This window comes from Maribacter orientalis (genome assembly GCF_900109345.1).
Classification (GTDB): domain Bacteria; phylum Bacteroidota; class Bacteroidia; order Flavobacteriales; family Flavobacteriaceae; genus Maribacter; species Maribacter orientalis.
Window position 1 is genome coordinate 57,672 of sequence record NZ_FNZN01000006.1, and the last position, 57,671, is coordinate 115,342.

55 protein-coding genes (2 of these 55 cut by a window edge) are annotated in these 57,671 nt (G+C 35.2%); 34 read left to right on the forward strand and 21 right to left on the reverse strand.

The annotated features are described in order from the left end of the window. Positions 1-46, reverse strand: partial view of a ferredoxin--NADP reductase gene (locus tag BMY56_RS13410; protein ID WP_091625192.1) — the start only. Its footprint begins 1,004 nt before the window's first position; 46 of the gene's 1,050 nt are visible here — the first part of the coding sequence; the start codon lies at positions 44-46; the stop codon falls past the left edge of the window. 221 nt (positions 47-267) lie between these two features. Between BMY56_RS13410 and BMY56_RS13415 the strand changes: the two genes are divergently transcribed. The 23 genes from BMY56_RS13415 (at position 268) to BMY56_RS13525 (ending at position 24,495) form a co-directional block, all read left to right on the forward strand. After that, positions 268-3,750: a T9SS type B sorting domain-containing protein gene (locus BMY56_RS13415; RefSeq protein ID WP_091625195.1), complete on the forward strand. Its 3,483-nt coding sequence runs from the start codon at positions 268-270 to the stop codon at positions 3,748-3,750. Between the two features lie 108 nt (positions 3,751-3,858). Continuing rightward, a complete protein-coding gene (locus tag BMY56_RS13420; RefSeq protein ID WP_091625198.1) occupies positions 3,859-5,328 on the forward strand; it encodes a DUF5687 family protein in 1,470 nt (489 codons plus the stop codon). Positions 5,329-5,381: 53 nt separating this feature from the next. Further along, entirely contained in the window at positions 5,382-6,077 is a 696-nt protein-coding gene (locus BMY56_RS13425; RefSeq protein ID WP_091625200.1) for an ABC transporter ATP-binding protein, read from the forward strand. A gap of 331 nt (positions 6,078-6,408) precedes the next feature. Then, positions 6,409-8,964, forward strand: coding sequence for a type IX secretion system periplasmic lipoprotein PorW/SprE (gene porW, locus BMY56_RS13430; protein WP_091625203.1), 2,556 nt, complete (start codon positions 6,409-6,411; stop codon positions 8,962-8,964). Positions 8,965-8,967: 3 nt separating this feature from the next. Beyond that, positions 8,968-9,393, forward strand: a complete 426-nt coding sequence (locus tag BMY56_RS13435; RefSeq protein WP_091625205.1) for a bactofilin family protein — start codon at positions 8,968-8,970, stop codon at positions 9,391-9,393. Beyond that, positions 9,371-9,598, forward strand: a complete 228-nt coding sequence (locus BMY56_RS13440; protein ID WP_091625208.1) for an AtpZ/AtpI family protein — start codon at positions 9,371-9,373, stop codon at positions 9,596-9,598. The genes BMY56_RS13435 and BMY56_RS13440 overlap by 23 nt, the downstream gene beginning before the upstream one ends. Before the next feature lie 6 nt (positions 9,599-9,604). After that, entirely contained in the window at positions 9,605-10,003 is a 399-nt protein-coding gene (locus tag BMY56_RS19135) for a DUF6168 family protein (protein ID WP_394332504.1), read from the forward strand. 80 nt (positions 10,004-10,083) lie between these two features. After that, the gene (gene atpB, locus BMY56_RS13450) at positions 10,084-11,259 is read left to right on the forward strand and encodes a F0F1 ATP synthase subunit A (protein WP_091625214.1); all 1,176 of its coding nucleotides are present in this window, start codon (positions 10,084-10,086) and stop codon (positions 11,257-11,259) included. Between the two features lie 38 nt (positions 11,260-11,297). Next, positions 11,298-11,492 carry an ATP synthase F0 subunit C gene (atpE, locus tag BMY56_RS13455; protein WP_036825176.1) on the forward strand — a complete coding sequence of 65 codons (195 nt, stop codon included), beginning with the start codon at positions 11,298-11,300 and terminating at the stop codon, positions 11,490-11,492. An 88-nt stretch (positions 11,493-11,580) separates the two neighbouring features. Next, positions 11,581-12,081: a F0F1 ATP synthase subunit B gene (locus tag BMY56_RS13460; RefSeq protein WP_091625216.1), complete on the forward strand. Its 501-nt coding sequence runs from the start codon at positions 11,581-11,583 to the stop codon at positions 12,079-12,081. An 8-nt stretch (positions 12,082-12,089) separates the two neighbouring features. Then, complete coding sequence (atpH, locus tag BMY56_RS13465) at positions 12,090-12,629, forward strand: ATP synthase F1 subunit delta (protein ID WP_091625219.1); 540 nt, start codon at positions 12,090-12,092, stop codon at positions 12,627-12,629. A 60-nt stretch (positions 12,630-12,689) separates the two neighbouring features. Then, positions 12,690-14,270: a F0F1 ATP synthase subunit alpha gene (gene atpA, locus BMY56_RS13470; protein WP_091625221.1), complete on the forward strand. Its 1,581-nt coding sequence runs from the start codon at positions 12,690-12,692 to the stop codon at positions 14,268-14,270. A 93-nt stretch (positions 14,271-14,363) separates the two neighbouring features. Then, a complete protein-coding gene (gene atpG, locus BMY56_RS13475; protein WP_091625224.1) occupies positions 14,364-15,224 on the forward strand; it encodes an ATP synthase F1 subunit gamma in 861 nt (286 codons plus the stop codon). Between the two features lie 130 nt (positions 15,225-15,354). Next, positions 15,355-16,575: a TCR/Tet family MFS transporter gene (locus BMY56_RS13480; RefSeq protein WP_091625226.1), complete on the forward strand. Its 1,221-nt coding sequence runs from the start codon at positions 15,355-15,357 to the stop codon at positions 16,573-16,575. A gap of 69 nt (positions 16,576-16,644) precedes the next feature. Beyond that, positions 16,645-17,487 (forward strand): alpha/beta fold hydrolase, encoded by an 843-nt coding sequence (locus BMY56_RS13485; RefSeq protein WP_091625229.1) that lies wholly within the window; start codon positions 16,645-16,647, stop codon positions 17,485-17,487. Continuing rightward, a complete protein-coding gene (locus BMY56_RS13490) occupies positions 17,487-17,981 on the forward strand; it encodes an RNA polymerase sigma factor (protein WP_091625232.1) in 495 nt (164 codons plus the stop codon). Before BMY56_RS13485 ends, BMY56_RS13490 begins: the two co-directional genes overlap by 1 nt. Further along, positions 17,974-18,534 carry a hypothetical protein gene (locus BMY56_RS13495; protein ID WP_091625234.1) on the forward strand — a complete coding sequence of 187 codons (561 nt, stop codon included), beginning with the start codon at positions 17,974-17,976 and terminating at the stop codon, positions 18,532-18,534. The genes BMY56_RS13490 and BMY56_RS13495 overlap by 8 nt, the downstream gene beginning before the upstream one ends. 221 nt (positions 18,535-18,755) lie before the next feature. After that, positions 18,756-20,216 (forward strand): lipopolysaccharide biosynthesis protein, encoded by a 1,461-nt coding sequence (locus tag BMY56_RS13500; protein ID WP_091625237.1) that lies wholly within the window; start codon positions 18,756-18,758, stop codon positions 20,214-20,216. Further along, positions 20,213-20,647, forward strand: a complete 435-nt coding sequence (gene dut / locus BMY56_RS13505) for a dUTP diphosphatase (RefSeq protein ID WP_091625239.1) — start codon at positions 20,213-20,215, stop codon at positions 20,645-20,647. The genes BMY56_RS13500 and dut overlap by 4 nt, the downstream gene beginning before the upstream one ends. 35 nt (positions 20,648-20,682) lie before the next feature. Beyond that, complete coding sequence (locus BMY56_RS13510) at positions 20,683-21,624, forward strand: tetratricopeptide repeat protein (RefSeq protein ID WP_091625242.1); 942 nt, start codon at positions 20,683-20,685, stop codon at positions 21,622-21,624. Beyond that, positions 21,625-22,410, forward strand: coding sequence for a lipoprotein insertase outer membrane protein LolB1 (locus tag BMY56_RS13515; protein ID WP_091625246.1), 786 nt, complete (start codon positions 21,625-21,627; stop codon positions 22,408-22,410). 4 nt (positions 22,411-22,414) lie between these two features. After that, positions 22,415-23,638: a murein hydrolase activator EnvC family protein gene (locus BMY56_RS13520; protein WP_091625248.1), complete on the forward strand. Its 1,224-nt coding sequence runs from the start codon at positions 22,415-22,417 to the stop codon at positions 23,636-23,638. 11 nt (positions 23,639-23,649) lie between these two features. Beyond that, positions 23,650-24,495 carry an aldo/keto reductase gene (locus BMY56_RS13525; protein WP_091625521.1) on the forward strand — a complete coding sequence of 282 codons (846 nt, stop codon included), beginning with the start codon at positions 23,650-23,652 and terminating at the stop codon, positions 24,493-24,495. Here the strand turns inward: BMY56_RS13525 and BMY56_RS13530 are convergent. Together BMY56_RS13530 and BMY56_RS13535 are read right to left on the reverse strand one after the other, a co-directional pair. Then, entirely contained in the window at positions 24,485-25,000 is a 516-nt protein-coding gene (locus BMY56_RS13530; RefSeq protein ID WP_091625251.1) for an acyl-CoA thioesterase, read from the reverse strand. The genes BMY56_RS13525 and BMY56_RS13530 overlap by 11 nt on opposite strands. Before the next feature lie 59 nt (positions 25,001-25,059). Beyond that, positions 25,060-26,022, reverse strand: coding sequence for an HU domain-containing protein (locus tag BMY56_RS13535; RefSeq protein ID WP_091625253.1), 963 nt, complete (start codon positions 26,020-26,022; stop codon positions 25,060-25,062). Between the two features lie 92 nt (positions 26,023-26,114). Here BMY56_RS13535 and dprA point away from each other — a divergent pair, with 92 nt between their 5' ends. Then, positions 26,115-27,233 carry a DNA-processing protein DprA gene (gene dprA, locus BMY56_RS13540; RefSeq protein WP_091625256.1) on the forward strand — a complete coding sequence of 373 codons (1,119 nt, stop codon included), beginning with the start codon at positions 26,115-26,117 and terminating at the stop codon, positions 27,231-27,233. A gap of 189 nt (positions 27,234-27,422) precedes the next feature. On the opposite strand, the gene trpS is transcribed toward dprA, so the two are convergent. Beyond that, positions 27,423-28,391 carry a tryptophan--tRNA ligase gene (gene trpS / locus BMY56_RS13545; protein ID WP_091625259.1) on the reverse strand — a complete coding sequence of 323 codons (969 nt, stop codon included), beginning with the start codon at positions 28,389-28,391 and terminating at the stop codon, positions 27,423-27,425. Positions 28,392-28,462: 71 nt separating this feature from the next. Between trpS and BMY56_RS13550 the strand changes: the two genes are divergently transcribed. Then, on the forward strand, positions 28,463-29,203 hold the full coding sequence (locus BMY56_RS13550) for a lysophospholipid acyltransferase family protein (protein ID WP_091625262.1): 741 nt from the start codon (positions 28,463-28,465) through the stop codon (positions 29,201-29,203). Here the strand turns inward: BMY56_RS13550 and BMY56_RS13555 are convergent. The 5 genes from BMY56_RS13555 to recA all read right to left on the reverse strand — a co-directional run bounded on the left by BMY56_RS13555 (position 29,200) and on the right by recA (position 33,394). Beyond that, a complete protein-coding gene (locus BMY56_RS13555) occupies positions 29,200-29,757 on the reverse strand; it encodes a hypothetical protein (RefSeq protein WP_091625264.1) in 558 nt (185 codons plus the stop codon). The genes BMY56_RS13550 and BMY56_RS13555 overlap by 4 nt on opposite strands. 5 nt (positions 29,758-29,762) lie before the next feature. After that, a complete protein-coding gene (locus BMY56_RS13560; RefSeq protein WP_091625267.1) occupies positions 29,763-31,268 on the reverse strand; it encodes an outer membrane beta-barrel protein in 1,506 nt (501 codons plus the stop codon). A 31-nt stretch (positions 31,269-31,299) separates the two neighbouring features. Then, on the reverse strand, positions 31,300-31,866 hold the full coding sequence (locus tag BMY56_RS13565; RefSeq protein WP_091625269.1) for an RNA polymerase sigma factor: 567 nt from the start codon (positions 31,864-31,866) through the stop codon (positions 31,300-31,302). A 15-nt stretch (positions 31,867-31,881) separates the two neighbouring features. Beyond that, the gene (locus BMY56_RS13570; RefSeq protein ID WP_091625272.1) at positions 31,882-32,304 is read right to left on the reverse strand and encodes a hypothetical protein; all 423 of its coding nucleotides are present in this window, start codon (positions 32,302-32,304) and stop codon (positions 31,882-31,884) included. Between the two features lie 79 nt (positions 32,305-32,383). Continuing rightward, a complete protein-coding gene (gene recA, locus BMY56_RS13575; protein WP_091625274.1) occupies positions 32,384-33,394 on the reverse strand; it encodes a recombinase RecA in 1,011 nt (336 codons plus the stop codon). Between the two features lie 352 nt (positions 33,395-33,746). Here recA and trhO point away from each other — a divergent pair, with 352 nt between their 5' ends. The 9 genes from trhO to BMY56_RS13620 all read left to right on the forward strand — a co-directional run bounded on the left by trhO (position 33,747) and on the right by BMY56_RS13620 (position 43,220). Beyond that, positions 33,747-34,778: an oxygen-dependent tRNA uridine(34) hydroxylase TrhO gene (trhO, locus tag BMY56_RS13580; protein WP_091625277.1), complete on the forward strand. Its 1,032-nt coding sequence runs from the start codon at positions 33,747-33,749 to the stop codon at positions 34,776-34,778. 241 nt (positions 34,779-35,019) lie between these two features. Continuing rightward, complete coding sequence (locus BMY56_RS13585) at positions 35,020-36,207, forward strand: PSP1 domain-containing protein (RefSeq protein WP_091625280.1); 1,188 nt, start codon at positions 35,020-35,022, stop codon at positions 36,205-36,207. After that, on the forward strand, positions 36,200-36,685 hold the full coding sequence (locus BMY56_RS13590; protein WP_091625524.1) for a gliding motility lipoprotein GldH: 486 nt from the start codon (positions 36,200-36,202) through the stop codon (positions 36,683-36,685). Before BMY56_RS13585 ends, BMY56_RS13590 begins: the two co-directional genes overlap by 8 nt. Positions 36,686-36,688: 3 nt before the next feature. Next, positions 36,689-39,034 carry a penicillin-binding protein 1A gene (locus tag BMY56_RS13595; RefSeq protein WP_091625282.1) on the forward strand — a complete coding sequence of 782 codons (2,346 nt, stop codon included), beginning with the start codon at positions 36,689-36,691 and terminating at the stop codon, positions 39,032-39,034. A 104-nt stretch (positions 39,035-39,138) separates the two neighbouring features. Beyond that, positions 39,139-39,837 (forward strand): CoA transferase subunit A, encoded by a 699-nt coding sequence (locus BMY56_RS13600; protein WP_091625285.1) that lies wholly within the window; start codon positions 39,139-39,141, stop codon positions 39,835-39,837. A gap of 4 nt (positions 39,838-39,841) precedes the next feature. Beyond that, positions 39,842-40,498: a CoA transferase subunit B gene (locus BMY56_RS13605; protein ID WP_091625290.1), complete on the forward strand. Its 657-nt coding sequence runs from the start codon at positions 39,842-39,844 to the stop codon at positions 40,496-40,498. A 516-nt stretch (positions 40,499-41,014) separates the two neighbouring features. Then, the gene (locus tag BMY56_RS13610) at positions 41,015-41,380 is read left to right on the forward strand and encodes a hypothetical protein (RefSeq protein WP_091625293.1); all 366 of its coding nucleotides are present in this window, start codon (positions 41,015-41,017) and stop codon (positions 41,378-41,380) included. A 147-nt stretch (positions 41,381-41,527) separates the two neighbouring features. Then, entirely contained in the window at positions 41,528-42,052 is a 525-nt protein-coding gene (locus BMY56_RS13615; RefSeq protein ID WP_091625295.1) for a GNAT family N-acetyltransferase, read from the forward strand. A gap of 16 nt (positions 42,053-42,068) precedes the next feature. Beyond that, a complete protein-coding gene (locus tag BMY56_RS13620; protein ID WP_091625298.1) occupies positions 42,069-43,220 on the forward strand; it encodes a serine hydrolase domain-containing protein in 1,152 nt (383 codons plus the stop codon). Between the two features lie 4 nt (positions 43,221-43,224). On the opposite strand, the gene BMY56_RS13625 is transcribed toward BMY56_RS13620, so the two are convergent. The 12 genes from BMY56_RS13625 to BMY56_RS13680 form a co-directional block, all read right to left on the reverse strand. Further along, positions 43,225-44,382 carry a methionine aminotransferase gene (locus BMY56_RS13625; protein ID WP_091625301.1) on the reverse strand — a complete coding sequence of 386 codons (1,158 nt, stop codon included), beginning with the start codon at positions 44,380-44,382 and terminating at the stop codon, positions 43,225-43,227. A gap of 82 nt (positions 44,383-44,464) precedes the next feature. Continuing rightward, positions 44,465-45,010 carry a type 1 glutamine amidotransferase domain-containing protein gene (locus BMY56_RS13630; protein ID WP_091625303.1) on the reverse strand — a complete coding sequence of 182 codons (546 nt, stop codon included), beginning with the start codon at positions 45,008-45,010 and terminating at the stop codon, positions 44,465-44,467. 130 nt (positions 45,011-45,140) lie between these two features. Beyond that, positions 45,141-45,659, reverse strand: a complete 519-nt coding sequence (locus tag BMY56_RS13635; protein ID WP_317040629.1) for a very short patch repair endonuclease — start codon at positions 45,657-45,659, stop codon at positions 45,141-45,143. Positions 45,660-45,689: 30 nt separating this feature from the next. Further along, the gene (locus BMY56_RS13640; protein ID WP_091625308.1) at positions 45,690-46,436 is read right to left on the reverse strand and encodes a succinate dehydrogenase/fumarate reductase iron-sulfur subunit; all 747 of its coding nucleotides are present in this window, start codon (positions 46,434-46,436) and stop codon (positions 45,690-45,692) included. A gap of 10 nt (positions 46,437-46,446) precedes the next feature. Continuing rightward, complete coding sequence (locus BMY56_RS13645; protein WP_091625311.1) at positions 46,447-48,447, reverse strand: fumarate reductase/succinate dehydrogenase flavoprotein subunit; 2,001 nt, start codon at positions 48,445-48,447, stop codon at positions 46,447-46,449. 12 nt (positions 48,448-48,459) lie between these two features. Then, complete coding sequence (locus BMY56_RS13650) at positions 48,460-49,137, reverse strand: succinate dehydrogenase cytochrome b subunit (protein WP_091625314.1); 678 nt, start codon at positions 49,135-49,137, stop codon at positions 48,460-48,462. A 590-nt stretch (positions 49,138-49,727) separates the two neighbouring features. Further along, complete coding sequence (locus BMY56_RS13655; RefSeq protein WP_091625317.1) at positions 49,728-50,117, reverse strand: DUF2721 domain-containing protein; 390 nt, start codon at positions 50,115-50,117, stop codon at positions 49,728-49,730. Between the two features lie 19 nt (positions 50,118-50,136). Next, entirely contained in the window at positions 50,137-50,475 is a 339-nt protein-coding gene (locus BMY56_RS13660; protein ID WP_091625319.1) for a cupin domain-containing protein, read from the reverse strand. 5 nt (positions 50,476-50,480) lie between these two features. After that, positions 50,481-53,327, reverse strand: a complete 2,847-nt coding sequence (locus BMY56_RS13665) for a VPS10 domain-containing protein (RefSeq protein WP_091625322.1) — start codon at positions 53,325-53,327, stop codon at positions 50,481-50,483. A gap of 69 nt (positions 53,328-53,396) precedes the next feature. After that, a complete protein-coding gene (locus BMY56_RS13670; RefSeq protein WP_245737226.1) occupies positions 53,397-55,166 on the reverse strand; it encodes a M28 family peptidase in 1,770 nt (589 codons plus the stop codon). Then, positions 55,154-56,605, reverse strand: coding sequence for a M20/M25/M40 family metallo-hydrolase (locus BMY56_RS13675; protein ID WP_091625324.1), 1,452 nt, complete (start codon positions 56,603-56,605; stop codon positions 55,154-55,156). The genes BMY56_RS13670 and BMY56_RS13675 overlap by 13 nt, the downstream gene beginning before the upstream one ends. 16 nt (positions 56,606-56,621) lie before the next feature. Further along, positions 56,622-57,671: the end of a WD40/YVTN/BNR-like repeat-containing protein gene (locus tag BMY56_RS13680; RefSeq protein WP_091625327.1), read on the reverse strand. Its footprint extends 2,112 nt past the window's final position; only the last 1,050 of its 3,162 coding nucleotides appear in the window; its start codon lies beyond the right edge, outside the window; it ends in the stop codon at positions 56,622-56,624.

The window sequence follows — 57,671 nt, forward strand, 5'->3', positions numbered from 1 at the left end:
TTAATTTTTTAATATGTTTTACCGTTAGTGGGTGAAAATGCGACATAGGATCGTTTCTTTAAATCGAAATACAAAATTAAGAATGCTTTTGCGATATCATATGACATTTGTCAAAAAATCTATATCTCAACGTTTTTTGTTGTCACTGAGCTAAAATAGAGAACCCTTAAAGTTGCACTTTAGCATTAAACTTTGCATTTTGTAGTAATTAACCTACCGGGTTCAATAAACTTTTTATTTTTGGTCGTTTACCACTAAACCCAATTCTTGAAAAAATTAGCTTTTTGTTTTTTAGTAGTATGTTTTAATTTACTCACAGCCCAAAAGGAGGCGGCCATTTGGTATTTTGGTAGAAATGCCGGGTTAGACTTCAATAGCGGAGCACCTGTTCTTTTAACCGATGGTGCTTTAGACACAAGGGAAGGTTGTGCAAGCATATCTGATCCTAACGGTAACCTATTATTTTACACCGATGGCCTTACAGTTTGGAACCGTAACCACCAACCCATGCCCAACGGTACGGGCCTCAATGGTGATCCATCTAGTACGCAAGCGGCCATCATAATACCCAAATCTGATGAACCTAATATCTTTTATATTTTTACCGTAGACGATTATGGTGGGCCAAACGGATTACAATATAGTATTTTAGACCTAAATTTAGATAGCGGTTTGGGAGGGATAACCACTCAAAAAAATATCTTATTACAAGCTCAAGTTTCAGAAAAGATAACCGCTATACAACATGCTGATAGAGAATCTGTTTGGGTGGTTACTAAAGGTTGGGAAAATAATAATTTTTATAGTTACCAGATAGATGAAAACGGAGTAAATCCGACACCCGTTACCACACCAATTGGATTTACCCCTCAATTGAATAATCGTTTAACTGTTGGGTATTTAAAAGCATCGCCAGATGGTCGTTTTTTGGGCAGTGCATCTGAAGCGCTGGGGGTCATGGAAATTTTCAGGTTTAATGCCAATACGGGTGTAGTTAGCGATTTAATTTCCTTACAGGATTATTTTGATAATACTTGGTATGATATGGAACCTTATGGAGTGGAATTTTCACCTAACGGCAAGGTTTTATATGTAAGTACCCGTGGAGGTATTCTACAATTTGATATTAGTAACTATGAGCATGATGCTATTGTGAACTCTGCAGTTCGCTTGGGAGGGGTTAATACGTCTACACCTTTTTTTGGGGCTATACAACTTGCCATAGATGGTAAAATCTATTGTGCAAGGTATGGTGGTCAATTTCTAGATGTTATACATGAACCAAATATTTTGGGACTGGCAGCTAATTATGAGGAACAGGGAATTTCTTTGGGTTCTCGAAGAAGCTTACTAGGTTTGCCTCCCTTTTTAACCTCCTATTTTTACGTAGGTATAAAAGCAGAAAATCTTTGTTTTGGTGATTTAACAGAATTCTCATTAGATGTTTCAAACCCAGTAACATCTATTTTATGGGATTTTGGTGATGGTATTAATGCAACAACGGAAGTACCTACCCATGTTTATGCTAATCCTGGCGATTATACCGTTACTGTTGAGGTTACCACAGCAACAGGAATCACATCGGAAATCAAGGATATTACCATTTTTGAAACCCCAATTGCCAACACTCCGGGAGACTTGGTAGGTTGTACCTCTTATGGTAGTTACAACATAGATTTGCCTTCTTTTAATCCTACCGTTTTAGCGACTCAAGACACTACAATTTTTACAGTTGATTATTTTTTAAGTCAGGCCGATTCAGATAATAATACAAACCCTTTAGAACCTATCCATCAGTTTGATTATGGAACAACTCCAGTCTTTGTAAGGGTATCCAATGCCAACAATGAGCAATGTTATGATACGACTCAATTCAATATCATAGCCCGTGAAGCCCCTATTGTAGAAATCATAACCGATTGGACAGTCTGTGATGACGATACCGATGGACTGTACATTTTTGACCTTTCCTTAAAAAACATAGAGATTTTCAATGGTCAAGACGAAACTACCTTTGAAATATTATATTTTGCTTCTCAGACCGATGCTGATACTGGAACGAATGTGTTACCAGTAAGCTATACCAATACATTACCAACGGAAGAAATCTTTGTTCGGATCCAAAACAGTACGTATCCTACCTGTTTTAGAACGGGAAGTTTTATGATTGCCGTAACTCCAGGAGTTACGGCAAATATTCCAAGCAATTTGGAAATTTGTGATGATAACAATGATGGTTATTCCACCTTTAATCTTGCTGATACTGAACCGGAAATTATTGGCACACAGAGTGCTAGTAGTTTATCCATTAGCTATTATGCTACAATGACTGATGCTGAGAGCAATTTAAATTCGTTACCCATTTCTTATACCAATAGCGTTGCTAATAAACAAACTATTTATGTTCGGGTGGCAAATGCTACCGATGTCAATTGCTATGCAACGACCTCTTTTGAGGTTAATGTTTTTGATACGCCCCAATTACAAACGGTTACAGACTGGCTTGTTTGTGATAATGATAATGACGGAGTTTTTGATTTTAACCTGACTGAAAAGAACAATGAAATTTTAGGAAATCAAAATCCGACCGATGTTTCAATTCGTTATTACGAAAGCTTATCAGATGCTATTCTTGCTCAAAATGAAATAACAGGAACGTATCAGAACACAGCCAACCCACAAACGCTTTTTTATCGTTTAGATAATAGTATGAATACGACATGTTTTGTGACAAGTAGTTTTGATTTGGAGGTTTTTGAAACACCGTTTGCGCTCGCTTCAACGCCTATAATTGGTTGTGATATAAACGAAACAGGAAGCCAGACCATAGACCTTACGCAAAAGAACTCTGAAATTTTGGGCAATCAAGACCCAAGCCAATTTACAGTAGCTTTTTATGCATCTCCATCGGATGCTGAAAACAGCATAAATGAGTTAAGTGCAAATTCATATATTAATACGCAAAGCCAAGAAACACTTTATGCTCGTGTGGAAAGAATAGGTCTTGAAAGTTGTTACGCTTTGACTTCGTTAGAAATTAGTATAAACCCTTTACCACAAACGGTTTTGGAAGAACGCTATGTCATTTGTCCTGATAGTCCCGCATTGGTAATCGATGGAGGTGATTTTGAGAGTTGGTTTTGGCAAAATGCTAACGGAACCGAAATAAGCACAACTAGATTTTTTGATGTAACAGACCTTGGAGAATATCAATTAACGGTATCCCAGACTAATAATGGAATAACCTGCGAGAATTCAGAAACATTTGAAGTAGTATCCTCTGGAGCACCAGAAAGTATAGTGGTGGACACCAAAGGATTTTCAGATCAAATAGATGTTACGGTTACGGCAACCGGTACTGGGCCCTTTGAGTATTCTGTAGATGGTGAAAATTATCAGGCAAGTAATGCGTTTACAGTTTTTCCAGGGAAATACACCGTGTATGTTAGGGATTTGGAGGAATGTAGAATTTTATCCGAAGAAATCATCGCCATTGGGTACCAACGTTTTTTCACCCCAAACGGCGATGGCAACAATGAATATTGGAATATTATTGGTTCGGAGCTCTACCCAGGTTCTCAACTTTATATTTATGATAGGTATGGAAAATTCTTGAAACAGTTGAGTGCTGATTCCAAAGGATGGGATGGTAAATCTAATGCAATATCGCTGCCTGAATCAGATTATTGGTTCAAATACAACTACGCCAATAATCAAGTTATGACAGGGCATTTTACGCTGAAAAGGTAGCTTCAAAATGTATGGGTTTGTCAAATTTGGGAATATAAATTTGATCAGTCTTGTAACAAACCCAAGATTTATCTTACCAATACCCTGAACACCAAAACCAACCACAGTATGTTCAGACAATTTACTTCATTACAATGGAAATCTTTTTTTAGGTCTTCCAATTTGGGCAAAAGTCTCGGTATAAAAATCGTAATGGGCTTTTTCGGAGTTTATATGCTCCTTTCACTTGCCGGTCTTGGGACCGGAATGTACTTTATCTTAAAAGAGATATTCCCAGATCAGAGCCCCATGTGGAGTATTAGTCAATATTTCATCTACTGGATCTTAATTGAATTATTCCTAAGGTATTTTATGCAAAAATTACCGGTTATGGATATTAAGCCTTTTTTGACGACACCAGTTAAGAAAAGCACTATAGCTCACTACATTTTAGGTAGATCAGCTGCTTCAATTTATAATTTGCTGACAGTATTTTTTGTAGTTCCTTTTGCCATAGTGCTCTTGTTTAATGATTACCCAATACTCAATGTACTGCTATGGGTTGTTGCAGTTATGGCCATTGTTCTTTGTATTAACTATGTTAATCTATTGATCAATAAAAATGAAAAGGTTCTAATTGGTATCGCCAGTATTCTTGCAATAGGATATGGTCTGGATTACTTTGACGTTTTTTCGGTGAAAGAATTTTTCGCGCCTGTCTTTCATGCACTATATGCGTATCCGGCAACAGTGTTGATTCCAATTGCTTTGGCTGTAGGTATCTATTATGTGAATTATCGGTTTTTAAAGGATAAAATTTATTTAGACGCCACCTTAAAGGCGAAAAGGGTAGAGGCCAATACCTCAGATTTGACGTGGACTAAGCGTTTTGGGGAAATGGGATCCTTTTTACAGCTCGATTTAAAAATGATTTGGCGTAATAAACGAACCAAGTCACAAGTCTTTATTTCTTTGCTTTTTGTTTTTTATGGATTACTGTTTTATACGGTTGACGTTTATAGTAGTATGGTGCCGATGAAAGCCTTTGTTGGTGTTTTTATGACAGGCATTTTCTTAAGTAATTTCGGGCAGTTTATTCCTGCTTGGGATAGTAGCTATTACAGTATGATGATGTCTCAGAACATACCTATGCGTAAGTACCTAGAGTCAAAAGTAATCTTGATTACCGTTAGTGTAGTATTTATGTTTCTATTGACTATACCCTATGTATACTTTGGATGGGAGGCATTGGCCATTAATTTTGGGTGTGCGATGTATAATTTAGGAGTAAATATACCGGTCATTTTATATTTCGGGTCTTTCAATAAAAAACGAATCGAATTAGATCAGAGTCCGTTTGGGAATATGCAAGGCACAAGCGCTACCCAATTTCTAATTATGCTGCCTGTTTTGGTAGTTCCGATTGTACTATTCTCCATATTTTATTACGTGTTTAACTTACAAGTAGCGGTAATTGCACTGTCCGTCTTAGGGGTTATCGGTTTTGCGATGAAGAATTACTTGTTGAACTTAATTACAGAACAATACAAAAGAAAAAAATATGGAATGATTGCCGGCTTCAAGGAAAAGGCAAGTTAAAAGAGTAGTACTCAGCTAATTGTTTTTATAATTACAAATTCGAATATTCAGATATGATTACAATAGAAAATTTATCTAAAAAATACGGTTCTCAAATAGTTTTAAATATTGGAGAATTAACAATTCCTACAGGACAAAGTTTTGGTTTAGTGGGTAATAATGGTGCGGGTAAAACGACCCTTTTTAGTCTTCTACTCGATTTAATTCAGCCTACAACGGGTCATATTATTAATAATGAAGTTCAAGTGAACACCAGCGAGGAATGGAAACCATATACTTCCTCTTTTATTGATGAAACGTTTTTGATTGGGTATTTGACTCCCGAAGAGTATTTCTACTTCATTGGTGACTTACGTGGGCAAAACAAAGCAGATGTAGATGCTTTATTGGCTTCTTATCAAGATTTTTTCCATGGAGAGATTTTAGGACAGAAAAAGTACCTAAGAGATTTATCTAAAGGAAACCAGAAAAAAGCGGGTATCGTAGCTTCTTTTATTGGAAATCCTAAAGTGGTTATTTTAGATGAACCTTTCGCTAATTTAGATCCAACTACGCAAATACGTTTAAAGCAAATAATTAAGCAGCTAGCAGAAAAACAAGATGTTACCGTATTGGTTTCTAGTCACGATCTTATTCATGTAACAGAAGTATGTGAACGTATTGTAGTTTTAAATAAGGGAGAGGTAGTAAAGGATATTCAAACTTCTACAGAAACATTAAAAGAATTAGAGGTGTTTTTTGCAGGGTAAATGCATTGATAGGTAAAATAATACTATAGTTCATCGAGAAATCACATTTTCATTCATAAATCAAGAAACCGACCATCTGGTCGGTTTTTTTGTAACATAAAATATTCAAACATCTTTAAATGACGATGAATTTAAAATTGTATCGATTATCGTTAAATATTTTAATTATTAACACTGGTTTAGAATTGAAACAAACTACATAGTCGGTATTTGTGAGATGTGAAAGCCTGTTTTACTGTATAATACTTAAAAATAAAAACACGTTTTACCGATGAACCGTATAATAATATGGCTGTTTTTAAGTTAAACATACATACGTAGATCATCTATTTTGAACCTTAGAAAAAAACTTATTTTATCCGGTGTTTTGGCCAGCATGCTCTTTAATGCATGTTCTACCAAAAAAGATGCCTTAATAAATCGCAAATGGCATGCGTTGAATACCAAATACAACACCTTGTATAACGGTAATATTGCCTTTGAAGAAGGCCGTAACACCTTAAATGACACCTACCAAGACGATTATTTTGAAGTTTTGCCGGTAGAACGTTTACAAGTCAGCGGAGAGATAAAACTTGATTCAGAAGACAATAACCCTAATTTTCTTATTGCAGAAGAAAAAGCTACTAAGGCCATTCAGCGCCATAGTATGGATATTAAGGATGAGGAACGAAACCCTGAAATAGATGAAGCTTTTCTTCTCTTAGGTAAAGCACGTTATTTTGACGAGCGTTATATTCCTGCATTAGAATCATTTAATTACATCTTAAATAAATATTCAGAAAGCGATAAACTAAACGAAGCCAATATTTGGCGAGAAAAAGTGAACATCCGTTTAGAAAATGAAGATTTAGCAATAAAAAATCTTAAACGTTTAATGAAGTTCGAGCAATTAAAGGATCAAGAGTATGCTGATGCAAGAGCGATGATGGCTCAAGCTTTTATTAATCTTAATGCGCCAGATACAGCAGTTCAAAACCTAAAAATCGCATCGCATTACACTAAAAAGAATCCTGAAAAGGGAAGGTATTACTATATCATTGGGCAGCTTTATAATCAATTAGGCTATAAAGACAGCGCTAATTATGCATTTGATAAGGTCATTGATTTAAATAGGAAATCGCCAAGAGTCTACATGATTAATGCTGAGATTCAAAAATTAAGGAATACCAAAATTACAAACGAGAACAAGGAAGAGGTTTTAGAGTACTTGACTGAAATGGAATTGAATAGGGAGAATAGACCCTTTTTAGATAATATTTTCAGACAGTTGGCAGAATTTCATTTAGAGCAAGAATCAGATAGTTTGGCGTTGGTTTATTTCAATAAATCGCTTAGGGCTACACAGAATAAACCAAAATTGAATGCCCTCAATTATGAGAATTTGGCTGAGTATAATTTTGATGAAAGTATTTACAAGTCGGCAGGGGCATATTATGATAGTGTACTTACCAATCTTGATGATAATACAAAAAAGTTCCGTTCCGTTAAAAGGAAACGTGATAACTTGGAAGATGTAATAAAATATGAAGATATTGTTCAATATGCAGATAGTGTCATAACACTATATAAAATGCCTAAAGATGAGCAATTGGCTTATTTTGGAAAGTATATTGAAAACTTGCAGAAAGAGAAAGAAGCAGCCGAGAAAAAGGAAAAAGATAGAATTACTGATGGTTTCGCCGCCTTTAATAAAAGTAAGGGGGGTAAGGAAAATAAAGGGAAGTTCTACTTTTATAATATTACCAGTTTAGGCTACGGACAAAACGATTTTAAGAATAAATGGGGTAACCGTGAGTTAACTGATGATTGGCGTTGGTCAGACAAATCTAGAGTGAATGTTATAGATGATATTGCCCAAAATACCACTGGCATAACTGATAGTTTACGTACGATTGGCGATGACGAAAAATTTTCTCTCGAATATTATATGGATCGCTTACCAACTGATGTAACGGTAATCGATAGCCTAAAGACGGAGCGTAATTTTGCTAATTATCAATTAGGATTGATTTATAAAGAGAAGTTTAACGAAAATTTATTGGCAGCAGGTAAGCTAGAAGATGTGTTATCTTCGAATGCCGAAGAACGATTGATTCTACCCTCTAAATACAATCTATATAAGATTTATGAAGAGGTCGACAGTCCGTTAAAAAATGCAATGAAGAATGATATCATTACAAATCATTCAGATTCTAGGTATGCTGAGATTTTATTGAATCCGCAAGCGGTATTGGCCGATAATTCCGATAGTCCTGAAAAGCGATATGAAAATTTATTCAAAAAATTTAAGGACCAGCAATTTTTACAGGTGATTACAGGCGCCGAGGAGAACATCAATAGATTTACAGGAGATCCAATTGTTCCTAAGTTTGAAATGTTGAAGGCAAATGCCATTGGTAGGCTTCAGGGTTTCGAACTGTTTAAAGAAGCACTTAATTATGTTGCATTAACGTATCCGAATAATCCGGAAGGCAAAAAGGCAGAGCAAATGGTAGCGGAGCAGTTACCTAAATTAGAGCCTAAAGAATTTTCTCCAGAAACAGATTCTAAAGGAACATCTAATTGGAAAGTAGTTTTTCCTTTCAAAAGAAACAATAACGAAAAGGCTTTAAAATTGATGGAATTATTAGAAAAGTCCATCGAGGATCTTCGTTATAAAAACAGCGTTTCTAAAGATATTTACAATCTTGAAGATCAGTTTGTGGTAGTACATGGCTTTAAATCAAAAGATTTTGCACTTGGCTATGCTGAGCTTCTAAAAAACAATAAGGATTACCGAGTTGCTGATGAGAATTTTGTAGTTTTATCCGAGAACTATAAGATTATACAGGTACATAAGAATATAATCGATTATAGAAATACGCTTTTAACCCCAAAACCGTGAACAATGTTTTCAGACAGACAAAAACCTAAGGCTATGAATGAAATAGGAGGACAACCCAACAGAATTGAAAAGAATACCAAGATAAAAGGAGATATAATTTCCGAAGCAGATTTTCGTATCGATGGTAAATTAGATGGAAATGTAAAAACATCTGGTAAAGTAGTTATTGGTAAAGATGGCTATATACATGGTAAAGTAGAATGTGTCAATGCAGATATTGAAGGTAGCTTCAATGGTGAGCTTTTAGTATCTGACCTATTATCTTTAAAGGCATCTGCAGTTATCGAAGGTACGGTAACCGTTAGTAAATTAGCTGTTGAACCAGGTGCGACCTTCAACGCTTCATGTACAATGGGTGGTAAGAAAGGCTCGGGCAACACAGCAGGATTTAAATCATCAAACAGTAATGAAACCGCAAAAGCCTCGTGATGACAAGTCCGAACTTTTAAGAACAGCTGCTAGCTTATCAGGTATTGCCATTCAAATGGGTGCTACGATTTTCTTGGGCAATCTTTTAGGGGAATGGTTAGATGTTAAGTTCGAAAAAACATATTTAGAAGATACAGTTACTTTACTTGCCGTATTTTTGTCCATATATCTGGTCATTAAAAAAGTAATGACCTTAAATAAATAAGGACAATTGCTTAAAAATATTCTCATAATAATAGTCGTGTTCCTTTTCGTGGGCACGACTTCTTATTTTTCCCATCTTTTTCTTTTAGAGGAAGAACATCAATTGTTTATTCCACTTCTTAAGAAAGCATATCTATTTCATTTTAGTTTTTCCCTTATTTTACTACTAACGTTTGTCATTCTTGCTCAATATGATAAGTATTTTGTGCAATTAGGATTTATATATATGGGACTGTTGGTTTTTAAGATTGTGGTTTTCGCAGTCCTCTTTTATCCACAACTTTTAGGAGAGAATTTGTTGTCCAGTTTTTACAGGGCTTCTCTATTAATTCCTGTTATTGTATTTTTGCTGCTTGAAGTGATTTTCATTTCAAAAATAATGCGAGGCAAAAAAGCTAAAATTTAAAGCTCTAAATTTGCGTAGATTAGGTTAATATAACTACTTTTGCGCAAAATTTCAAGAGCTTAATTTTTGAAAAAGATATAATGAAGAAAGTTTCAGAAACATTGAAAACGGCAGCACTACTTTTCGTAATATGTTTTTCCTTACAAGGATTTGCATCGTCTGACGAGGATCAAAACCTTTCGGTAGACACTAAAGATGAGGTAGATGCTTACATTACGCATCACATTAAAGATGCTCATGACTTTCATTTATTTTCGTATACCTCTAATGGTGAGCGTAAACATGTTGGTTTCCCATTACCTGTAATCGTATGGTCAAGTAATGGTCTTGCAACGTTTATGTCTTCTGCTTTTCATCATGATGATGATGGTAAGGTAGTCGTTGAGCGTAATGGTTCAAGTTTTGTAAAACTTCACAGTAAGATTTATGAATTGGAGGCTGGTGCTTCTCAAGTTGAATTCGACGAAACACATCACGCTACAAATGCACATAAAGTATTAGATTTTTCTATTACTAAAAGTGTAATGGGTATCTTATTGGTGGGTCTTTTTATGTTGATTGTTTTTAGTTCTTTGGCAAAACAGTATACAAGCAAGAAAGTGCCAACTGGTTTTGGTCGAGTTTTAGAACCATTGGTTATATATGTTAGAGATGAAATTGCACGTCCAAATATTGGGGAGAAGAAATATAGAAAATTCACTGGTTACCTGTTAACGGTATTCTTTTTTATCTGGATTTTGAACTTATTAGGATTAACGCCTTTTGGATTTAATGTAACAGGACAACTTGCAGTAACGGCTGCTTTGGCAATCTTTACCTTAATTATATATACCGTTAGTGGAAATAAAGATTATTGGATGCACATACTTTGGATGCCTGGAGTACCTGTATTGATTAGGCCAGTTTTGGCTATTATTGAATTAGCGGGAGCATTTATTATAAAGCCATTTTCATTGTTGGTGCGTTTGTTTGCAAACATTTCAGCAGGACATATTGTAGTGATGAGTTTAATTGCAATTATGTTCACCTTAAAAAATAGTTTAGGTGTTGTTGGCGCAACAGGTCTTTCTTTAGTGTTATCATTTTTCATCACTTTAATTGAAGTATTGGTTGCGTTCTTACAGGCATACATATTTACCATGTTATCGGCATTATTTATAGGCATGGCAGTTGCAGAGCACGATCATGAACATGAGCATGATGCGCAAGGTCATGAATTGCCAGATACCGAAGATGTAAGAGGAGATTTTATTTAACGAGAGTTTTTTTAATTTAATTATATAAATCAATTAGTATGGTAACTTACAATTTAATCGGAGCAGGTTTAATCGTAATCGGAGCAGGTATTGGACTTGGTCAAATCGGTGGTAAAGCAATGGAAGGTATTGCTCGTCAGCCAGAAGCGACAGGTAAAATTCAAACTGCGATGATTATTATCGCTGCACTTTTGGAAGGTTTGGCATTCGGTGCATTGTTCTTAGGAAAATAAGAACACAAAAACCAAAAAACATTTTCCTGTAACGGTTGGTTGCAGGAAATGTTTTTAATTATTGATTTAGTATTTAAAAAATTAGGATATGGAAGTTTTAATTAACGATTTTTCACCAGGTTTGTTCGTTGTACAGACCATACTATTACTAGGTTTGATTTTCTTATTGGTAAAATTTGCATGGAAGCCAATATTAACTTCTTTGAATGAAAGAGAGTCTGGAATTAAAGATGCTTTGGCCGCTGCTGATAAAGCTCGTACTGATATGCAAAATTTGCAGGCAGACAATGAAAAAATGCTTCAAGAGGCACGTGCTGAGCGTGAGTCTATGTTAAAAGAAGCGCGTGAAATCAAAGAAAAAATGATTTCTGATTCTAAAGAACTAGCTAAAGTAGAAGGTGATAAAATGTTAAAACAGGCACAAGTGGCAATAGAAAGTGAAAAGAAAGCAGCTGTGGCAGACATTAAAAATCAAGTGGCAGAATTATCTGTTGCTATTGCTGAGAAGGTCATAAAAGAAGAGTTGTCTAGTAGCGAAAAGCAATTGAAGTTAGTAGATTCATTGTTGAGCGATTTAAAACTTAACTAAGGTATATAATGAGCGAATCAAGAGCAGCATTACGTTATGCAAAGGCAATATTGGATATGGCCAAGGAAAAGAAAGCCTTGACTGCTGTTGAAAAAGACATGCGTTCAATCACAGCTACTATTTCCGATAGTAAAGAGTTGAGAGATGTTCTTGCTAGTCCCGTAGTATCTGGTGTTTCTAAAAGGAATGCACTAGCAGAAATCTTTATGGGTAGCGATGCTATAACAGAGGGTTCAATTAGTATGTTAGTTGATAACAAGCGTATTGGAATGCTGAACGAGGTAGCATTAAAATATATTATTCTTAATGAGCAATTGAAAGGAAAAGGCGTAGCTTACGTAACTACTGCAGTACCTTTAAATGCTGAAATGGAGAAAAAGGTATTAAAGCAAGTTGCTACTATTACTGGTGACGAAGTAACCATTGAGAATAAAATTGATGAAAGCATCATAGGTGGATTCATTTTAAGAATAGGTGATTTACAATATGATGCGAGTATCGCCAATAAGCTAAATAATATTAAAAGAGAATTTTCGAATAGTCTATAATAACTATATAAGGCTAAGGATGTTTTCATCCACCGCCTAATATCTTATATCTAATTAAAAATGGCAGGAGTAAAAGCCGCTGAAGTATCAGCAATTTTAAAGAAACAATTATCAGGATTTGATGCTACCGCTACTTTAGACGAAGTAGGTACTGTTTTACAGGTAGGTGATGGTATCGCAAGAATCTACGGACTGGCCAATGCCCAATATGGGGAATTAGTCGAGTTCGAAGGTGGACTTGAAGGTATTGTATTGAACCTTGAAGAAGATAACGTTGGTGTCGTTCTTTTAGGACCTTCTAAATCAGTTGGCGAAGGCGATACTGTTAAACGTACGCAACGAATTGCATCTATTAAAGTTGGTGAAGGAATTGTTGGTCGTGTGGTTGATACCTTAGGTAACCCAATCGATGGTAAAGGACCTATTGCCGGCAAGACCTACGAAATGCCATTGGAGCGTAAAGCACCAGGAGTTATTTTTAGAGAACCTGTTACTGAGCCAATGCAATCTGGTATTAAAGCTATCGATGCTATGATTCCGGTGGGTAGAGGACAACGTGAACTTGTAATTGGTGACCGCCAAACTGGAAAGACTACAGTTTGTATCGATACCATTTTAAATCAAAAAGAATTTTACGATGCAGGTGAGCCTGTTTTTTGTATCTATGTTGCCATTGGTCAGAAAGCTTCAACTGTTGCCGGTATTGCACAAGTATTGGAAGATAAAGGAGCTATGGCCTATACGACTATCGTAGCGGCTAATGCGTCTGACCCTGCTCCAATGCAGGTATATGCTCCTTTTGCAGGTGCTTCTATCGGGGAATATTTCCGTGATACGGGTCGTCCAGCATTAATTATATATGATGATTTATCAAAACAAGCGGTAGCATACCGTGAGGTGTCTCTTTTGTTAAGAAGACCACCAGGACGTGAGGCTTACCCAGGTGACGTTTTCTACCTACACTCTAGATTATTGGAGCGTGCGGCAAAAGTCATTAATAATGATGCCATTGCAAGAGAAATGAACGATTTGCCAGAAGTGTTAAAGCCAATGGTAAAAGGTGGTGGTTCTTTAACTGCATTGCCTATTATTGAAACGCAAGCAGGTGACGTTTCCGCTTATATCCCAACCAACGTAATTTCTATTACTGATGGTCAAATATTCTTAGAGCAAGATTTATTCAACCAAGGTGTTAGACCAGCAATTAACGTAGGTATTTCTGTATCTCGTGTTGGTGGTAACGCACAGATTAAATCAATGAAGAAAGTTGCAGGTACGTTGAAATTAGATCAAGCACAGTTCCGTGAGCTAGAAGCGTTCGCAAAATTTGGTTCTGATTTAGATGCTGCTACTTTGAATGTAATTGAAAAAGGACGTAGAAACGTTGAAATATTAAAGCAAGCTCAAAACGATCCTTTTACTGTTGAAGATCAAGTTGCAATTATCTATGCAGGTTCTAAAAACTTATTAAGAGATGTGCCAGTAGAGAAAGTAAAAGAATTCGAACGTGATTACTTAGAATTTCTTAATGCAAAGCATAGAGATGTTTTAGATACGTTGAAGGCTGGTAAACTTACTGATGAGGTTACAGATACGTTAACTGCGGTATGTAAAGATCTTTCTGCTAAATATAAAAAATAAACCTAGTACATTGTACTGAGTAAAAAGTACAAAGTGTTTTGCTTAACAATGTTGAACAATATGCTTTGTACTTATTACTAAATACTCTAAAGTATGGCTAACTTAAAGGAAATACGGAATAGGATTTCATCGGTTTCATCAACGATGCAGATTACCAGCGCCATGAAAATGGTTTCTGCTGCAAAATTGAAGAAGGCACAAGATGCCATTACGGCTATGAGACCTTATGCCGATAAACTAACCGAATTACTTCAAAATTTAAGTGCCAGTTTAGAGGGAGATTCAGGTAGTGTATATGCCGATAATCGTATGATAAAAAAGGTTTTAATTGTTTCCATAACTTCAAATAGAGGTCTTTGTGGTGCTTTTAATACCAATATTTTAAAGCAATCGGTTAATCTTGCCGAAAATGTACATGCCGGTAAGGAAGTAGATTTTATTGCTGTTGGTAAAAAAGCAAATGACTTTTTAGGAAAACGTTTTAAAGTTATTGCTAATCACAGTGGTGTGTATGATGACTTAACGTTTGATAATGTTGCTGATATTGCAGAAAGTTTAATGCTACTTTTTACAAACGGAGCCTATGACCGTATTGAAATTGTATATAACAAATTCAAAAATGCAGCTACCCAAATTGTAATGACAGAGCAGTTTTTACCGATTGTTCCGTTAGAAGTCGAAGGTAATGTGAGCGCAGATTATACGTTTGAGCCTTCAAAAGTTGAAATCATAGAACAATTGATTCCAAAATCTTTAAAGACACAATTATATAAAGGCATTAGAGATTCGTTTGCTAGTGAACACGGTGCACGTATGACAGCTATGCATAAGGCAACTGATAACGCTACTGAAATGCGTGATCAATTGAAATTAAAATATAACAAAGCAAGACAAGCTTCTATTACTAATGAAATCTTAGAAATTGTAGGCGGTGCAGAAGCATTGAATAATTAAGAGTTATTTCGTGTTTAGAAATTAAATTTTTAATTATAAAGTATTCTAATATGTAAAACCCCACATTCATGTGGGGTTTTATTTTTTATGGGTTTTAGATTCCTTTTTTTATCCGACTTTTACCTTGACCATGAAATCCAATAAAACAGCCTTACTTTTCATTTTCATTACCATTCTAGTTGATGTAATCGGCATCGGTATAATACTTCCTATTATTCCTGATTTGATTATGGAATTGACAGGTGAAGGTAATCACATGGCAATTATCTACGGAATGTGGTTAACAACGGCGTTTGCTGGCATGCAATTTTTGTTTTCACCAGTTTTAGGTGAGATTTCAGATAAATTTGGTAGACGTCCTATATTACTTCTTGCGCTTTTAGGCTTGAGTGTTGACTATATGATACATGCATGGGCCCCAACCATAGCTTGGTTGTTTTTAGGAAGATTTTTGGCAGGTATCACAGGAGCAAGTTTTACAGTTGCATCAGCTTATATAGCAGATGTCAGTACTAAGGAAAATAAAGCTAAGAACTTCGGATTAATAGGAGCTGCTTTTGGAGTAGGATTTATTATCGGACCTGGTATTGGTGGCTTTTTTGGAGAAATTGATATTAGATTACCTTTTTATATAGCAGCAGGACTAACATTTGCGAACTTTTTATTCGGTTATTTCTTTGTTCCAGAATCTTTGGCTCCAGAAAATAGAAGAGAAATTAATTTCACGAAAATGATTCCTGGTGTTTCTTTAGTGGCGTTACGTAATTATAAAGGTTTATTATTATTGATTTCTGCTTTCTTTTTGGCGAATCTTGCAGGTCAAGCATTGCCTTCCACTTGGTCATATTATGGTATAGAGCGATATAAATGGAATCCGAGTCAAATTGGCGTATCACTTATGGTCGTTGGTCTTCTTGTGGCTATTGTACAAGGGTTTTTAGTGGGTGTTTTGGTAAGGAAATTTGGTAAACGAAAAATCATTATTTATGGGTTTATGCTGTGGACGGTAGGAATGTTCCTTTTTTCCCTAGCTTCTGAACCTTGGATGCTGTATGCCTTCTTAATTCCATATGCATTAGGCGGTATAGCTGGCCCAACTGTACAAGGGGTAATCTCTAATCAGGTATCTGAAAAAGAACAGGGAATTTTGCAAGGCTCTATTACAGGGTTGGTAAGTATTACTGCCATTTTAGGGCAATTCATTTTTGCACCTGTATTTTATTATTTTATACGTCCAGAGACTTCTATTTATTTTCCAGGCGCTCCGTATGCATTAGCCTCTTTATTCTTGTTAGCGGCTTTTATATTGGCATTCACAGCTATAAAACGGATGGCTGTTGAGCCAGAATAATTTTTTTATTTAAAATGTAACATTTTTTGATTCTTGAATCTAAAGGGTAAATAACATAAAACTCTTACGATGAAAACAATTAAAAAACTAATGGCCATTTTACTGATTATAACTTCTTTTTCTGTCAATGCTCAAGACCAACCTTTTAAGGTAGAAGTTATTGGAAAAGGTGAACCAATTTTGTTATTTCCTGGCTTCACATGTACGGGTGATGTTTGGAATGATACTGTTACTGAATTATCACAAGACTATCAATGTCACGTTTTTACTTTTGCTGGCTTTGGAGATGTTCCTTCAATTCAAAAACCTTGGCTCCCAAAAATTAAAGAAGGAATTCTCTCCTATATTGCTGAAAAGCAATTAAAGAATCCGATAGTAATTGGTCATAGTTTAGGTGGGGCTTTGGCACTATGGATGGCCACTGAAAGCAATTCTTATAAAAAACTGATTATCGTAGATGCATTGTCATCAACAGGTGCTTTAATGATGCCAAATTTTAATAGCGAATATATGGTTTATGATTCTCCATATAACAAGCAATTGTTGGAAATGAATACTACAGATTTTGAAGCAATGGCACTACAAATGGTAACAGGGATGACCAAGGATACATCAAAACAAGAAATAATAAAAGATTGGATGCTTCAAGCAGATAGAGAAACGTACGTTTATGGGTATACCGATTTATTGAAGCTTGATTTACGTGAAGATTTGTCTAAAATAAAAGTACCTGTTACCATATTGGCCGCAACTGAACCTTACGGTTATGATACGGTAAAAGCCACTTATGAAACACAATATAAAGAACTCGATGAATATGACATCAAATTCGCTGAAGGCTCGGCCCACTTTATCATGTACGATCAACCATTATGGTTTATGGACAACCTTTTAAATTCATTACCTAAATAATGATATCGAAAGAAGAAAAATACAAGAAAATATATCAAGACAATTATAGTAAAGTTGCTCGTCTTTGCATGGGTTACACTGGAGGTAACGAAACACTTGCCAAAGACTTAACTCAAGACACCTTTATTAAGGTATGGCAGCATCTAGATAGTTTTAGAAATGAAAGCGGTATTGGTACATGGATTTTTAGAATATGTGTGAATACTTGTTTGGCGGAAATTCGAAAGGAACGAAAAAGCCCGAAAAGCATACAAATTGAAAATGTTCAACTAGCCGATTCCACTTCCAATAGTACTGATAGAGAAGATGTGTTACTTCAACTATATCAATGCATTAATAAATTAACGAGTACCAATAAGGCAATCATCCTACTTGAACTAGAAGGATTACCACAAATAGAGATTTCTGAGATTATAGGAATTAAGCATGAAGCGATTCGTACTCGTATACATAGAATAAAAACTCAACTTACCAAATGTGCAAACAATGAATAATTTTGAAGATTTACAAAATAAGTGGAAGAGCCAGTCTGGTGTATCAGCCACAGAAAATGGATTTGAATCACTTTTAAAAAGTGTAAAATCAATAGAGAAAAAACAAAAAATTGGCAACGTGGTGTTGTCAAGTACTATCATTGTACTCGTATTTTTTGCTATATATGTTTCAGGGTATAAGAATACTATCTTTTTACTAGGAATAAGTTTAATGGTAGGAAGTTTACTATTTAGAATTGCTTTTGAATTATATAGCTTGCAGAAGTCGAAGAAATTAAATTTTATAAACGACTATAAGACATTTAAAGAAGATTTAACCAATTATTTTAGTTTCAGAAAGATTGTTCATTTTATAATTACACCTTTATCAATAGTAGTTTATGCTGTTGGGTTTATTGTGCTGTTGCCATTATTTAAAGCTACACTATCTCATGGCTTTTATATTTATATTTTGGTTTCATCAATAGTGCTACTCCTAATATTCTCAGTATTTATTTATAAACAGATTAAAAACGAGCTCTTTAAATTAAATCATTTATTGACAACCGACTAGTCTTGCTAGCACAATAAATTACCATCTGTATCTTCACAAACGCTTATATATAGCTAGAGCTGGGCTTTGCGGTTTTGATGTATTTAGAAAATAATTAAATAAAATATATAATGATTATGGATATAAAATAGATACAACCACTAATTTATAAGTGTGTTACTAAAAACTAACTTTGTAAACAGGGTTTTAATAGGTACATTTATTGCTTCAATTTAAGGTGCTTGAATCCACTCAAAAAACTTTTTAAACAAACTGCTATTTATGGCTTGGCAACTGTCTTGCCAAGGATGATTTCGTTTTTGTTGGTACCTATTTACACAGAAGTAATGGCACCAGGAAAATACGGTGAAGTAACCCTTATTTTTTCATGGTTCGCCATTTTCAATGTGTTTCTTGCCTATGGCATGGAAACTGCATTTTTCCGATTTTATAAAGAAGCAGATAACCGTAAAAAAGTAGTGAGCACCTCATTACTTTCTATAATGGGCTCAACATTTCTATTGATGTTGATAGGAATTCTTTTTAAAGAAAAACTATCAAACGCATTGAATATAGATTTGCCTTTCATGAATTATGTGTTGGGTATTTTAGCATTAGATGCACTAGCAATTATCCCGTTTGCATGGTTGAGGGCTAACGAGAAACCAATGCGATATGCTATTGTTAAAATACTTAATGTTTCACTTAATCTAGGGCTTACCCTCTTTTTCTTAATTCTACTACCTAAAATAGCCGATGGAACTGCTTCTGGATTTCTGAATTCGATTTACAAACCTGACTATGAAATACCTTATATTTTAATAGCCAACCTAATAGCTAGTGGCATTACGTTACTTCTTATGATTAGGGTTTATATACGTCGACCATATGTCTTTGATGCCATTTTATGGAAAAGAATGGTAAGATACGCAATGCCTGTTATGGTTGCTGGTGTTGCCTTTACGATTAATGAGGTATTTGACCGTTATTTACTTTCAGAATTATTACCTGTAGATATTGCAAAAAGCGAAATGGGTAAGTATTCCGCCTGTTATAAGCTAGCGCTGTTCATGACCTTATTTGCTACGGCTTTCCGAATGGGAATTGAGCCATTTTTCTTCAGTCACTCTGACACTAAAAATCCGCAAAAGGCGTATGCTCAAATTACCAATTATTTTGTGGTTTTGGGTAGTATTATTTTGGTTGCCGTAGTTGTTTTCTCCGACGTGCTTAAACAACTTTTAGTATTAAACGAGGCGTATTGGGAGGCGATGCCAATTGTACCTTTGATAGTATTGGCAAGTTTTTTCTTAGGAATATACCACAATCTATCAGTTTGGTACAAAGTAACTGATAAAACGATTTATGGTGCTTATATATCAATGATCGGAGCCGTTATTACAATAATCATCAATTTTGTTTTTATACCGTACTTTGGGTATATGGCATCAGCTGTAGCTACCGTTTCTGCATATGGTACCATGATGTTATTGTCATTTTATTTCGGACGCATGTATTATCCTATTCCGTATAACTTCAGAAAAATTAGCTTTTATTTAGTAGTGTCTATCTTGTTTTCCATCCTTTCATTTTACATTTTTGATAGAAATCTTTTCGTAGGCATACCATTGTTATTATTGTTCTTAGGTTTGGTTTACAAACTGGAATTTGACAACTTAAAAAAATTATATTTAAACAGATGAACATAAAAATTATTAATAAGTCTAATCATGATTTGCCGAACTATGAAACTGGTGCATCTGCCGGTATGGACTTAAGAGCAAATCTTACAGAATCTATTATTTTGCAGCCTTTGGGAAGAGCAATTATACCGACAGGTCTTTTTATAGAGCTTCCGTTAGGCATAGAAGCTCAGGTGCGTCCAAGAAGTGGTCTTGCAGCTAAAAAAGGAATTACTGTACTAAATGCACCTGGCACGATTGATGCAGATTATAGGGGAGAGGTAGGTGTCATTTTGGTTAACTTATCCAACGAACCTTTTACTATTGAAAATGGTGAACGCATTGCCCAAATGGTGATTGCTAAACATGAAAGGGCAGAATGGAGCCTAGTAGATTCGTTATCTGAAACTGCAAGAGGAGAAGGTGGTTTTGGAAGCACTGGTGTCAAATAGGTTGTTTAACACATAATTATACGTTTAAGGGTTATATGAAGAAGTTGTTCTTTTTGGTGATTGGAATTAGTGGATTTTTTTCACTGACGACAATCTATGCTCAAGAAGAACGAGAGATAGAAGTCGAACAAAGTGCTGAAGTCTTTTTAGAAGAGTATTCCGATGCTTTTCAAGAGAATTTTTTCGAGGGATTGAAGCAAATGGGAATTCGGAATTATGACCGTGCGATAACTTACTTTTTAGAATGTAAACGTCTTCAGCCAGAAAATACGGTGGTCTCTTTTGAGTTGGCAAAATTTCACCTTTATAACAAACAATTTGAAGTAGCTCAAGAATATGCAATAGAGGCTTTGCAAGGTGAACCAGAAAATTACTGGTACGCGGAAATATTAATAAATATAGTTGAAGCTAGAAAATCTGTCTTAGAAGATATCAAAGATGAATTACCCTTTAATAATTCTGAGTTGAAAAGTAATATAGCAGAGATTTATTTTTTGAAGGGGGATTATGTAACCGCCAAATCTATTTTAAAGGAATTAAAGTCAACTAAATCTACCGAACGACTAGAGCAACGAATAAAAGATTCGCTCGAATTACAAAAGGAAAAGATTTCATCAAAAGCTGTACTCAGCAAGAAAGTTTCTAATGAAGATTTGAATGGAGTAGAAGAATACAAGTCGAAAATAAATGAGTTGCTTATAGCTAATCTTGATACGGTTAAATTATTATCTACCTCAGAAGAGGCTATGGAAAATTTTCCTTCACAGCCATTTTTTTATTATGCGAACGGCACTGCCTTAAACCGTTTACAAAAATACAACGATGCTATAGAGATTTTGGAAACCTCTTTAGATTACTTGATTGATGATATTGTTTTAGAAAATAAAATTTATAAGGAATTAGCCAATGCGTATACCGCAATCAACAATACGATAAAGGCAAATATGTACCTTAGTAGAATAAAACCTGGTTTTTAGATGATGAAGTTTTTGAGAGGGATTACTATGAAACAGGCATTATTGATGTTGTCAATAGTGCTAATGGCTTCTTGTAAAAGTACAAAGGTCGTTACTGGTGGAACTGTAGATGAGAAATTATCGGCAAAATCTGTGATAAAAGCGCATTATCAAAATCAGGCTAACTTTAAAACCTTGAATGGTAAGGTGAGAATCAGTTATTCTGACGGAGAATCTTCTCAAAATGTTTCGGTTAGTATACGAATGGAAAAAGACAAGGCCATTTGGATGAGCGCCCCTTTGGGTATCGTTAAAGCGTATATTACACCCGACCGTGTTTCGTTTTACAACAAACTACAAAATGAATATTTTGATGGAGATTTCTCCTATTTAAGTGAATTATTGGGTACCGAGGTTGATTTCTCAATTTTGCAGAACCTGCTAACCGGTCAGGCTATAGTTGATTTGAGACAAGAAAAATATGGTATTGATCTATTTGAAGAATCATACAGACTAACTCCTAAGTTGCCAGGAACGTTATATAAAACTTTATTTAGGATTGAGCCAAAAAATTATAAAATGGCTCTTCAGCAACTTTCTCAACCTCTAAAAAACAGGTTATTAGAGATATCGTATGAGAATTATCAAATCTTGAATAAAGAGATACTTCCAAATGAAATAAAAATTAGGGCGATTACGAAAGACAACGAGAATAATATAGCCCTAGAATTTAGGAATATTGAATTAAATGGCGCAGTTAATTTCCCGTATTCCATACCAAAAGGATTTAAAGAAATAGAGCTATAAACACATGCAATTCAAACTACAAAATGGCCTTTTATTTTTGTTGTTGGTTACTACTATGGCATGTTTTGGCCAAACTAGCGAGCAAAAAGCTTTGGAAGAAAAGCGTGAACAACTGCAAACTGAGATTAGAAATATAAACCGGTTACTTTTTGCTGAAAAAAAGGAAAAAGGAAATGTTTTAGATCAAATGGAAGCACTAGACAAGAAAATTACGGTGCGTCAACAATTGATAAGGGTTACTAACCAACAATCTAATTTGTTGAATAGACAAATCAACACAAATATTAGAAATATTGGGAAGCTAAAACAAGAATTGCAGGAGATAAAGGATGAATATGCCAAGATGATTCAGAAATCCTATCAAAATAAATCTAAGCAGAATAGATTAATGTTTTTGTTGTCGTCTGAGAGCTTCTTTCAGGCATTTAAAAGGCTTCAGTATATGAAGCAATATACAGATTATAGAAAAGAGCAGGGTGCACAGATATTGGCTAAAACAGATGAGTTATCTCGTTTAAACGCAGATCTTAACGAAGAGAGAAAAGTAAAGGAAGTGTTACTTGCCCAAAACAAAAAGGCAAAGGACCAATTGTTCAGCGAAATTCAAACTCAAAAAGCATTGTTAGGGACTATTCGTAAAAATGAAACTAAATATACCAGTGCAATTGATGCCAAAAGAAAAGAGGCTCGAAAGATAGATCAGCAAATTGAACGATTAATTAGAAGTGCCATCGCAGCGTCTAATAAAAAATCAGGTAGTACTACCAAAAATTCTAGCAAGTTTGTTCTAACGCCAGAGGCGACTATTATTGCAAATAATTTTTCTGCAAACAAAGGCAAATTAATTTGGCCTGTTGAAAAGGGTATAAAGAGTCAAGGGTTTGGCGTGTATAGTGATCCGGTTTACCCAGGTATAAAACACCAAAGTAACGGCGTAATAATAGCAACAGACGAAGGCTCAAAAGCACGTGCTATTTTTGAAGGCGAGGTCATAGCTATTTTGGCTGTTCCAGGAGGAAATAAAGGGGTTCAAATTAAACATGGTAATTTTATAAGTACCTACTATAACTTATCTGATTTGTATGTTAAAAAAGGTGATAAAGTTATTAGTAAAGAGGAGCTCGGCACTGTTTATACCAATCGAAATAATGGTCAAACTCGCCTAAAATTTTACCTATACCAAGATACGTCTCGTTTAAACCCAGAAGAATGGGTATATAGGCTATAATCATGATGAGTATGAAGAATAAAGCAATTATTACAGATATTCAAGGATGTTTTACATTACGTAATGGGGTACAAATGCCATATTTGGGCTTAGGTACGTACAAAGCCGATAATGAACAAGAAGTTGTAGATGCTGTAAAAGGAGCATTGAAATTGGGGTACAGACATATAGACACTGCTTCGGCTTATAAAAATGAAGAAGGTGTAGGGAAAGGCATAAAAGAAAGTGGTGTTAATAGAGAAGAGATATTTGTAGTTACGAAGGTTTGGAACGCTGATCAAGGATATGAAACAACGTTAAAAGCATTTGATGAGAGCTTAAATCGTTTAGGATTAGAGTATTTGGATTTATATTTAATCCACTGGCCAGTTAAAGGTAAATACAAAGAAACTTGGAAGGCCCTTGAGTATTTATATGAACAAAAGAAGATTAGGGCAATAGGAGTCAGTAATTTTTTAAAGCACCATTTAGAAGATTTAATGAAGGATTGTAAAATAGTACCTATGGTAAATCAAATGGAATTTCATCCCCTTTTGGTGCAGCAAAATTTGATAGATTTTTGTAATAAAAATTCTATTCAATATGAATCTTGGTCACCATTTATGCAGGGTAAGATCTTTGAACAAGATATTTGCAATGACTTGGCAAAAAAATATGGGAAATCAGTAGCGCAGATTATTTTGCGTTGGAATTTACAGAAAGGCGTGGTTGCCATTCCTAAGTCAGTCCATATCAATCGAATTACATCCAACGTGGATATTTTCGATTTTGAATTATCTGAAGAAGATATAAACTTCTTAGATAGTTTAGAAACGGGACAACGAAGTGGTCCTGATCCAGATAATTTTAATTTTTAGTAAATAAGGCTTTCAATTCAGTCGCATTATCAGGCTTCATTTTACCAGCCAAAACTAGACTCAATTGCTTTCTTCTAAGTGCACCATCAAAACGTGTTATTTCTAATTCTGTTTCAGGTACCAATTCTGGAACTTCAGTTGGCTTTCCAGTTTCGTCTACAGCAACAAAGGTATAAATGGCTTCATTAGCCTTAGTACGCTTACCGTTATAACGATCTTCTATCCAGACATCGATATACACCTCCATAGAGGTGTTATAAGCTCTAGAAACTGCTGCTTCGACAGTTACAACACTGCCTAAGGGTATAGCAAGGTTAAAGGCTACGTGATTAACAGACGCCGTAACTGTAATTCTACGGCTGTGTCTACCGGCAGCAATACTAGCAGCACGATCCATTCGCGCCAATAATTCGCCCCCAAATAAGTTTTGAAGTGCGTTGGTCTCACTAGGAAGAACCATATCGGTCATTGTGGTACGAGATGCTGCAGGTGTTTTTGCTTCCATTAATTGAAATTTTCCGCAAAGATACGGGCATCAATGGTAGTTATAAAATGTGTAAAGGTTTATTTTTTAGATAATAACCAAGCGTCTTTAGACTGGGTACGTTTAATTTCCCTTAACGCTTTTAATGCATCTGATGAATTGGTATAGCTTTCGTAGGTTACCATATGAAGTCCGTAGTCATTGGTGCCGTAATAATCCGCATTAAAACCACTTGCTTTTAGCTGCTCTATCTTTCTATCGGCATTGGCTTTTACTCTAAACGCACCAGCAACGATGTAATGCATTTCACCTTCTTCAATAGTTGGTGATGTTGTGGTAGATGCTTCAACAGTTACCGTTGGTAGCTCTAAAGGAGAAAGGTCGAAAAAGGTGGCTTCTTGAATTTGTTTGGTTACATATTCTTGAGCATCTTGCCTAGCAACCTGCTCATTGGTACGTTGTTGTTGAAAAACACGATAACCTGTTACTCCCGTTGAAAATGCTAATAATAAAATAGCAGCGTATTTTAAATAAGGTCTAAAACCTTTATTTTCTCTACGTTCCGGGCTAATAACGAATGGTATATTTTCTTCGATTTCAACTATTTCCCTTTTTAAAACCTCTCTAGTAATAGGAATGGAATTAAAGTTAGAAAGACCGAAAGATGATGTCAAGTAGTTTGGTTCAGAAACTGGTTGAAATAGTATTTTATCCTCATTATTTCTGGATAAGGACCCAATATTCTTTAGGTTTAAAGACGTTTCTTGAACTAAGATATTTTTCCAAACCTTAACTTGCTCCTCTATTGAGGACAAGGCAGATTCAAAAGGGATTTTCTCTGATTCTGACACATAAGATACTAGCAAACCATCATTTGAGATGAGCTGTTTGTTAAACGCGATAGATTTATTGGGTGCACTGAACGTATTCGTAACTTGATTAATTCTAGCCGAATTTTTTTGAGTAAGGAATGCTCCAAAACCGGGAACAACAACACAGTTGTACCTGTATAATAAATCGCTTATATAGTGTTCTAAAACCATTGTTGCGCAAATATGAAAAAAATATGGGGGCATAAAAACCTCTTCGGTAACTTTTTATTAACATATTTTTTCACCTAATTTGTGAACAATTAATGAAAACTACACAACACACTGCTGATGAACTCATTGCAATACTTCGGTTGCAACATGTTCCAAATATCGGAGATATACTCGCGAAGAAATTAATTTCTCATTGCGGGAGTGCGTCTGAAATTTTTGAGGATAACAAACGAAATCTTCTAAAAATTGATGGTATTGGCGTCCATACCATAAAGCACTTATTTGATAAAGAACATTTAGAGGCAGCTGAAAAGGAATATGAGTATAGTTTAAAAAATGACATTAGCTGTGTTTATTTTCAAGATGCTTCTTATCCTAATTATTTAAAGCATTGTATTGATGGGCCTATTCTTATTTTTCAAAAGGGGAATATTGATTTAAGTAATCGAAAGATTATTAGCGTGGTTGGTACTCGTAATATTACCAGTTATGGCACAGCTTTTTGCGAAAAATTTATTTCAGATGTTGCTCCGTTGAATCCTATTATTGTTAGTGGTTTTGCCTACGGGGTTGATATTTGTATTCAGAGGGAAGCAGTCAAAAACGGACTTCAAACCATAGGATGTTTGGCGCATGGGCTAAATCAAATGTACCCAAAAGTGCATGCTAAATATCAGGCCGAGGTTTTGAAGAATGGCGGATTTTACACCGAGTTCTGGAGTACAAGTAACCCAGAGCGTGAGAATTTTTTGAAGCGAAATCGAATTATAGCAGGAGTTAGTGAAGCTACTGTGGTGGTTGAATCTGCAGAAAAAGGTGGAAGCTTGGTAACAGCCGATATTGCCAATAGCTATAATCGAGATGTTTTTGCAGTACCAGGTAGAACAACAGATAAGTATAGTTTGGGCTGTAACAATTTAATTAAACAACAAAAGGCGCATGTGATGACTTCTGCTGCCGATTTAATTTATTTGTTAGATTGGGAAGTAGAGCAAAAGCCGAACAAAATCATTCAAAAGCAATTGTTCATTGAATTAAATGATGTTGAACAAGGCATTTATACCTATTTACAGAACAACGGAAAACAATTATTAGATAGCATCGCATTAGATTGTAAATTACCCATATTTAGAACATCTTCTACCTTGCTAAATATGGAAATGAAAGGAGTAATTCGACCATTGCCTGGAAAATTGTTCGAAGCGATTTAAATTTTTACAAACTATTCAGTTTGTTTTTAACGAGTTGCTATAACAACTACAATCATATTGGTTAAACAGCTATTTATTTGTACACTAAATCGGAGGAAATAGAGAAAAGACTAGGGTTTAAAAACACAAAACCGACCACTAGGTCGGTTTTGTGTTTTAAGATTATTTGAAAAAGGAAACTTATTTTCGTTAGTATCCCAACTTTTCACGAACACGTTCTAATACACCATCGGCCACTTTTTTTGCCTTTTCAGCCCCTAAAGCCAAAGCATCATCAATTTCGTTTAAGTTGTTCATATAGTAATTGAACTTTTCACGTGGCTCTTCAAATTTATTTGCAATGACTTCATAAAGTGCTTGTTTGGCATGACCGTACCCATAATTACCAGCCAAGTAATTTGCGCTCATTTCCTCTATTTGTGGTTGCGATGCTAATATTTTATAAAGCGCAAATACATTATCGGTAGAAGGATCTTTTGGGTCTTCCATAGGCGTACTATCGGTTTGTATACCCATAATCTGCTTACGTAATTGCTTATCCGTTTGAAAAAGATTGATTAGATTCCCTTTGCTTTTACTCATTTTTGCACCATCGGTGCCCGGTATGTACATCGTATCTTCTTGAACCTTACCATCAGGCAATATAAATGTTTCGCCTAATTGTGCATGAAAACGTGATGCTACATCACGGGTCATTTCGATATGTTGCATTTGGTCTTTACCAACAGGGACAATATTTGCGTCATATAACAGTATATCTGCAGCCATTAACATAGGGTACGTAAATAAGCCTGCGTTTACATCTTCTAATCTATCAGATTTATCCTTAAACGAGTGGGCAAGTGTTAACCTTTGATATGGAAAAAAACAGCTCAAATACCAAGAAAGTTCAGTCACTTGTGGAACATCACTTTGTCTATAAAAAACAGTTTTTTCAATGTCAAGACCAAATGCCAGCCAAGTTGCTGCTGTAGCATAAGTGTTTTGTCTCAGTTCAGCCCCGTTTTTTATTTGAGTAAGGGAGTGCATATCCGCAATGAATAAAAAAGATTCATTTTTCGGATTTTGCGCCATTTCTATCGCAGGCATAATCGCTCCTAGAATATTTCCTAAATGAGGGGTTCCAGTGCTTTGTATGCCAGTTAAAATTCTTGCCATTTGCTTTATTTCTAAGAAAGCAAAGGTAAAACAAATACAAAAAAACTAACCTAAATAACTACTTTTGATTTATGCTTAAAGTCGTTAGACAAACCGGTCAAACACTATACCGTATTTGGTTTCATATTTTAGTGGCCGTACCTATTCTACTATTTTTTCCATTTCTAGTCCTATTTGCGTCAAGGGAAAAGTGGTATTCTCAATTTTTTTGGATGGCGCGAAACCTATGGGCTAAACCCATTCTATATGGTATGTTCTGTTGGCCAAGTGTTACGTACGAACAGCGATTAGTTAAAGGTAGCAGTTATATGCTTGTAGCAAACCATACTAGTATGTTAGACATTATGCTAATGCTGGTGGTTAGTAGAAATCCGTTTGTATTTGTGGGTAAGAAAGAATTGGTGAATATACCTTTATTCGGGTTCTTTTATAAACGCGTATGTATAATGGTAGATCGAGATGATGCACAGAGTAGAACCGGTGTGTATAGAAGGGCTCAAAAACGTTTGCAACAAGGGTCGAGTATTTGTATTTTCCCAGAAGGAGGCGTGCCGGAAGAGCATATTTTGCTCGATAATTTTAAAGATGGAGCTTTTAAGATGGCTATTGCACATGAAATACCAGTAGTGCCCATGACTTTTTATGACAACAAAAAAAGGTTCTCGTTTACTTTCTTCAGTGGTGGTCCAGGAAAGTGTAGGGCAAAAGTACATCGGTTTGTTGAAACAAAATCATTAAAATCCGACAATACAATGAGCCTGCGTAAAAGTGTTAGGGAAACTATCTTGAATGATTTAATTAATAAGAATTAGAATCTATACCCTAAGTTGATTCCACCTTTACCGATAATGGTGAAATCTCTATCATTCTTAAAAAGGTTACGACCAATTCCCAAATCAATTTCTACCACAAACCCTCTTCTAGTAAGAAGCTTTACGCCGGTGCCAATACCAAGGGCAAAATCTATTATATCTTCCTCGTAACCACCGCCGAAATAATAGATATCTGTCGCAGGATCATATGTATTGTCGTAAGTATAATCATAGACGGAGTTTAGCATGCCAAAAGCCTCAACAAAAAATCCTGAGGCATATTTTTTTCCAAAATACTGTCTATAGTAGGGAGAAACGTAATAGTTTATATCTAAATTTTCATCATCAAAAGCCAGTAAAAGGTCTACACCAATACCAGACTCATCATTAATTAAATATTGATAATCTAATTCAACAGCACCTAGAATTAAGAAGAATCCATTTATTTTCAATTCATTCCTATCTTCTTTAGGGCTAATAGAGGTCTCATTGTCTTGAGAAAAAATGGAAATACTAAATATGCAAAAATAAATTAAAAGAATTTTTTTCATCATAATTTTTAAAACTTAAAGCTAAGTCCACTGTAAACTCCAATAGAATACGGTAAAAAAGTACCGTCAACCTCTGAAAATGTATTTAATTGATATTTGAAAATAGGTTCTAAGTTAAAACTAATTTTCGGTGAAAATTTATAATTAAATCCAAGACCCATATTTGCACTAAAATTTAGGTCGTTAATATTATTGGCTTCACCAATTTCTGTAGTTAACTCCCCAGCTGTTAAAGAAACTGCATTATCTATTAAAAATAATGAACTTACTCCGCCAATAATATTAACCCCAAATTTTTTATCTATTAAAGCATAGTTCACTTCAATAGGTAATTCAAGATACCCAAATTGTTGAGACATGTAGCCATCTCTAGTGGCGCTTTTAGCAGTGACATCTAATGCGGAGTTTGTAGTGCTAAAATTTTCTGAAGCTACCTTTTTACTTGAAACCGTAAGTGTTTCTGACGTAGGTGCGTAATCTATTGATTTTAATTGACCATTAGAAGATAATGCATTAATAGATGAGGAAAAGGCAACATCTTCAGTATCATAACCATAGTCAACTTTATTAATTCCCGAACGAATGGTCAGCTTTTTAGATACAGCATATGCTACCGATACTCCATAGCTAAAATTGATATTTCCTGACTTGGAGTTAGGAGTGAAAATTGAGTTTACAGGAGATCCTTTTCCATGGCCATTAAAATATACAGGAGCAACATTTGGCCCTGCTGACCATCTTTTACTTGCCACATCTTGTTTTTTCTCTTCTTTATCAGGGATTTCTTCAAAAATGGATTTTTTACCTACTTCAACTATTTCTATGTTTTCATCGTTAAGTTCATTGATTGCAACTTGGGAACTTATGCCTGAATTTTTATTGGCAATATTATTTTCTAAAGTAATTTTTGAAGTTTCAAGCTTTGAATTATCTAAACCATCTTTCGCCAGTGCTGCTTTGTTTTGAATGTCATTGTCTAATTTTTTTGCTGCATTATTTTCTGCAATCAAGTTATTGGAATTGGTGTTCGATTTTTGGGTATTGGTCTCGTTTGTTGTTAAAACATTATTGTTTTTAGACCGATTGGTATTAATTTTTTTGTTTGCAAATTGAATGACCTTATTAGAATTTTTAGTTTTTGCAGAAACTACATTAATGTCATGGTTAGCCTCTTCAGTAGCTTGTTCCACTATTTGAGTATTATCCTTATTAAGGCTGTCGATGAAGGTTTCTTTTCTAGAAGTAGGCTTAGCCTCATTATTCGTTTTAGATTGTTTTAGGGTGTCTACCAAGGTCTCGTTTGATGGTTCGTTCTCTGTAAACGGATTGAACAATAGAAGGCCAATAACTAGTGTAGCAGCAATGCTTCCCAGTTTCCACCAAATAGGAATAATTCTCTTTTTTCTCTTTTTTTCCAATGACGCATCAATAGCCCTCCAAACTTTATTGTCTGGGGTGGGTTTGAAGTCCGAGAGCTTATCTTGGAAAAGTTCGTCTAATTTCTTTTTCTGCATCTTTTAAGATTTCAGTTTATAATCAATTTGATTATAAAAAATGTGTTGTTATTATTACAAGTATTCCAATGATTGACTGGGTTACTTTAGTTTCTATTTTTTCTTTTAATAATGTACGAGCCCGGGCAAGATTAGATTTCGAAGTGCCAATGGATGTGCCCAACAATTCGCTAATTTCTTTGTGGCTGAAACCATCCAAAACATATAAATTGAACGTCGCACGATATTTGTTCGGTAATTCTTGTATATAGCCTAGCAGTGATTGCAGGCTAATATCACTATAGGCATTATCTATGGTAATTTCTTCTTCAGTATTATCAGAAACTACGTTTAAAAACTCTTCCTTTCTATATTTCTGTAATACCGTGTTAACGGTTATTCTTTTCATCCAACCTTCAAAAGACCCTTTGCCTTGGTATTGACCAATTTTTTGATAAATGGTCATAAAACTATCATGAAGGTTATCTTCTGCGTTCGATTTAGAATTAGAATATTTTAGACATATACCAAATAGAGTCTTGGCATAGGCTCTGTACAAAAGCTCCTGTGCCTTACGGTCTCCCTTTTTACAATTTTGTATGAGTTCTTCTAGACTCACAAATGGTTGGTTATATTAAGGTTCGTTTACTGGTACGACTATTTCTAAATATTGAGCTTCTCCTTCACTATTATCGCCTGTATAAAACCTAAAAGTGTAAGGGTCGGTGTAAATTACTTTAAAGTTAAATGATGCTGTTTGTTCAATTGATTCTTCGGTACAATCATCTGTATCTGTTCGTACGGATCCAATAGCAACAACATTTCTAACCGTCAAGGAATCTTTGACAACATCAAAACCTTCATAGTTAGTACAACTATCGGGTTTAATATAGTTTACCAAAATCTCATAGGTCTGATTATAATCAAAGGATTCTGGTAATTCTGCTCCAACAATTTCCAATGAAGTGAAATGAAAATTGACGTCATCATCTTCTATCGAGCAACCATTGTTTATGAAAGTCATAGCAATCGCCAACAATATTAACTTTTTTCTCATTGAACAATAATTTGTTTATAAGATGAAAGTTGGGCGCAATGGTTGCGTAGAAGGTAACTATGTTTAACTAAATAAAACTTTATTTAGCGTTCAGCGCATTAATTGCCTCTCGTATCTTACCATCCAATTCTTCAAAAAGTTCAGGATTGTCTAACAAAAGACTCTTAACGGCGTCACGACCTTGACCAAGTTTTGTGTCACCATAACTAAACCATGAACCGCTCTTCTTTATAATTTCATATTCTACACCAAGATCGATAACCTCACCAACTTTTGAAATTCCTTCACCGTACATGATGTCAAATTCAGTGGTACGGAATGGTGGAGCCACCTTGTTTTTAACAACCTTTACTCGAGTCTTGTTTCCTTGTACGTTGCCGTCTGTATCTTTTATTTGAGTAGATCTTCTTATATCTAAACGAACTGATGCATAGAATTTAAGGGCATTACCACCAGTTGTTGTTTCAGGGTTACCGAACATAACACCAATTTTCTCACGCAATTGGTTAATGAAAATAACGGTACAATTTGTTTTACTAATTGACCCTGTAAGTTTTCTTAGTGCCTGAGACATTAAACGAGCATGAAGACCCATTTTAGAATCCCCCATTTCTCCTTCTATTTCACTTTTCGGGGTCAATGCGGCAACAGAATCAATAACGACAATATCTATTGCTCCTGAACGAATTAAATTATCTGCTATCTCTAATCCTTGCTCACCATTATCTGGTTGAGAAATAATCAAATTATCTATATCAACACCCAATTTTTGAGCATAAAAACGATCGAAAGCATGTTCTGCATCAATAAAGGCTGCGATACCACCTTTTTTTTGGGCTTCAGCAATGGCATGAAGTGTCAATGTGGTTTTACCAGAAGATTCGGGACCGTAGATTTCAACAACCCTACCTCTAGGATAACCACCAACCCCTAATGCAATATCTAATCCTAATGAGCCAGAAGGAATCACTTCAACATCGGCAACAACCTTATCACCCATTTTCATGACAGCACCCTTACCATAGGTCTTATCCATTTTGTCAAGGGTCAATTTTAATGCTTTTAATTTTGCTTCTTTTTCCGAACTCATTTTTAATTTTTTTGGAAAGCTAAATTACCAATTCTTTTTTGATTTGAATAATATTGAATCGTATTACGCAACCATTTTAAGTAATTGCAATCTTATAAAAAATGTAAGTTGCTTAATTGGTTATACTTCGTTGTTTTTAGTGACAACGAACATTGGTGGCTATTTCCCTTTCTGTGTTTCGAAAGAATGCTATGAAAAAGAAAAGAATGGAATAGTCGATAAAGAGCCTTGATTTTTCAAGGCTCTTTTTTGTTTTCAAGTGGTTAAGCTTAGTAAAGTAGGCTCATTTTTTCTATTTTATCATTACTTTTGCCATTTAATTTTTTCTATAACTTAAAACTATTGGTATAGCATGCAACTGTACAATACACTAAGTGCAATAGAAAGAGCAGCTTTAATTGAAGAAGCTGGTAAGGAGCGTCTTACTATATCTTTCTATACCTATGCACACATCGGTAATACCGACTTATTCAGAAATCATTTATTTATACATTGGAATGAAATGGATGTTCTTGGCCGAATTTATGTCGCTCAAGAAGGCATAAACGCTCAATTATCAGTACCTGCTGAAAATTTCAATATTTTTAAAGAGCATTTAGATAGCATTTCATTTTTAGAAAATGTTCGTCTCAACATTGCGATTGAGCAAGACAATCTATCATTCTTGAAGCTTAAAGTAAAGGTTCGAAATAAGATTGTAGCAGATGGCCTTAATGACAATAGTTTTGATGTTACCAATAAAGGGATTCATGTAGATGCAGAAAGGTTCAATGAACTTATCGAAGACCCAGATACTGTTTTGGTCGACATGAGAAACCACTACGAAAGTGAAATAGGGCATTTCAAAAATGCTGTAACCCCAGATGTAGATACATTTCGTGATTCGTTAGACATTATTGAACGAGATTTAGCGGATCACAAGAAAGATAAAAAACTGGTCATGTATTGTACAGGTGGTATTCGATGCGAAAAAGCAAGTGCTTATTATAAGCATAAAGGTTTCGAGCAAGTTTATCAGCTTGAAGGTGGTATTATTGAATATGCAAGACAGGTCGAGAATAAAAATCTAGAAAATAAGTTCAGAGGTAAAAATTTTGTATTTGACCATAGAAGGGGAGAGCGAATCAGCGATGATGTAATATCAAATTGCCATCAATGTGGAGAAGCTTGTGATGAACATGTAAATTGCGCTAATGAAGCATGTCATCTCTTATTTATTCAGTGTAAGTCATGCGCTGAAAAAATGAACGATTGCTGTTCTAATGCTTGTAAAGAGGTTCATGAATTACCTTTTGAAGAGCAAAAGGCCCTAAGAAAAGGCAAAGTTGTGAGTAATAAAATTTTTAAGAAAGGCCGCTCAGAGGTTTTGAAGTTTAAGAAATAAAGTTATTATTCAAGGCTAGTACTATGGAAAGCCTGAAATTTTATTGAAAATAAGTAGAGATTTTCCACTATTTTGATTCTATAAGACACGGTTTATCGACCACTAGTTGTTGAATACAGAAAATCGATACTACTAACTTGCCTTTTATTTCACATTAAAAAAACTGTATCTTTACCTATAAGTTTTTTATGAACCTTTTTTGGTGAATTTTAAAAAATTCGACCAAATCAATATATATAATATGGGTTGTAGTAGTTGTTCTACCGGTAAGGATGGACAACCAAAGGGATGCAAGAACAACGGTACTTGCGGTACAGATGGTTGCAATAAATTAACAGTTTTTGATTGGCTTTCCAACATGTCGCTCCCTAATGGGGAACGGCCTTTTGATTTTGTTGAGGTACGATTTAAAAACAGTAGAAAAGAATTTTTCCAAAACACAGAAAATCTTTCACTTTCCATTGGTGATATTGTCGCCACTCAAGCTGTGTCTGGTCATGATATAGGTATGGTTACCTTAACAGGTGAGTTGGTTCGCGTACAAATGAAGCGAAAGAAGGAAGCGATTAATGCTCCCGACGCACCAAAAGTGTATCGTAAAGCCAGTCAAAAAGATATCGATATTTGGCAGAAATGTAGAGATAGAGAAGAGGAAATAAAAAAGCGCGCACGTGAAATTGCTATTATCTTAAAACTTCAAATGAAGATTTCTGATGTTGAATTTCAAGGAGATGGCTCAAAAGCAACCTTCTATTATACTGCAGATGAACGTGTAGATTTCAGACAGTTAATAAAAGATATGGCAAAGGCATTTGGTATTCGTATCGAAATGCGTCAAATTGGGTATCGTCAAGAAGCACAACGATTGGGCGGTATTGGTTCGTGTGGTAGAGAATTATGTTGTTCTACTTGGCTTACAGATTTTAGATCGGTAAGTACTTCTGCAGCACGTTACCAACAGCTGTCTCTGAATCCACAAAAATTGGCAGGGCAGTGTGGTAAATTAAAGTGCTGTTTAAATTATGAGCTTGATGTTTATTTAGACGCCTTAAAAGACTTTCCTTCGCAAGACACTAAATTATTAACAGATAAGGGTTTAGCTTTTTGTCAAAAAACCGATATTTTCAAAGAGATGCTCTGGTTTTCTTACAAAGAAGATCCAGGTAACTGGCATGTTTTATCAAAAGATCAGGTAAATGAGATTTTAGAGAAAAATAAAAAGAAAGAGAAAGTCCCTAGCTTAGAAATGTATGCGATTGAATTGGATGTAGAAGAAAAGGTAGTTTTTGAAAATGTAGTTGGTCAAGATAGCCTTACTCGTTTTGACAGACCTAAAGGTGGTGGAAACAAGAACAAGAATAAAAACAGGAATCGAAACCAAAATAAGAACAAGAACAGAAATCGAAAAAGAAATCAAAACAATGCGTAGTTTATCATGTTGTTATTTAGCAGTTATGCTCTTTGCTTCCTGTAATACCAATATTATTAAATCGGAATACCGTTCTATAAAAGATGGTGTTTGGAATAAAGATAACGTGCTTGAGTTTACTTTATCCGAAATGGATACTCTAGAAGGGCATGATATATTTATCAATGTTAGAAATGATAACACTTTTCCGTTTAGTAATTTATTCATAATCGCATCCCTAACTACACCTGAGGGCGAAGTAACGAAAGATACATTAGAATATGCAATGTCTTTACCAGATGGCACTTGGCTTGGCAAAGGTAGTGGGAGTCTTAAGGAAAATAAATTATGGTATAAGGAAAACATCGTTTTTTCGTCTTCTGGCGTATATACTATTGAGGTTTCACAAGCGATGCGCAAAAACGGTAATGTTTCTGGAATTATTGGTCTAGAAGGTATTACCGATGTAGGTATTGAAGTAATTAAAAGTAACCCGTAAGTTATGGCAAAAGCGGAAAAGAAGAGTACAACAAATAGTTTTTCCAAATTCATAAAGTGGTTTTGGATTTTATTCTTGTCAGGCATAGCCTTTGTGGCTTTAATATTTTTATCTGCCTCTTGGGGACTGTTCGGGGAGCTTCCTCCTTATGAATATTTAGAAAATCCACAGACCAACTTAGCATCTCAGATTATTTCTTCTGACGGTAATTTATTGGGTAAGTTTTATCTAGATGATAACCGTACCGATATAAAATTTGAAGATTTGCCGGAAAATTTAGTGAATACACTAATTGCAAGTGAGGATATTCGTTTTATGGATCATTCTGGTATTGATGCTAGAGGAACTCTAAGAGCTTTTGCTTATTTAGGGAGCAAGGGTGGAGCTAGTACCATTTCTCAGCAATTGGCAAGACAATTATTTGTGGGCGTTCGTTCTCGAAGCAAGTTTGATGCTATTAAACAAAAATTAAAGGAATGGGTATTGGCTATACGATTAGAGCGTAGTTATACCAAAGAAGAGATCATAAGTATGTATTTGAATATTTATGATTTTGGAAATAATGCCGATGGTATACGATCTGCGGCGCGTATATATTTTGGCAAAGAACCAAAAGATTTAAAGGTTGAAGAATCCGCTATGCTAGTTGGGATGCTACAGAACTCTTCATTGTTCAATCCATTAAGACGAGAAGAACTTACACTTAACAAAAGAAATGTTGTTCTTGGCCAAATGGCTAAGTACGATTATATTACCGAAGCAGAAAAAGATTCACTTCAGGCTATGAAAATGGATATTAATTATAATCCGGAAAGCCATAGAGAAGGTTTAGCAACATACTTTAGAATGTATCTGCATCGCTTTATGAAAGATTGGATTGATAAAAATCCTAAACCAGTAATGGAAGGTGATCGCGATCGTTATAACTTGTATTTAGATGGACTGAAAATTTACACGACCATTGATTCTAAAATGCAAGCGAATGCAGAGGAGTCGGTTAATGAACACATGACGAAGTTACAAGCAGAATTTTTTCATCAAAATACTCCAGATAGAAATCCAACAGCACCATTTTTAGACATTACTCCAGAGGAAACCAATAGTATAATGGAGCGTGCTATGAAAACTTCGGAAAGATGGCGTATCATGAATGATCAAGGTAAGTCTGAAAAAGAAATTCGAGAATCGTTTACTAAAAAAACCGAAATGACGGTTTTTGACTGGAAAAGCCCTACCAAAGAGAAAGATACTATCCTTACCCCAATGGACTCCATCCGGTATTATAAAGCTTTTTTAAGAACGGCTATGATGTCTATGGAGCCACAAACAGGTCATGTTAAGGCTTGGGTTGGGGGAATAAATTACAAGCATTTTCAATATGATAATGTTATTCAAGGAGCAAGACAGGCAGGTTCTACATTTAAGCCTTTTGTTTATGCTGCCGCGATTGACCAATTACGTTTATCGCCTTGTGAAACAAGACCAGATACCCAGTATTGTATTGAAGCTGGGAAGCATGGTAACGTAGAACCATGGTGTCCTAGAAATTCTGATTTAAAATATTCAGGAACTAGTTATACCTTAAAAAGAGCTTTGGCAAATTCAGTGAATACAGTTACCGCTCAGTTAATAGATGAGGTAGGTCCAAAATCTGTGGTAAGTATGGTTCGTAATTTAGGGCTTACCGGAGATATCCTTGAGGTGCCTTCAATTGCTTTGGGTACGTTAGATGTGAATGTCTATGAAATGGTAGGTGCATATGGTGCTTTTGCCAATCAGGGTGTTTATGTAAAACCGGTGATGGTAACTCGTATTGAGAATAAAGATGGTACCGTGCTTTATGAGTATGTGCCAGAGACTAAAGATGTATTGAGTAAAGATGTTTCTTATGCTATTGTTGATTTATTGAAAGGTGTTACACAGGGCGGTTCAGGTACTCGTTTACGTACAACAGGTGCTAATAAATATAGAAAGGAATATGATGAAATCATTACCGGGTACCCATATGAATTAACGAACCCTATAGCAGGTAAGACCGGTACTACACAGAATAATAGTGATGGTTGGTTTATGGGTATGGTTCCAAATTTAGTAACCGGTGTTTGGGTCGGTGGTGAAGAAAGGGCAGTTCATTTTAAAAGTATCACTTACGGTCAAGGAGCTTCTATGGCATTACCTATCTGGGGCCTTTATATGAAAAAGAATTATGCTGATCCTGAACTTGGTATTTCAAAGGACGACTTTGAAATACCTGATGATATGTCAATCGAAATAGATTGCGATAAATTCGCATCCGATATCAAAGAAGATAAGGATATTGAAGATGATTTAGATGATTTGGATTTTTAATTCAAATTCTTAATTAAATAAAAAAGGTCTTGGTTTATGCCAAGACCTTTTTTATTTAATCCATTTTAATTCGGTATTTTAGTGACAAGATAATTTTATAAGAAATGATACGTAAAACAGTAGCAAACGTAACTGATGCATTAGTTGGAGTACAGGATGGAATGACCTTTATGCTAGGCGGTTTTGGTCTATGTGGTATACCAGAAAATGCAATAAGCGAATTGGTAAAACTGGGTGTAAATGATATTACTTGTATTTCTAATAATGCAGGAGTAGATGATTTTGGCTTGGGATTATTGTTGCAGAAACATCAAATTAAAAAAATGGTGTCTTCGTATGTTGGTGAAAATGATGAATTTGAACGACAAATGCTTAGTGGGGAATTAGAGGTGGAGTTAACACCACAAGGTACACTTGCTGAAAAATGTAGGGCAGCACAAGCAGGTTTTCCAGCATTTTTCACACCTGCTGGATATGGAACAGAAGTTGCTCAAGGCAAGGAAGTACGTGAATTTAATGGTAAAATGTACATATTAGAGGAAGCATTTAAAGCAGATTTTGCTTTTGTAAAAGCTTGGAAAGGTGATGCTGCGGGTAATCTAATATTTAAGGGTACTGCAAGAAACTTTAATCCTTGTATGTGCGGCGCTGCCACAATAACAGTTGCTGAAGTTGAGGAGTTGGTTCCCGTAGGTGAATTAGATCCTAATCAAATACATATTCCAGGAATTTTCGTTCAACGAATTTTTCAAGGTAAAGATTACGAGAAAAGAATAGAACAAAGAACGGTACGTCAAAAATAAGAACATGTTAGACAAAAACGGAATTGCAAAAAGAATTGCACAAGAAGTGGAAGATGGCTATTATGTAAACCTTGGTATAGGTATACCAACTTTGGTAGCTAATTATGTACGTGATGATATTAGTGTTGAATTTCAAAGCGAAAATGGTATTCTTGGTATGGGTCCTTTTCCATTTGATGGTGAGGAAGATGCAGATTTGATCAATGCGGGTAAGCAAACTATTACAGCTTTACCAGGTGCTTCATTTTTTGACTCTGTAACTAGTTTTGCTATGATCAGAGGTAAACATGTTGACCTTACTATACTAGGTGCAATGGAGGTTTCGGAGAATGGTGATATCGCTAATTGGAAGATACCAGGAAAAATGGTTAAAGGAATGGGTGGTGCTATGGACTTGGTGGCTTCAGCAGAGAATATAATCGTTGCTATGATGCACACCAATAGGGCCGGGGAATCTAAACTATTAAAAAAATGTAGTTTACCGCTAACTGGTGTTGGCTGTGTCAAGAAAATTGTTACCAATTTGGCGGTTCTAGAAGTTACAAATAAGGGCTTTTTACTTTTAGAAAGGGCGCCAGGGGTAACAGTAGAAGAGATAATAGAAGCTACCGAAGGTGCGTTACTTGTTAATGGTGATGTGCCAGAAATGAAAAATGTTTAATTCCATACTGTTTGTTGATAAAACAAGCATTTCATTTTATTCACAACATGTAGAGCAGTATACACAACATTAATTTCTTAAAAAGAGATAAATGAGTGTATATTTAGAACGTAAAACCCATTTAACCTTTTAATTACTTAACCGAAATGAATTCTCAATTTAATCACATCGCAGCTGAAGAAAAAGTTCAAGTTTATCGCAATGATTTTTTTAGCGGATTTTTAAGACTTACAAAAAAGTTGTTTATGATATAAATTACTTTTTAAACAATTACAAAAGAGCGACTTAGAAAAGTCGCTCTTTTTTTATGCTAAATTTTGGTGTTTTGATTGCTTAATGTTAATATGAACTACTAGTGTTTTAATAGGGATATAAATATATTTACTATGCAACCTAAGATGTTCACAACAGGTATGGTTATTTTTACCACAAATATTATTTTGTAAGAAAAAGACTACATATATTTGAAATGTAATAAAGAGTGAATCCCAAATCGCTTTTGAAACTTAACCTAAAATGAAGTATGTATTAAATTGCCTCGTTCTGTTGGTACTAATTACCTCTTGTTCAAAAATTGAAGAAAATAATGACCCCATTATTGGTATTTGGAAGCATACAGTAAAAACCGCAACTAATACCAATAAATTGGTTGTTGATAATGAAGAATGGATATTTAATGATGTTTATTTAGGTCGTTTTCATGGATATAAAAATGGACAAGTAGTTTATTTGACGGATTTTAAATGGAGTGTAAATAATGATATTTATATGATTAGCTACCCAGGTACTGATTTTCCCTTTGATTTTATTGAAATGAAAGAAACTGAAGACGGTACTATTCTATTAAGAATGGAAGGTAAAATATTCGCCGCAAAACAGTAGAAAAAAGTCGCAATTGAAACATACACACTATCAATTAAATTGCAATTAAAAGTAATACTATAAATGGTCAAAATACCAAATCAACCATTTTGTATTTTTTCCCCAATTAGGAGCAAAGATATTTGCTCCTTTTTTTATTTTAGTAGTATGGAACTTACTTATACCAAATGTTCTCTTACTGATCTTCAGCAATTGCGACAAATTTCTGAACAAACTTTCGTCACTGCCTTTGAGAAGGATAATAATCCTAATGATTTCAAAAATTATATTGAAAATGCTTTTGCATTAGAGCGAATAAAGGAAGAATTATTAAATCCAAATAGCGACTTTTTTTTCGCTCTTTCCAATAACGAAATAGTAGGTTATTTTAAACTTAACGTTGGGATTGCACAAACAGATATTAAACAAGATAATAGTATTGAGCTTGAACGAATATATATACTTGCTAAATATCAGAATAGTGGATTAGGGGAACAATTTCTTATGTACATAAAAAGTATCGCTTTAAAAAGAAACAAGAAAATGCTCTGGTTGGGGGTTTGGGAAGAGAATAAACGAGCTATAAAATTTTATGAACGCCAAGGATTTAAAAAATTTGACACTCATCCCTATTTTATTGGTTTAGATGAGCAAACAGATTGGTTAATGCGTTTCGATTTAGGTACCTTGTAGCAAAATACAAACAGCAATGAAACTACATTACTTTGCCCTCTTTACACTTATTGGTTTTTTAAATCTAAATGCGCAAGATTATTACTTTCCAGGGGCAAATACAGCATGGGAGCAAAAATCGCCAAAGGTATTTAAGATTAAGGATGCTCCATTAAAGGAAGCCATAGAATTTGCTGAAGCAAACGAATATTCAGGTTCACGTGATTTAAGAATTGCAATTTTAAAAGGTTTTGAAAAGGAACCATTTCATCAAATTTTAGGTCCGACCAAAAAACGTGGTGGCCCAGCGGGTTTGATTCTTAAAAATGGATATATAGTTGCACTTTGGGGAGAAACTAAACGAGTTGATATGACCTTTAGTGTAACCAAAAGTTTTTTAAGTACCATAGCTGGCCTTGCAGAAGACGCAGGTTTACTTTTGAATACTAATGATAGGGTTGGTGATTATATATGGGATGATACTTTTAAGGGCGCACATAATTCTAAAATTACATGGGAGCATTTGTTACAGCAGAATTCTGCATGGTCAGGTGAATTATGGGGTGGGAAAGATTGGGCCGATAGACCACCTAGTGAAGGTGATAGAGATGATTGGAAACTTGCAACACCAAAAGAGCCAGGTACTGTTATGGAATATAATGACGTTCGTGTAAATGTGTTAGCTTATTCTCTTACTCATCTTTGGCGTAAACCTATGCCAATGGTTCTTAAAGAGAAAATAATGGATAAAATAGGAGCTTCTTCTACATGGCGCTGGTATGGATATGACCATGCTTGGACAGAAATTGATGGGCTACAAATGAAATCTGTTACTGGTGGCGGTCATTCAGGTGCTGGTATATTTATTAGCGCAGAAGATATGGCTCGTTTTGGACTGCTATTTTTAAATAATGGAAAATGGAAGAATGACCAATTGATATCATCATCGTGGATTAAAAAGGCGACCACGCCTTCAACTCCGAACCCTAATTACGGTTACATGTGGTGGTTAAATAAAAAAGGAGACAGACACTGGGAAGGTCTTTCTGAGAATATTTACTATGCAGCCGGATTTGGTGGTAACTTTATTGTTATTGATAAAGAGAACGATTTAGTAGTAGTTACCCGTTGGTTAGAACCGAATAAAATTGGGGAATTTATGACGAAAGTAAACGCTGCTTTAAAGTAAACCGCTATAGTGAACAAAGAATCTCAATTGCTTGCTCTAAAGTTTCTTGCTTTTTTGCAAAACAGAATCTCAGCATATAATCATTTCTATTATTGACGTTAAAAGAGGAAATAGGTATAGAGGCTAAGCTATTCTGAGTAATTAAGCGCTTTCCAATAATTTCGTCTTCTTCCATTGAAATAAGGGAATAATCTAATAATTGAAAGTAAGTACCCTGTGTGGGTTTGAATTTAAATTTGGACGATTTTATGCCGTTTAAAAAGAAATCTCTTTTTTCTTGGTAAAAATTGATCAACTCAAGATAGTGTGATGGGTGTTTTAAATATGTAGCTAATGCATGTTGTACCGGATGGTCTACACAGAATACGGCAAATTGATGCACTTTCCTAAATTCAGCCATTAATGCAGCTGGGGCTACGCAATAACCAACCTTCCAACCGGTTACGTGAAATGTTTTCCCAAAAGAGGCACATATAAAACTTCGTTTCGCCAAATCTGTAAATCTTGAGGCACTTTCATGAGTTTGCTTATCAAAAATGATATGTTCATATACCTCATCACTTAAAAGAATGATATTGGTAGGTTTTAAAATAGCTTCTAATTGTTCCATATCCCATTTAGATAAAATCATACCGCTAGGATTATGTGGGGTGTTTATTATCACCATTTTGGTCTTATCGGTAATTTTACCCTGAAATGCAGTCCAATCCATTTTATAATCAGGCGCATCTAATTGAACATAGATAGGTTTTCCTCCATTAACTATGATTGCGGGCTCATAACAGTCATATGCAGGTTTTATGACCATTACTTCGTCACCTTTACCAACAAAGGTTGTTATGGCGGTAAAAATAGCTTCTGTGGCACCTACTGTAATTGTTATTTCTTTTTCAGGGTGATACCTACGATTGTGAAGCGATTCTATTTTCTCAGATATCTGTTCCCTTAAACCATAATAACCTTGCATGGGAGCATATTGATTATGACCTTCATGCATGGCTTTGGTTACTAACGATTTTAATTCTTCATCTGCTTCGAAATTTGGAAACCCTTGAGAGAGGTCAATAGCGTTATGTTCTCTGGCAAGATTTCCCACTGATGTAAAAATTGTAGTCTTTACATCTGGTAATTTTGAGGCATTTAAAAGAGGTCTATAATCCATAGTAGTAAATATATGAATTTAGAAGAATGCTATAAAAAAAGCCCAACCATTTGGTTGGGCTTCTCAATTCCGTTAAAATGAATTATGCGTGTTGCATTTCATGTTTACCTTCTTTTATCTCTTCAATCAATTTAGAATTAAATGCTTGTAAATCGCCAGGATTCCTACTGGTTACAAATCCTTGGTCCACTACAACTTCTTGGTCTACCCAATTAGCACCAGCATTTATCAAATCATCCTTTATCGAATTAAAAGATGTCATTTTTCTTCCTTTTACCACTCCTGCACTAATTAAGGTCCATGGTGCGTGACAAATTGCGGCTACTGGTTTTTTCATCTTAAAGAAATCTCGAACAAAATTTAAGACGTTTTCTTCCCTTCTAAGCAAGTCTGGATTAATTACACCTCCTGGTAGAACCAGTGCATTGTAATCTTCAGCCTTTACTTCATTTACCGTTTTATCTACTTTATAGGTGTTTGACCAATTTCCGTCAGCCCATGCTTTTATCTCACCACGTTTAAGACTTACAATATCAACTGTAAATCCTTCTTTTTCCATTGCTTCTTTAGGAGATTTTAATTCACTTTCTTCAAATCCATTAGTAGCTAATATTGCTATCCTCTTCATATATTTAGTTTTTAAGATTAATAATTTTGTTTTACACTAAATTACAAATCATACAATCCTTATTCCGTTAAAGGCCTATTAAATAAGGATTGATAAGGGTTAAACATTTATTAAATGAACTTTATAAAATTCATTCTGTGCTCATTTGAACAGTATTTAAATGTTCAAGGGTCTGTGACAAACAATCATCTAGATTTTTTTTAACTTCTGTTTCCCAAAATCTAAAAACAGTATAGCCTAGTCTGTCTAGTTCTAAATTCACCTCTTGATCGCGTTGTATATTACGTTCAATTTTCGCAATCCAAAATTCTCTATTGGTTTTTATTTTAGGTTTTCTTTCTTCCCAATTTTTGCCATGCCAATATTCTCCATCGATAAAGATGACAGTTTTATATTTTGGCAATGCAATATCAGGTTTGCCTATTAACTTTTTAAAATCTATTCGATATCGATAACCTGCAGCATATAGTGCTTTACGAAAGGCTAGTTCTGGTTTGGTATTTTTCCCGCGTATTTTGCTCATAATTTTTGAGCGCTGTGGCGTAGTGTAGAAACCAGATTCTTCATTAAATCGTGGCACTTTTATGCGTTCTTCTTTATAATCTTCTGGCATGTAATAAAAATAAAAAAATCCCAAGCCTTTCGACATGGGATTTTTTATTTTTATTAGTAATGGAGCTTATCCTTTTACATTGGCACTTAAATACTCGCGGTTCATACGAGCTATATTTTCTAAGGATATGCCTTTTGGGCATTCAATTTCGCAAGCTCCTGTATTGGTACAGTTACCAAAACCTTCTAAATCCATTTGTGCGACCATATTTTTAACACGGTCTACGGCTTCAATTTGGCCTTGTGGTAATAAAGCATATTGTGAAACTTTAGCACCAACGAATAACATTGCAGAGGCATTTTTACAACTCGCAACACAAGCACCACAACCAATACAGGTAGCAGCATCCATTGCTTCATCAGCTGCGTGCTTAGAAATAAGTGTTCCGTTGGCATCTTGAGTATTTCCTGAAGTATTTACAGAAATATAACCACCTGCTTGCTGTATACGATCAAAAGAACTTCTATCAACTACTAAATCTTTTATAACAGGAAAGGCTTTTGCTCTAAATGGTTCAATAGTAATGGTGTCACCATCTTTGAACATACGCATGTGCAATTGACAAGTGGTTACACCTCTATCGGGGCCGTGAGCTTCACCATTTATAAACATTGAGCACATGCCACAAATACCTTCTCGGCAATCATGATCAAAAGCAACTGGCTCTTCACCTTTATTAATAAGTTGTTCGTTAAGAACATCCATCATTTCTAAAAAGGACATGTGTTCAGATATTTCTGTCACTTTGTAATCGACCATTTTACCCTTGTCGTTCGCATCTGATTGACGCCAAATTTTAAGTGTTAAGTTCATGATACCTTCTTTATTTATAACTTCTTTCTTTAACTTCTATATTTTCGTAAACCAATTCTTCTTTATGCAAGACTGCATCTTTTGGTTCTCCTTTGTATTCCCATGCTGAAACAAATTGAAACTCTTTAAGTCTTTTTGCTTCACCATCTTTGGTTTGGTGTTCTTCTCTAAAGTGACCTCCAGCAGATTCTTCCCTTACCAATGCATCTTTAGCGAATAGTTCTCCCAACTCTAAGAAATCTGCAACTCTACCGGCTTTAGCTAATTGTTCATTGTATTCTGTTGTTGTTCCTGGAACATTTACATTTTTCCAAAAATCTTTTCTAAGTGCCGATATTTCGTCAATTGCTGTTTTAAGACCTTCTGCATTACGTGACATACCACATTTATCCCACATAATCTTGCCTAACTTCTTATGGTAGTAATCCACAGAATGCTCTCCTTTATTATTAATGAAGAATTCAATTCTATCGGTTACTTCTTTTTCTGCAGCATCAAATTCTGGAGTGTCTGTTGGTATTTTTCCAGTTCTAATGTCATGTGATAAATAATCACCAATTGTATACGGTAATACAAAATAGCCATCAGCCAAACCTTGCATTAAAGCAGAGGCTCCTAATCGGTTCGCACCATGATCTGAGAAATTCGCTTCACCAATAGCATAGCAACCAGGTATTGTAGTCATCAAATTGTAATCTACCCAAACACCACCCATGGTATAGTGAACCGCTGGATAAATCATCATTGGTGTTTTGTATGGATCTTGATCTACAATTTTCTCGTACATCTGAAAAAGGTTTCCGTATTTCGCTTTAACGATAGCGGCACCTAATTCATATATTTTTTCTTTTGATGCGTTTTCAATGTTATGAATTTTAGCTTGCTCTATACCATAGCGTTGTATCGAGGAAGCAAAATCTAAATAAACAGCTTCTCCAGTAGCATTAACACCATAACCGGCATCACAACGTTCTTTTGCTGCTCTTGACGCAACATCACGTGGTACTAAGTTACCAAATGCAGGGTATCTTCTTTCTAGGTAATAATCTCTTTCGTCTTCAGACAAATCAGTCGGTTTTTTCTTGCCTTCACGAATTGCCATTACATCTTCCATATTCTTAGGCACCCAAATACGACCATCGTTACGTAACGATTCTGACATTAGGGTAAGTTTAGATTGGTAATCACCAGAACGAGGAATACACGTTGGGTGAATCTGAGTGTAACAAGGATTTGCAAAAAATGCGCCTTTTTTATGTATTTTCCAGGATGCCGTAACATTCGATCCCATTGCGTTTGTTGAAAGGAAATAAACATTTCCGTATCCGCCAGAAGCGATAACTACGGCATGTGCAGAATGACGCTCAATTTCACCGGTAACTAAGTTACGAGCTATTATTCCACGAGCCTTGCCATTTACTTTTACAACATCTAGCATTTCATGACGGTTGAACGGGGTAATTTTACCACGAGCAATTTGTCTATTCATTGCTGAATATGCGCCTAATAAAAGTTGTTGTCCTGTTTGGCCTTTCGCATAAAATGTACGAGAAACTAAAACACCACCGAATGAACGGTTGTCTAATAGCCCACCATAATCACGTGCAAAGGGCACACCTTGGGCAACACACTGATCAATAATGTTACCAGATACTTCTGCCAAACGATAAACGTTAGCCTCTCTAGAGCGGTAATCACCACCTTTTACCGTATCATAAAATAAACGGTAAATAGAGTCACCATCGCCTTGATAGTTTTTAGCAGCATTGATACCACCTTGCGCTGCAATAGAATGCGCTCTTCTTGGTGAATCTTGGTAACAAAACGTTTTAACGTTATACCCTAATTCTGCCAAGGTAGCCGCAGCAGAACCACCAGCTAATCCTGTACCAACAACGATAACATCAATGTTTCGTTTATTGGCAGGGTTTACCAAATCAATATGGTTCTTATAATCGGTCCACTTCGTTTTCAATGGACCTTTAGGTACTTTTGAGTCTAATACAGACATAAGTAAAAGGTATTAATGATTAAAATGATGAAAAAGGGCAATGAAAATAAAGCCTAACGGAATTATGATACCATAAACCTTACCAAAAGTTTGAAGCTTTTTCTTTCTCATTGATGTAACCCCGGCAGACTGAAAAGCAGAACTGAATCCGTGCATAAGGTGTAATGATAAAAACACAAAGGCTAATACATAAGCAGCAACCCTAATCGGATTCACAAATTTATGGGTCAGTTCTTCGTAGTAACGAAAACCCTCACCGTCTCCCAACAATCCAGACATATCGCCTTGAATATATTTGGTATTGATTTCTGGCAACCAGAAATCAATAAAATGCAGCACTAAAAAGGCCAAAATTGCCAATCCGCTGTAAATCATGTTTCTACTCATCCAGCTAGAATTAGCAGAACCATTGTTTTTAGCGTAATTCACTGCTCTAGCATTTCTGTTTTTAATTTCTAGAATGAAACCCATCACAAAGTGATAAATAACTCCAAAGATTAAAACAGGTTGCAAAAGGTATTGTACGGCCCAAAAAGTACCCATAAAATGCGAAGCTTCATTGAACGCATTAGGACTGAAAACCGATAAAATATTAATTGCAAAATGCTGAAGAAGAAAAAACATTAAAAAGAAAGCAGAAAGAGCCATTGCATACTTTCTACCAATCGAAGATTTAAAAAATCCGCTCATTAGTTGTTAATTTTATACGCGAATTTACATCACACGCTAGTTATTAACAAGTTTTAATGGGCTTTAGTATATCTATTTAGATTCATTTTAAGAATCAATTTTATACTGTTGAAGATTTATATGTTTAATCCACCAATAGGATTAAAAATCTTGAACAAAAATCTAATGTGATAATTGATAAGTTTTTAACTGTGATTTTTTTATGGCCCAAAGCATGCCTTCATCTAAATTTTTGAATTGCATTCTAGAATTTTTAAGAAAAATCGTTCTAAGAGTAAACTTGCCCTATTTCCAGTGGTTTGCCCTACCATGCCATAAAACGCCATTTTATGTCTGTTTTGATAAAACTTTAGCCACTTGGATGGTACTCATAATGGTTATTTATTCGGTTGTCAATATAGATTATTAGAATTTCTAACCCATATATGTTTTCAGCTGCGGTAACAACTTTCGAAGCGTTTTCCCATCTGAAAAGAACTCCTTTATTCATTTCGGATATCATATTCCTTTTTTGAAAAAAAAGAAAACACTAAAATCAAATTCCCTTATCTCTCTTATTTGATTAATTAACTCAAGCTCTTTTATACGCTTCATTTTTCCATATCCTTTAATTGAATTGATAAGGCTTTGGTTGAAAGTTGAACTTCAATTAAACTTAAAACTAATGAAATGATTAAAGCAAATAGACTAATGCCAAATACTATTTTCGCGAAAATTACATATTCAAAAAATAAGAGTGCCATTGTAATTACAGCTAGTAAAAAACTGAATATTGCAGTTGCCTGCATGTTTTTTATTATAGTAAGTCTTTTGCGTAATTTTTGAACTTGCAAGCCAATAGACGGCAAAGCTGTTTCTTGATATTTTTGATGCAATTGACGAATTAAAGCTGCAATGGCTAGGTATCTAGCATTATAGGCTAACATGGTCAAAGAAATTGCGGGGAATAGTAAGGCAGGTATTCCTAAAGTAAGTTCCATATGTTTTTGATGAAGGATTTTAATCTGTAGCAATACCAAAATAGGTCCAGCTGACATCTATATTGAACGGATTTCGTTGTGCATGTAATTCTCCAGGTTCTATAGTGATGCAATGTCCTGGGCCTACTTCATATGCTTTGTCTGAAATGGTGAAAATGGCCTTACCGGACTGAATATGAAAAACTTCAAACATGGTCTCATGTTTATGTATCTCGACTTCTTGGCCAGGTTTTAATACGGCTGTACCGTACATCATTAATTGAGGTATTTCATTATAGCCAATTAATGTTCTTTTTTTTATCTCAGGATTATGGCTAACACCTAATTCTGGTAATTCATTCCAATTAACTATTTTCATAGTAGTTATTCAATTTCAAAAGTGACAAGTTCCGTTTTTCCGTTTCCTATTAATTGTACAGAATAAGAACCTTTCGGCAGATAGGTCTTTCCATCATCTGCTGTCTTTAATTCTGTCTTATGTTTTTTAAGGTAGTTTAATTTTCCAATTTTGGAAAATGCCAAATCATATGATAGAATGTTGATTCCTTTGTCAGACACAATATCGGTCTCACTAACTAAAATATCATCAGATGATTTTATTTTGGCTTGGTAAACCTCATCTCTGTTAGAATAAAAAGTTATATCCAAGCCTGGAGTACTTGGTTTTGACCAAGAGCTCCATGAATTCCCCCATCGTGCTGAATGCTTAATATTTTCTAAGGGATATACATACAATTCCTTCTTCAATATTTCGGGAGTCAAATTTTGTAATTGAGCAATATCGGCCTTGTAAATACTTCTACCATGTGTGCCAATTAATAAATGCCTTGCTTCTTTCTGAATTACTAAATCATGAACGGCAACATAAGGCATTCCATTGTTAAACGATTCCCAAGAGTTTCCGTTATTCAAAGACACATATAATCCATTATCAGTGCCTACGTATAGCATATTTTCATTTTCTGTATCTTCTATAATTACGTTAACAGGAGATGCAGGTATGTTGGCGGAAATGTTCTTCCAAGATGCTCCTTTGTCTTCACTTACATAGATATAAGGAGTAAAATCGTCTGAGCGGTAGCCATTTAAGGTGGCATAAACTCTATTTTTATTAAACATTGATGCGATAACTCTACTTACCCATAAATTTTGTGGTAGATTTTTAGAAATTACTTCCCAACTTCCGCCACCATTGTCAGTACGTTGAATAAGACCATCATCGCTTCCAGTATATATCAATCCAAATTTGAATGGAGATTCAGAAATTGTAGCCAAGGTGCCAAAAGCAACATTTCCTTTTTTACCGCCTTGAGTTAAATCAGGAGAAATGGTTTCCCAAGTATCACCTTGGTTTAAAGAACGATGTAATTTGTTGCTTCCCATATATAATATATCTTGATTATGTGGAGATAATTGAATAGGGGATTGCCAATTAAAACGGTATGGGGCTTCTCCTAATTCATGCTTAGGTTGAATGTAAACTCTTTTGTCATTCTCTAAATCTAATCTAAAATAATTACCAAATTGAAACCCGGTATATACTGTATTCGGGTTTCGAGAATCAATTTGTACTTGCATACCGTCACCTCCTAAAATCGATTTCCATGGGTATTGTCCTGTTTGGTGCCATTCTGTATTTTCCACGGCATTATGTGGCCCCATCCATACGCCATTATCTTGTAAACCGCCATAAATATTGTATGGTTTTTGATTATCTACGGCTATCGCATAAAACTGAGCTACTATTGGTGAATTGTTCTTAATCCAATTCTCCCCATCATCATAACTAGTATTTACCCCACCATCATTTCCGTTTATTAGATGCCCTGGTAAATTAGGGTCGACCCATAAAGCGTGATGATCAGAATGCACATTGTCACCATTAATCGATTTATAAGTTTTACCCCCATCTTTTGAAGCTATTATGGGTACACCAGATAAATAAATGGCATCTACATTTTTAGGATCCACACTAATTTGCGCAAAATAATAGCCATAGCTATAAAATAGGTCATCGATATAGTCATTGTTCTGTTTTACCCAACTGGTGCCACCATTATCACTACGGTAAACCTCGGCACCAATTACAAGAGTATCAAAAATCATAGAATTTGCATCCTCTAAATAAAGGGCAAGGTCTACAGGTTTAACCGCATTGCTACGCACCATTTGTTTTACATTAGCGGCGCGATATTTTTCTTGAAAATTATTGGTCTTTAGAAAATCATTCAACTCCTTATCATTTAGGTCAAGAAATTGCTCTTTTGATAAAGATTTAAAATCATCTTTTGTTAAGCCTTCTTGTTTGTCTTTATTTTCTTCAGATTGCTTTCTCCTGAATTGATTGTCATGAACAGCATAAACCGTATTATCATCAAACACTGCCAAACCTATTCTACCAACGCCTTCACCTGTAGGAAATCCGCTTGATGGAGTTGAAATCTTTTCCCAAGTAACACCTGCATCGGTACTTTTATAAATACCAGAACCTTCACCATTCCCAATAAAATCCCACGCTTTTCTGTCTTTTTGCCAAGCTGCTGCGTATTGAATATTGAAGTTATTCGGAGAAACGGCAACATCTATAATACCTGTGTTTTCATCAATGAACAAGGTGTTTTTCCACGTTTTTCCACCATCTATGGTTTTATAAACACCTCTTTCTTTATTTGGTGAGTATAAGTGCCCTGCAACTCCAACAGTAACCTCATTGGCATTATCAGGATTTACCACAATACGACCAATATGATGCGAATCTAGTAGGCCTGTGTTCTTCCAGGTCTTACCCTTATCGGTAGATTTTAAAATTCCGATCCCGGCATAGGAAGAACGAGAAGCATTGTTCTCTCCTGTGCCAACCCATATAGTTTCACTCGGCCAATGTACCGCAATATCACCGATGTTTTGAGTTTGGGTGTCATCCATTATAGGGGTAAAAGTTGTTCCATTATTATTGGTATACCATAATCCACCTGAGGCATAGGCGACATAATATTCTGTTGGATTATCTTTATTAACGGCCAAGTCTACTACACGACCACTCATTACTGACGGACCAATATTTTTTAACGCTAAATTTTTGATTATTGAATTGGCATCCATGGCTTTTTTTGCCATTAATGATTCATCAACTTTTTCTGATGCTGTTGGTTGTACTTGGGCCGTTGCAATTGAAATACTAGTGAGTAGTAGAAGGTAGAAGTGTTTCATTTTTATTTTTTTGATAATGCTGAAGGTAAGTTAAGGATTAGTTTTTTCCCTTGCCAATTTTAGGATTTACTACTGCTTTGTGATTTTAGTCAATGATTCAATTAGGCTTTTTGATTTTGATTCAATTTCGGTCTGTGCTTTCTTTATATCATCTGTTGTAGCGCTATCCGAAGTGTGGATTACATCATTTATTGACTCTATAGCATCTATATGCCAAATTTCCCAAGCTTTTAAAATTTCTATTTCATTGGATAAACGTCCTCCAGCATCAATTGCTTTTTTACTCAGTTCAAATTCGTTCGACAAACGAAGTAAGGCTTGTTCTTTTAAAATTGACACTAGTTCTATTGCGAAAATCGCATCTGCATTCACCAATTTCAATCCGCTGACTAAAGCCGCAGTACCTACATTTTTCAATGTTTCTTGTGAAACTTTATCCATACGGTCATTATCCGTATGGTAAAATTGATCCGTAAAGTGCCAAAGTAAAAGCCCGGGAATATTGGCCTGTAAAAATGGCGTGTGATCACTACCGCCTTCGAAGGGATTCGTTTCTACCTTCCAATTTGCAAATTCACCTTGTTCTTTAAAATTTGATAGTATAAAATCGTTGAGGTAATGTGGTTTCAAATCCTCTAACGATAAAACCTCGCCGCCCCATTCGGTATGTTTATCAGCACCTCTTGTCCAAATCGCACTAGGGTCGGGCATTTTTTCAATTAAAAAAGTACCTCCGGTAATAGCTGTATTTTCACCGACCATATCTAAACTTATACCCCATTTTATACCTTTAGCTCGTTGGGGGTCTTCTTCTATATATCTGCGTGTAGAAATTATTTCATCTCCCCATAAAAAAGTCATACTGCGGTCAAGTTCAATTTTATGTTCCTGAAATAATTTTGCTACTACTTTCGCCATTTCTAATTGAGCACCTACACCAGTAGCATTATCATTTGCCCCAGGTTCTTGAATGTGTGCGCTAAATACAAGTCGTTCGTCAGCATTTTTTGCTCCTTTAATAGTTGCCACAATAGTAAGTTCTTCAGATGGGTATCTTTTGGTTTGGATGTTTACCATTACCTCGGTCTTTCCTTTTTGTAAATGCTCTATTAATCTTTCTTTTGCCTTGAAGGAAAGTGCGATACCCCAAAATTCAGAAGCATCTTCAGCGGGCAAACTTCTAAATTGAATGGAGGTGTTGTTTTTTTCTGGTTGTAAATATCCAGGATTGTCATATGAAATGATACCTAAGGCACCTTTTTCAATAGCTATCTTTGATAAACTTCGTGCACTCATTTCTGTAAAAATCACTTTTCCAATTACTGAGCCTGTTTCTAATTGATCAATAGATTTTATCCAAATTACTTCTGCTTTTATACCACTTTTTGATGTTGAGGCCGAATTCAAATAGGTCATGTTTCTATTTGTTTCAGACTTCAATAAAGGCTTTTTCTCACCAAAAATTTGTAATGAGGCTGAAACAGGTTCCCAAGTGTCATAGTTCATTGTCCGTTTTTCAATACGATAGATTAGCCGGTCAGAAATAGTAGCTTCTTCTTCTATGACATAGCCAGCAGCTTTTAAGGTATCGGCAATGAGATAGATTGTTTTGTCAAATCCCGTATTGCCAACTACACGCCAATAGTCTTCCACAAAATCTGTGGTTTCATAGGCTAATTGTCCAGTAAATTGAGGGCGAACTAATTCAAAATAATCAACAGTGGTTTCTTTCGAATGTTGTGAGCATCCTGTTAAAAAAGAAAAGCAGAGCATTATAGGAACAATACCCTGCTTAAACAATTTTCTTTTAACGAGTTCTATGAAATTTATTCCTCCCATTTCCAGTCGTTACCTATAATCAATTTCTCCTTTAAATTATTTTTGATCATGAATTCTTTCGTAGTCTCGCTGTCCATTTTAGTTGCAGGTAATTTGTCAACATTTGCCAAAGAATACAACATCATCGTACCAAAACGAGCTGTGTTTGTCATATGACCTTCGTTTACTAAATTGAAATCATCACAATCTGAATGATAGCAACCATAAATAGACCTGTCTAGATTACTATTTACAGATAAAATCGGAACGCCTTCTAACATAAAAGGTTGGTGGTCGCTATGCAGACCAGATTTGTTAGAAAATGTATTTTGATAGATGGTATCTTGTTGCTGAATAGCTGCGCCTAAATCCATAAAAAATCTCTCATCTTCTAATTTACCGCCTGCGTTCATACCTATCGGGTTACCAGACATATCTAAATTCATCATGTATTTAATGTTGTCAATGGTATTATTTTTAATCGCTTGCTCTACCAAAAACTTGCTACCAAGAAGACCTTGCTCTTCTCCCATAAACATTACAAATTTTACGGTACGTTTAGGATGAAGATTATTTGCTTTAAATGCTCTTGCAATATCAATAACTGCAAAAGAACCAATGCCGTTATCGATGGCACCTGTTGCTAGATCCCAAGAATCTAAATGGCCGCCAAGAACAATTTGCTCTTCTGGAATTGTAGTGCCAGCTAATGTAGCTACAACATTTCGAGCTTTAATAACATTGCTTGTATTGGTCATTGCTATTTTAGCAATGACTTTTTTAGTTATTAATGATTCTTTTAATGCCATGCCGTCTTCTTTACCAATACAAACTGCAGGAATTGGAATTAACTCTCCGGTTACAGAGGCTGTGCCGGTTAAAAGAACTCCGTTATCCACTTGATTAACGATTATGATACCAATGGCGCCATATTTTATTGCTAAGGCTGTCTTTTCACTACGGTGAAGATTGGTCAAACCTTCTGCACTTTCAGGTAAAATGCTGATATAAGCTAAGGCAATTTTTCCCTTAACTGCATCTGGGTTGGCAGCATAGTCTGCTTCTAAGCCATTGCCCATATCTACAATTTCTCCTGTTACATTCGCTTCTATAGGAGAATGGCCTAGGGTAACAACCTTAATATCTTCGTCATTTATTTGTAAGGAAACATCGCCTCTAGCCCATGCTTCTACTTCGAAAGTCTGGTAGGCTACATCTTCAAAGCCGTATTCTTTAAATATATTATACGTGTATTCTTCAGCTTTTGCACCATTCGTTGACCCTGTTAATCTATGGCCGATGGTTTCGGTGGCTTCCTTTAACGTACTATAGCCTTTTGAGTTAGTTTTAATTTCAGAATCTATCCTTGCAAATAATTCGGCTTGTGATTCTTCATTTTTGGTTTCACCGCATGAACTTATTATGAGGACTAATAGGGCGAAAAAAATTGGTTTTTTCATGTTTTGATTTATTGAGTTATGATTTTATTTTTTTGTTATTTTTAATTTGTAATTCACTATTTTTCAATTGTATATTCAACTTTTTGATGTCAATATCAATGAATTTTTTGAATTTAGCATCCACATCTTTTAAACGTTTGTTGAAAATAGCATATACTTCTCTCTGCTGGTCTGTAGGTTTGAAATCGGCTCCGAATGCACCAATATCACTAGCCAACGCACTTAGTCTTCCATAAAGCTTCATGGGAGATCTAAAAGCATCTTCTCGCGCACCGGTTAATTGAATGTCGTAAAGCGAGGCTATAATGGTTTCTGCTACTGTTCTTAATTCTTGAGATTTTTTACGATCGCCACTACGTTCTAGTTTAGGAATAATTTCGTTCAACTCAGCCCTAATCGTTTCAATATCGTTTATCATGGTAACGGCCAGGTTCATGGCATCTCGTAGTTGTAAGGAGAAAGCTACCTGTTCTGTTAATTCTTCTAAACTTGCTTCTGAATTTGGATCTTTTACAACCTCTAATTCACGAATAAATTCTTCTTCACCTACAATCAATTTTATTTTATAATTTTTAGGCACCACTCTTGGGCCGAATTGACCGCGCCACAAATCTAAATCCCAAGTAACTAAAGGGCGCCATCCTTCACCATTTAGCTGTACCCATGGCCTTCCTGGAGGTGTTGTCTTTAATTTTGCTTTATAAGTGGGTTCATATCTCAAATCCCACATTACTCGATGTATTCCTGCATTCTGTTTGCCTTTTAAGGTTCTGATAATTTCATCGTTATCAGTTAATACTTGAATTTCTACTTTTTGATTGGTGCTATCCTGTAAATAATAATGGATGTCTGCTCCGTAAGCAGGGTTGGTTCCGGAGTTCAAACTTGGTCCATCAGTTTTTATACTTTGTTGGTCTATAAATCGATATGCTGGTCGTAGACTAAATAAATGTGCTGATTTATTCTTTGCATCTAAATCGAATTCACGTAATGGAGCTACATTATCTAAGATGTAATAACCTCGGCCATATGTACCCACAACTAAATCATCAAACCGTTCTTGTAT

Bases quoted from the DNA above. Each gene is read 5' to 3' on its own strand.
- BMY56_RS13420 (WP_091625198.1), top strand. From the start codon at position 3,859: ATGTTCAGACAATTTACTTCATTACAATGGAAATCTTTTTTTAGGTCT.
- BMY56_RS13425 (WP_091625200.1), top strand. From the start codon at position 5,382: ATGATTACAATAGAAAATTTATCTAAAAAATACGGTTCTCAAATAGTT.
- BMY56_RS13435 (WP_091625205.1), top strand. From the start codon at position 8,968: ATGTTTTCAGACAGACAAAAACCTAAGGCTATGAATGAAATAGGAGGA.
- BMY56_RS13440 (WP_091625208.1), top strand. From the start codon at position 9,371: ATGAAACCGCAAAAGCCTCGTGATGACAAGTCCGAACTTTTAAGAACA.
- atpB (WP_091625214.1), top strand. From the start codon at position 10,084: ATGAAGAAAGTTTCAGAAACATTGAAAACGGCAGCACTACTTTTCGTA.
- atpE (WP_036825176.1), top strand. From the start codon at position 11,298: ATGGTAACTTACAATTTAATCGGAGCAGGTTTAATCGTAATCGGAGCA.
- BMY56_RS13460 (WP_091625216.1), top strand. From the start codon at position 11,581: ATGGAAGTTTTAATTAACGATTTTTCACCAGGTTTGTTCGTTGTACAG.
- atpH (WP_091625219.1), top strand. From the start codon at position 12,090: ATGAGCGAATCAAGAGCAGCATTACGTTATGCAAAGGCAATATTGGAT.
- atpA (WP_091625221.1), top strand. From the start codon at position 12,690: ATGGCAGGAGTAAAAGCCGCTGAAGTATCAGCAATTTTAAAGAAACAA.
- atpG (WP_091625224.1), top strand. From the start codon at position 14,364: ATGGCTAACTTAAAGGAAATACGGAATAGGATTTCATCGGTTTCATCA.
- BMY56_RS13480 (WP_091625226.1), top strand. From the start codon at position 15,355: ATGAAATCCAATAAAACAGCCTTACTTTTCATTTTCATTACCATTCTA.
- BMY56_RS13485 (WP_091625229.1), top strand. From the start codon at position 16,645: ATGAAAACAATTAAAAAACTAATGGCCATTTTACTGATTATAACTTCT.
- BMY56_RS13490 (WP_091625232.1), top strand. From the start codon at position 17,487: ATGATATCGAAAGAAGAAAAATACAAGAAAATATATCAAGACAATTAT.
- BMY56_RS13495 (WP_091625234.1), top strand. From the start codon at position 17,974: ATGAATAATTTTGAAGATTTACAAAATAAGTGGAAGAGCCAGTCTGGT.
- dut (WP_091625239.1), top strand. From the start codon at position 20,213: ATGAACATAAAAATTATTAATAAGTCTAATCATGATTTGCCGAACTAT.
- BMY56_RS13510 (WP_091625242.1), top strand. From the start codon at position 20,683: ATGAAGAAGTTGTTCTTTTTGGTGATTGGAATTAGTGGATTTTTTTCA.
- BMY56_RS13515 (WP_091625246.1), top strand. From the start codon at position 21,625: ATGATGAAGTTTTTGAGAGGGATTACTATGAAACAGGCATTATTGATG.
- BMY56_RS13520 (WP_091625248.1), top strand. From the start codon at position 22,415: ATGCAATTCAAACTACAAAATGGCCTTTTATTTTTGTTGTTGGTTACT.
- BMY56_RS13525 (WP_091625521.1), top strand. From the start codon at position 23,650: ATGAAGAATAAAGCAATTATTACAGATATTCAAGGATGTTTTACATTA.
- BMY56_RS13530 (WP_091625251.1), bottom strand. From the start codon at position 25,000: ATGGAAGCAAAAACACCTGCAGCATCTCGTACCACAATGACCGATATG.
- BMY56_RS13535 (WP_091625253.1), bottom strand. From the start codon at position 26,022: ATGGTTTTAGAACACTATATAAGCGATTTATTATACAGGTACAACTGT.
- dprA (WP_091625256.1), top strand. From the start codon at position 26,115: ATGAAAACTACACAACACACTGCTGATGAACTCATTGCAATACTTCGG.
- trpS (WP_091625259.1), bottom strand. From the start codon at position 28,391: ATGGCAAGAATTTTAACTGGCATACAAAGCACTGGAACCCCTCATTTA.
- BMY56_RS13550 (WP_091625262.1), top strand. From the start codon at position 28,463: ATGCTTAAAGTCGTTAGACAAACCGGTCAAACACTATACCGTATTTGG.
- BMY56_RS13555 (WP_091625264.1), bottom strand. From the start codon at position 29,757: ATGATGAAAAAAATTCTTTTAATTTATTTTTGCATATTTAGTATTTCC.
- BMY56_RS13560 (WP_091625267.1), bottom strand. From the start codon at position 31,268: ATGCAGAAAAAGAAATTAGACGAACTTTTCCAAGATAAGCTCTCGGAC.
- BMY56_RS13570 (WP_091625272.1), bottom strand. From the start codon at position 32,304: ATGAGAAAAAAGTTAATATTGTTGGCGATTGCTATGACTTTCATAAAC.
- recA (WP_091625274.1), bottom strand. From the start codon at position 33,394: ATGAGTTCGGAAAAAGAAGCAAAATTAAAAGCATTAAAATTGACCCTT.
- trhO (WP_091625277.1), top strand. From the start codon at position 33,747: ATGCAACTGTACAATACACTAAGTGCAATAGAAAGAGCAGCTTTAATT.
- BMY56_RS13585 (WP_091625280.1), top strand. From the start codon at position 35,020: ATGGGTTGTAGTAGTTGTTCTACCGGTAAGGATGGACAACCAAAGGGA.
- BMY56_RS13590 (WP_091625524.1), top strand. From the start codon at position 36,200: ATGCGTAGTTTATCATGTTGTTATTTAGCAGTTATGCTCTTTGCTTCC.
- BMY56_RS13595 (WP_091625282.1), top strand. From the start codon at position 36,689: ATGGCAAAAGCGGAAAAGAAGAGTACAACAAATAGTTTTTCCAAATTC.
- BMY56_RS13600 (WP_091625285.1), top strand. From the start codon at position 39,139: ATGATACGTAAAACAGTAGCAAACGTAACTGATGCATTAGTTGGAGTA.
- BMY56_RS13605 (WP_091625290.1), top strand. From the start codon at position 39,842: ATGTTAGACAAAAACGGAATTGCAAAAAGAATTGCACAAGAAGTGGAA.
- BMY56_RS13610 (WP_091625293.1), top strand. From the start codon at position 41,015: ATGAAGTATGTATTAAATTGCCTCGTTCTGTTGGTACTAATTACCTCT.
- BMY56_RS13615 (WP_091625295.1), top strand. From the start codon at position 41,528: ATGGAACTTACTTATACCAAATGTTCTCTTACTGATCTTCAGCAATTG.
- BMY56_RS13620 (WP_091625298.1), top strand. From the start codon at position 42,069: ATGAAACTACATTACTTTGCCCTCTTTACACTTATTGGTTTTTTAAAT.
- BMY56_RS13625 (WP_091625301.1), bottom strand. From the start codon at position 44,382: ATGGATTATAGACCTCTTTTAAATGCCTCAAAATTACCAGATGTAAAG.
- BMY56_RS13630 (WP_091625303.1), bottom strand. From the start codon at position 45,010: ATGAAGAGGATAGCAATATTAGCTACTAATGGATTTGAAGAAAGTGAA.
- BMY56_RS13635 (WP_317040629.1), bottom strand. From the start codon at position 45,659: ATGTCGAAAGGCTTGGGATTTTTTTATTTTTATTACATGCCAGAAGAT.
- BMY56_RS13640 (WP_091625308.1), bottom strand. From the start codon at position 46,436: ATGAACTTAACACTTAAAATTTGGCGTCAATCAGATGCGAACGACAAG.
- BMY56_RS13645 (WP_091625311.1), bottom strand. From the start codon at position 48,447: ATGTCTGTATTAGACTCAAAAGTACCTAAAGGTCCATTGAAAACGAAG.
- BMY56_RS13650 (WP_091625314.1), bottom strand. From the start codon at position 49,137: ATGAGCGGATTTTTTAAATCTTCGATTGGTAGAAAGTATGCAATGGCT.
- BMY56_RS13655 (WP_091625317.1), bottom strand. From the start codon at position 50,117: ATGGAACTTACTTTAGGAATACCTGCCTTACTATTCCCCGCAATTTCT.
- BMY56_RS13660 (WP_091625319.1), bottom strand. From the start codon at position 50,475: ATGAAAATAGTTAATTGGAATGAATTACCAGAATTAGGTGTTAGCCAT.
- BMY56_RS13665 (WP_091625322.1), bottom strand. From the start codon at position 53,327: ATGAAACACTTCTACCTTCTACTACTCACTAGTATTTCAATTGCAACG.
- BMY56_RS13670 (WP_245737226.1), bottom strand. From the start codon at position 55,166: ATGGGAGGAATAAATTTCATAGAACTCGTTAAAAGAAAATTGTTTAAG.
- BMY56_RS13675 (WP_091625324.1), bottom strand. From the start codon at position 56,605: ATGAAAAAACCAATTTTTTTCGCCCTATTAGTCCTCATAATAAGTTCA.